Origin of the sequence: Stenotrophomonas lacuserhaii (assembly GCF_014836545.1) — a bacterium.
GTDB classification, from domain to species: domain Bacteria; phylum Pseudomonadota; class Gammaproteobacteria; order Xanthomonadales; family Xanthomonadaceae; genus Stenotrophomonas; species Stenotrophomonas lacuserhaii.
The window spans coordinates 1-57,671 of sequence record NZ_JACSQS010000009.1; the positions used below are offsets into that span (position 1 = coordinate 1).

The 57,671-nt window shown below is 66.1% G+C and carries 50 protein-coding genes and 1 pseudogene (1 of these 51 running past the window's edge); 37 read left to right on the forward strand and 14 right to left on the reverse strand.

Annotated elements, in window-relative coordinates; translation table 11 throughout:
• Positions 1-170: 170 nt before the first annotated feature.
• The gene (locus H9654_RS10015) at positions 171-1,004 is read right to left on the reverse strand and encodes an alpha/beta fold hydrolase (RefSeq protein WP_225211986.1); all 834 of its coding nucleotides are present in this window, start codon (positions 1,002-1,004) and stop codon (positions 171-173) included.
• Between the two features lie 2 nt (positions 1,005-1,006).
• On the reverse strand, positions 1,007-1,969 hold the full coding sequence (gene hemH, locus H9654_RS10020; protein WP_191770709.1) for a ferrochelatase: 963 nt from the start codon (positions 1,967-1,969) through the stop codon (positions 1,007-1,009).
• A 162-nt stretch (positions 1,970-2,131) separates the two neighbouring features.
• On the opposite strand from hemH, the gene H9654_RS10025 reads away from it, so the two are divergent.
• The 4 genes from H9654_RS10025 (at position 2,132) to tatC (ending at position 4,573) form a co-directional block, all read left to right on the forward strand.
• Entirely contained in the window at positions 2,132-3,019 is an 888-nt protein-coding gene (locus H9654_RS10025) for a lipid-binding SYLF domain-containing protein (protein ID WP_101099488.1), read from the forward strand.
• Between the two features lie 79 nt (positions 3,020-3,098).
• Positions 3,099-3,329 carry a Sec-independent protein translocase subunit TatA gene (gene tatA / locus H9654_RS10030; protein WP_057507047.1) on the forward strand — a complete coding sequence of 77 codons (231 nt, stop codon included), beginning with the start codon at positions 3,099-3,101 and terminating at the stop codon, positions 3,327-3,329.
• Positions 3,330-3,344: 15 nt separating this feature from the next.
• Complete coding sequence (gene tatB, locus H9654_RS10035; RefSeq protein ID WP_191770710.1) at positions 3,345-3,830, forward strand: Sec-independent protein translocase protein TatB; 486 nt, start codon at positions 3,345-3,347, stop codon at positions 3,828-3,830.
• A complete protein-coding gene (tatC, locus tag H9654_RS10040) occupies positions 3,827-4,573 on the forward strand; it encodes a twin-arginine translocase subunit TatC (RefSeq protein ID WP_101099487.1) in 747 nt (248 codons plus the stop codon). Before tatB ends, tatC begins: the two co-directional genes overlap by 4 nt.
• 48 nt (positions 4,574-4,621) lie before the next feature.
• Here tatC and H9654_RS10045 read toward each other — a convergent pair whose 3' ends face one another.
• Genes H9654_RS10045 through H9654_RS10055 form a run of 3 tightly spaced genes read right to left on the reverse strand, consistent with a single transcriptional unit; the run spans position 4,622 to position 8,121 of the window.
• Positions 4,622-5,521 (reverse strand): BPSS1780 family membrane protein, encoded by a 900-nt coding sequence (locus H9654_RS10045; RefSeq protein ID WP_182656394.1) that lies wholly within the window; start codon positions 5,519-5,521, stop codon positions 4,622-4,624.
• A 52-nt stretch (positions 5,522-5,573) separates the two neighbouring features.
• A complete protein-coding gene (locus tag H9654_RS10050; RefSeq protein WP_191770711.1) occupies positions 5,574-6,320 on the reverse strand; it encodes a glutamine amidotransferase in 747 nt (248 codons plus the stop codon).
• Entirely contained in the window at positions 6,292-8,121 is a 1,830-nt protein-coding gene (locus tag H9654_RS10055) for a GspE/PulE family protein (protein ID WP_191770712.1), read from the reverse strand. The genes H9654_RS10050 and H9654_RS10055 overlap by 29 nt, the downstream gene beginning before the upstream one ends.
• 129 nt (positions 8,122-8,250) lie before the next feature.
• On the opposite strand from H9654_RS10055, the gene glyQ reads away from it, so the two are divergent.
• From glyQ to H9654_RS10215, 32 genes and pseudogenes are all read left to right on the forward strand, one after another.
• Entirely contained in the window at positions 8,251-9,165 is a 915-nt protein-coding gene (gene glyQ, locus H9654_RS10060; protein ID WP_101099483.1) for a glycine--tRNA ligase subunit alpha, read from the forward strand.
• 69 nt (positions 9,166-9,234) lie between these two features.
• On the forward strand, positions 9,235-11,304 hold the full coding sequence (gene glyS / locus H9654_RS10065; RefSeq protein ID WP_191770713.1) for a glycine--tRNA ligase subunit beta: 2,070 nt from the start codon (positions 9,235-9,237) through the stop codon (positions 11,302-11,304).
• A gap of 118 nt (positions 11,305-11,422) precedes the next feature.
• Positions 11,423-12,181 (forward strand): helix-turn-helix domain-containing protein, encoded by a 759-nt coding sequence (locus H9654_RS10070; protein WP_191770714.1) that lies wholly within the window; start codon positions 11,423-11,425, stop codon positions 12,179-12,181.
• On the forward strand, positions 12,178-13,887 hold the full coding sequence (gene sctC, locus H9654_RS10075; protein ID WP_191770715.1) for a type III secretion system outer membrane ring subunit SctC: 1,710 nt from the start codon (positions 12,178-12,180) through the stop codon (positions 13,885-13,887). The genes H9654_RS10070 and sctC overlap by 4 nt, the downstream gene beginning before the upstream one ends.
• Positions 13,874-14,998: a type III secretion system gatekeeper subunit SctW gene (gene sctW / locus H9654_RS10080; protein WP_191770716.1), complete on the forward strand. Its 1,125-nt coding sequence runs from the start codon at positions 13,874-13,876 to the stop codon at positions 14,996-14,998. The genes sctC and sctW overlap by 14 nt, the downstream gene beginning before the upstream one ends.
• On the forward strand, positions 14,998-17,088 hold the full coding sequence (locus H9654_RS10085) for an EscV/YscV/HrcV family type III secretion system export apparatus protein (RefSeq protein ID WP_191770717.1): 2,091 nt from the start codon (positions 14,998-15,000) through the stop codon (positions 17,086-17,088). Before sctW ends, H9654_RS10085 begins: the two co-directional genes overlap by 1 nt.
• Entirely contained in the window at positions 17,085-17,468 is a 384-nt protein-coding gene (locus H9654_RS10090; RefSeq protein ID WP_191770718.1) for an InvB/SpaK family type III secretion system chaperone, read from the forward strand. Before H9654_RS10085 ends, H9654_RS10090 begins: the two co-directional genes overlap by 4 nt.
• 59 nt (positions 17,469-17,527) lie before the next feature.
• Positions 17,528-18,757, forward strand: a complete 1,230-nt coding sequence (locus tag H9654_RS10095) for a FliI/YscN family ATPase (protein WP_263615083.1) — start codon at positions 17,528-17,530, stop codon at positions 18,755-18,757.
• Positions 18,741-19,208, forward strand: coding sequence for a hypothetical protein (locus tag H9654_RS10100; protein ID WP_191770720.1), 468 nt, complete (start codon positions 18,741-18,743; stop codon positions 19,206-19,208). Before H9654_RS10095 ends, H9654_RS10100 begins: the two co-directional genes overlap by 17 nt.
• The gene (locus H9654_RS10105) at positions 19,184-20,374 is read left to right on the forward strand and encodes a hypothetical protein (RefSeq protein WP_191770721.1); all 1,191 of its coding nucleotides are present in this window, start codon (positions 19,184-19,186) and stop codon (positions 20,372-20,374) included. Before H9654_RS10100 ends, H9654_RS10105 begins: the two co-directional genes overlap by 25 nt.
• Positions 20,371-21,303 (forward strand): FliM/FliN family flagellar motor switch protein, encoded by a 933-nt coding sequence (locus tag H9654_RS10110; RefSeq protein ID WP_191770722.1) that lies wholly within the window; start codon positions 20,371-20,373, stop codon positions 21,301-21,303. The genes H9654_RS10105 and H9654_RS10110 overlap by 4 nt, the downstream gene beginning before the upstream one ends.
• Positions 21,300-21,974 carry an EscR/YscR/HrcR family type III secretion system export apparatus protein gene (locus H9654_RS10115; protein WP_225211976.1) on the forward strand — a complete coding sequence of 225 codons (675 nt, stop codon included), beginning with the start codon at positions 21,300-21,302 and terminating at the stop codon, positions 21,972-21,974. The genes H9654_RS10110 and H9654_RS10115 overlap by 4 nt, the downstream gene beginning before the upstream one ends.
• Positions 21,975-22,017: 43 nt before the next feature.
• Positions 22,018-22,275 (forward strand): type III secretion system export apparatus subunit SctS, encoded by a 258-nt coding sequence (gene sctS, locus H9654_RS10120; protein WP_042612024.1) that lies wholly within the window; start codon positions 22,018-22,020, stop codon positions 22,273-22,275.
• A 5-nt stretch (positions 22,276-22,280) separates the two neighbouring features.
• Positions 22,281-23,075 (forward strand): type III secretion system export apparatus subunit SctT, encoded by a 795-nt coding sequence (sctT, locus tag H9654_RS10125; RefSeq protein ID WP_191770723.1) that lies wholly within the window; start codon positions 22,281-22,283, stop codon positions 23,073-23,075.
• On the forward strand, positions 23,072-24,154 hold the full coding sequence (locus H9654_RS10130; protein ID WP_191770724.1) for an EscU/YscU/HrcU family type III secretion system export apparatus switch protein: 1,083 nt from the start codon (positions 23,072-23,074) through the stop codon (positions 24,152-24,154). The genes sctT and H9654_RS10130 overlap by 4 nt, the downstream gene beginning before the upstream one ends.
• A 31-nt stretch (positions 24,155-24,185) precedes the next feature.
• A complete protein-coding gene (locus tag H9654_RS10135) occupies positions 24,186-24,719 on the forward strand; it encodes a SycD/LcrH family type III secretion system chaperone (protein ID WP_191770725.1) in 534 nt (177 codons plus the stop codon).
• 182 nt (positions 24,720-24,901) lie between these two features.
• On the forward strand, positions 24,902-26,593 hold the full coding sequence (gene sctE / locus H9654_RS10140; RefSeq protein ID WP_191770726.1) for a type III secretion system translocon subunit SseC family protein: 1,692 nt from the start codon (positions 24,902-24,904) through the stop codon (positions 26,591-26,593).
• A 42-nt stretch (positions 26,594-26,635) separates the two neighbouring features.
• The gene (locus H9654_RS10145; RefSeq protein WP_191770727.1) at positions 26,636-27,952 is read left to right on the forward strand and encodes a hypothetical protein; all 1,317 of its coding nucleotides are present in this window, start codon (positions 26,636-26,638) and stop codon (positions 27,950-27,952) included.
• 67 nt (positions 27,953-28,019) lie between these two features.
• On the forward strand, positions 28,020-29,036 hold the full coding sequence (locus H9654_RS10150; RefSeq protein WP_191770728.1) for an IpaD/SipD/SspD family type III secretion system needle tip protein: 1,017 nt from the start codon (positions 28,020-28,022) through the stop codon (positions 29,034-29,036).
• Between the two features lie 12 nt (positions 29,037-29,048).
• On the forward strand, positions 29,049-30,983 hold the full coding sequence (locus H9654_RS10155) for a hypothetical protein (RefSeq protein WP_191770729.1): 1,935 nt from the start codon (positions 29,049-29,051) through the stop codon (positions 30,981-30,983).
• The gene (locus H9654_RS10160) at positions 30,980-31,213 is read left to right on the forward strand and encodes an acyl carrier protein (protein ID WP_191770730.1); all 234 of its coding nucleotides are present in this window, start codon (positions 30,980-30,982) and stop codon (positions 31,211-31,213) included. Before H9654_RS10155 ends, H9654_RS10160 begins: the two co-directional genes overlap by 4 nt.
• Before the next feature lie 212 nt (positions 31,214-31,425).
• Positions 31,426-31,800, forward strand: a pseudogene (locus H9654_RS17790) (lytic transglycosylase domain-containing protein); the annotation flags it as partial.
• An 86-nt stretch (positions 31,801-31,886) separates the two neighbouring features.
• Positions 31,887-33,071: a PrgH/EprH family type III secretion apparatus protein gene (locus tag H9654_RS10170; RefSeq protein WP_191770732.1), complete on the forward strand. Its 1,185-nt coding sequence runs from the start codon at positions 31,887-31,889 to the stop codon at positions 33,069-33,071.
• Positions 33,072-33,099: 28 nt separating this feature from the next.
• Entirely contained in the window at positions 33,100-33,405 is a 306-nt protein-coding gene (locus tag H9654_RS10175) for an EscF/YscF/HrpA family type III secretion system needle major subunit (RefSeq protein WP_225211977.1), read from the forward strand.
• A gap of 51 nt (positions 33,406-33,456) precedes the next feature.
• On the forward strand, positions 33,457-33,747 hold the full coding sequence (locus H9654_RS10180; RefSeq protein WP_191770733.1) for a hypothetical protein: 291 nt from the start codon (positions 33,457-33,459) through the stop codon (positions 33,745-33,747).
• A gap of 18 nt (positions 33,748-33,765) precedes the next feature.
• A complete protein-coding gene (sctJ, locus tag H9654_RS10185; RefSeq protein ID WP_191770734.1) occupies positions 33,766-34,536 on the forward strand; it encodes a type III secretion system inner membrane ring lipoprotein SctJ in 771 nt (256 codons plus the stop codon).
• Positions 34,529-35,071, forward strand: a complete 543-nt coding sequence (locus H9654_RS10190) for a hypothetical protein (RefSeq protein WP_191770735.1) — start codon at positions 34,529-34,531, stop codon at positions 35,069-35,071. Before sctJ ends, H9654_RS10190 begins: the two co-directional genes overlap by 8 nt.
• A complete protein-coding gene (locus H9654_RS10195) occupies positions 35,052-35,762 on the forward strand; it encodes a hypothetical protein (protein WP_191770736.1) in 711 nt (236 codons plus the stop codon). The genes H9654_RS10190 and H9654_RS10195 overlap by 20 nt, the downstream gene beginning before the upstream one ends.
• On the forward strand, positions 35,759-36,037 hold the full coding sequence (locus tag H9654_RS10200; protein WP_191770737.1) for a hypothetical protein: 279 nt from the start codon (positions 35,759-35,761) through the stop codon (positions 36,035-36,037). Before H9654_RS10195 ends, H9654_RS10200 begins: the two co-directional genes overlap by 4 nt.
• A 76-nt stretch (positions 36,038-36,113) precedes the next feature.
• Positions 36,114-37,898, forward strand: coding sequence for an autotransporter assembly complex protein TamA (locus H9654_RS10205; protein WP_191770738.1), 1,785 nt, complete (start codon positions 36,114-36,116; stop codon positions 37,896-37,898).
• A complete protein-coding gene (locus H9654_RS10210) occupies positions 37,895-41,749 on the forward strand; it encodes a translocation/assembly module TamB domain-containing protein (protein ID WP_191770739.1) in 3,855 nt (1,284 codons plus the stop codon). Before H9654_RS10205 ends, H9654_RS10210 begins: the two co-directional genes overlap by 4 nt.
• A gap of 159 nt (positions 41,750-41,908) precedes the next feature.
• Entirely contained in the window at positions 41,909-44,059 is a 2,151-nt protein-coding gene (locus H9654_RS10215) for a S46 family peptidase (protein WP_191770740.1), read from the forward strand.
• Between the two features lie 30 nt (positions 44,060-44,089).
• Here the strand turns inward: H9654_RS10215 and H9654_RS10220 are convergent, their stop codons facing one another.
• Positions 44,090-44,623, reverse strand: coding sequence for a hypothetical protein (locus H9654_RS10220; RefSeq protein WP_191770741.1), 534 nt, complete (start codon positions 44,621-44,623; stop codon positions 44,090-44,092).
• A 155-nt stretch (positions 44,624-44,778) separates the two neighbouring features.
• On the opposite strand from H9654_RS10220, the gene H9654_RS10225 reads away from it, so the two are divergent.
• Entirely contained in the window at positions 44,779-48,225 is a 3,447-nt protein-coding gene (locus H9654_RS10225) for a hybrid sensor histidine kinase/response regulator (protein WP_191770742.1), read from the forward strand.
• A gap of 85 nt (positions 48,226-48,310) precedes the next feature.
• Here H9654_RS10225 and mntP read toward each other — a convergent pair whose 3' ends face one another.
• From mntP to H9654_RS10265, 8 genes are all read right to left on the reverse strand, one after another.
• Complete coding sequence (gene mntP, locus H9654_RS10230) at positions 48,311-48,883, reverse strand: manganese efflux pump MntP (protein ID WP_191770743.1); 573 nt, start codon at positions 48,881-48,883, stop codon at positions 48,311-48,313.
• Between the two features lie 291 nt (positions 48,884-49,174).
• Positions 49,175-50,803: a GMC family oxidoreductase gene (locus H9654_RS10235; protein ID WP_225211978.1), complete on the reverse strand. Its 1,629-nt coding sequence runs from the start codon at positions 50,801-50,803 to the stop codon at positions 49,175-49,177.
• Positions 50,804-50,808: 5 nt separating this feature from the next.
• Complete coding sequence (locus tag H9654_RS10240; RefSeq protein ID WP_191770744.1) at positions 50,809-52,026, reverse strand: mandelate racemase/muconate lactonizing enzyme family protein; 1,218 nt, start codon at positions 52,024-52,026, stop codon at positions 50,809-50,811.
• Complete coding sequence (locus H9654_RS10245; protein WP_225211979.1) at positions 52,023-53,348, reverse strand: MFS transporter; 1,326 nt, start codon at positions 53,346-53,348, stop codon at positions 52,023-52,025. The genes H9654_RS10240 and H9654_RS10245 overlap by 4 nt, the downstream gene beginning before the upstream one ends.
• A gap of 43 nt (positions 53,349-53,391) precedes the next feature.
• Positions 53,392-54,816 carry an aldehyde dehydrogenase gene (aldA, locus tag H9654_RS10250; RefSeq protein WP_191770745.1) on the reverse strand — a complete coding sequence of 475 codons (1,425 nt, stop codon included), beginning with the start codon at positions 54,814-54,816 and terminating at the stop codon, positions 53,392-53,394.
• 128 nt (positions 54,817-54,944) lie between these two features.
• Complete coding sequence (locus tag H9654_RS10255; RefSeq protein WP_225211980.1) at positions 54,945-55,865, reverse strand: LysR substrate-binding domain-containing protein; 921 nt, start codon at positions 55,863-55,865, stop codon at positions 54,945-54,947.
• Between the two features lie 50 nt (positions 55,866-55,915).
• Positions 55,916-57,088 (reverse strand): porin, encoded by a 1,173-nt coding sequence (locus H9654_RS10260; protein WP_191770747.1) that lies wholly within the window; start codon positions 57,086-57,088, stop codon positions 55,916-55,918.
• A gap of 134 nt (positions 57,089-57,222) precedes the next feature.
• A protein-coding gene (locus H9654_RS10265; RefSeq protein WP_042612002.1) for a response regulator transcription factor crosses the window boundary here: on the reverse strand, positions 57,223-57,671 show its 3' portion. Its footprint extends 217 nt past the window's final position; 449 of the gene's 666 nt are visible here — the last part of the coding sequence; its start codon lies off the right edge, out of view — the gene reads right to left on this strand; its stop codon occupies positions 57,223-57,225.

The window sequence follows — 57,671 nt, forward strand, 5'->3', positions numbered from 1 at the left end:
GGAAGTGAAACGCAGCTGCGCCGATGGTAGTGTGGCTCAAGCCATGCGAGAGTAGGTCATCGCCAGGGTTTATACCCGAGAACCCCGCTGCTCACGCAGCGGGGTTTTTCTTTTGTCTGAAAACCTGCCGCTGGTCATACGGACACACACGCATATCTCCCAGCAAACGCTCAGGCGCAGAACCGCATGATGAGCTCGGCAACCTCGGCTGGCCGTTCCATATGCACGTGGTGCGTGCCAGGCAGCACGGCCAACCGGCCATCGCGCAGGTGCTTGAGCCGCTCGCTGCGCTGCGGTTCCGGGTAATAGGCCTGGGCGGGGCTGGCATAGATCACCTGCACGGGACAGGCGATGGCCTGCAGCAGGTTGTCGATCTGGCCCTCGGTGAGCCGTACCGCGGTTGGCAGCATCAGGCGCTGGTCGGTGCGCCAGCTGTAACCTCCCGGCACATCGCATACTCCGCGCTCCACCAGCAGGCGCGCGTTGGCTTCGCTCAGCTGATTGGCCATCATCCTGGCGCGGATCGGTGCAGCCAGCGTAGGGAACACCCTCAGCGGTCGGCCGTGGGTCGTGCGGCTGGCGGTCACGTGGTCGCGCAGGCGCTGCGCGGTCTCCGATTCCGGGCCTCGCAGCCCGCCGAGCGCCTCGATCGCCACCAGCCGCTCCACGCGATCAGAAACGGCGGCCGTCAGGCTGGCGATGCCGGCCCCCATGGAGTGGCCCAGCAGAGTGAAGCGTTCCCATCCCAGCGCGTCGGCCACATCCAGGACATGGCAGATGGCTGCCGGCGTGGTGTAGCTGGCACCTGCCGGCAGATGGCTGCTTAAGCCATGTCCGGGCAGGTCCAGCATCACGATGTCCAGCTCCGGCAGATGCGCAAGCAGTGGCACGAAGCTGGCGGCGTTATCCAGCCAGCCATGCAGCGCCAGTACCCGACGCCCCGTCCCTGGCCGCCGCAGTCCACTGACGGTCTGGCCGCCCAGTTGCAGCGAAATCGCCTGCAACGTCACTTCAGCGCGTCCTCCGCCAACTGCGCCAGGGCGCCTGCGTGCGCGGGATCATCATTCAGACAAGGGATGTAGCGCATCTGCGCGCCGCGCTCGGCCAAGGTGTGGGTGAAGCCCAACGCGACCTCTTCCAAGGTTTCCAGGCAGTCGGTTGCAAACCCGGGGCAGACCACGTCGATCTGCTTGACGCCGCCCTCGGCCAGCGCCCACAGGCTGGGTTCGGCATAGGGCTGCAGCCACTTCTCGCGGCCGAACCGCGACTGATACCCCATCTGCCATTGGTCAGCGGACAGGCCCAGCGCCGCAGCGATGGCCGCCGCACTCGCTTCGCACTGCCGCGGATAGGGGTCACCGGCATCGGCAACCCGCTGCGGTATCCCATGGAAGGAGAACATCAGTTTCTCCCCCCGGCCATGCTGTTCCCACCACCGACGGATCGACCCGGCAACTGCCTCGACCCACGCCGGGTGCACCGGGTAGTCGCGGATCAGCTCCACCTGTACATCGGGATTCCTGCGGCGCCAGCGCTCCACCAGATCCTCGACCGACGCGGTGGTGGTGGTTGAATACTGCGGATACAGCGGCAGCACTGCGATGCGTCGGATGCCAACGGCCTTGGCGTCATCGAGCTCCTTGCCCAGCGCGGGTACCCCATAGCGCATCGCATGGCGGACCCGACGGCTGGGCATCAAACGCTGCATGGCCTCGGCCAGATTGCGTGTGTGCACCATCAGCGGTGAGCCGCCCGGCAGCCACACCTGCGCGTACTTTTCCGCGGAGCGCCCGCTGCGCAGCGGCAGGATGACGCCGTACAGCAACGGTTTCCAGAACAACGCCGGAATCGCCACCACACGCGGATCGGAAAGAAATTCAGCCAGATAGCGCCGCACTGCCGGGGCAGTTGGTGCTTCGGGCGTGCCTAGGTTCACCGCCAGCACGGCGGAATCGGGTGCGTTGAGCATGCGCCATTGTCGCTGATCGCGCCCGAAGGCGGGATGAGATCGATCAATGAGATGGATCGAAAGAGTGAATGAATAGCCGGAAAACTCATTGCTGATTCATCTGAACGGCCCTACTTTCAGCTGCTTGCTATATCTTCTTGGTGAACTGATACGGAGTCCGTCATGCGTCGCCTTCGCCTTACCCTGTTGATCACCGCTGGCTTGATGTTGTCCAGCCAGGCCGCGCTGGCCGGCCCCCAGGAAGACCAGCGTGCGCGCAACGCGGTACGCGTGCTGGCCGAAATCCAGGAAATCCCCGAGCAGGGGATCCCCGACAAGCTGCTCGATGAAGGCCATGCCGTCGTCGTCATCCCGGACACCATCAAGGCCGGCCTGGTCATCGGCGGCCGCCGCGGGCACGGCCTGATGTCGGTGAAGATGCCCGATGGCAGCTGGTCCAACCCGGTGTTCATGAAGCTCACCGGTGGCAGCATCGGCTTCCAGGCCGGCGTGCAGTCCTCCGACGTGGTGCTGGTGTTCCGCAACGAACGCAGCCTGGACAACCTGGTCAATGGCAAGTTCACCCTTGGCGCGGACGCCGGCGTGGCGGCAGGTCCGGTCGGACGCAATGCGGCCGCCGCGACCGATGGCCAGCTGAAGGCGGAAATCTGGTCGTGGTCGCGTGCACGCGGCCTGTTTGCCGGTGTCGCCCTGGACGGTGCCGTGCTGCAGATCGATGATGCCGCCAATCTGGATGCGTACGGCAGCGGCACCACGCCGCGGATGATCTTCGAAGGGCGCGCCGCAGGTGCCCCGTCGATGGACGTGGTGGCCTTCCGTGACCGCCTTGAAGAGGCCACCTACGCCGCCCGCAACAACCGTGGCTCCAGTGGCCCGGCGCCCGCACCGCGTGCGGCGGCTGTCGCTCCGGCCCCGCAGGTGGCTCCGCCGCCGGCCGCCGAAGCGACCACTGTGCCACTGCAGAACGTACCTGCCGCGCCGCCGTCGCAACAGGGCTTCCAGCCAGTCACCGAAGGTGAGATCCGTACCGAGTCACTGGACGGCAACTGACTTCCAGCATGCGCGCCGGCCCCCTGCCGGTGCGCTATGCTCGGGATCCTGATCCCTGAAAATATTTGCGAGCGTCTTTATGGGCAGTTTCAGCATCTGGCATTGGTTGATCGTGCTGGCCGTGGTTCTGCTGGTGTTCGGCACCAAGCGGCTCACCAGCGGCGCCAAGGACCTCGGCTCGGCCGTGAAGGAATTCAAGAAAGGCATGCGTGACGAAGACAAGCCGGGTGCACAGCTCGGTGATGAATCGCGCAACGATGCCTCGCGCAGCAGCACGGTGCAGGACGAGCGCGACCGCGACCCGCGCTGATCCGGAGGGGTAGCGGTGTTTGATATCGGCTTCAGTGAGCTGCTGGTCGTTGCGATCGTGGCATTGGTGGTACTTGGCCCGGAACGACTGCCGAAGGCGGCGCGCTTTGCCGGCCTGTGGGTGCGCCGTGCGCGCAACCAGTGGGATTCGGTGAAGCAGGAACTGGAGCGTGAGCTGCAGGCCGAAGACATCAAGCGGCAGATGCAGGACGTGCGCCAGTCGATGCAGGACACCGAGAGCGAACTGCGTGCCAGCGGCGAAGCCGCGCGCCGGCAGATGCAGGATGTGGATGACCAGGGCCGGATGATCGCCGATGAAGTGCGCGGCACGCCACGCGCTACCGCGTCGATGGGCGAGGTGCGCCCCACGCCAGAAACCATCGCGCTGGATCAGCCATCATCCGCACCGGCCGTGCTGCCCGGTTCCAGTCCGGCACCTGCGACGGCGGAGCCGCCGGCCGACGCGCCTGCGCCTGCCAATGCGAAGGAGAACACCCCATGAGCGAGCACGAGTTCGGTGAAAGTTCGCTGGTGGAGCATCTGGTCGAACTGCGCGCACGGCTGGTACGCGCGCTGCTGGGCCTGGGGGTCGTACTGCTGGGCCTGCTACCTTTTTCGCGCACCCTCTACACCGTCGTCGCCGAGCCGCTGATCTCGCAGCTGCCCAATGGGCAGTCGATGATCGCGATCAACCCGGCCGGTGCCTTCTTCGCGCCCCTGAAGCTGACCTTCTTCCTCGCCCTGTTCGTGGCCATGCCGTGGTTGCTGTACCAGCTGTGGGCTTTCGTCGCGCCTGGCCTGTACGCACGCGAAAAACGACTGGCGGTGCCGATCCTCGGCTCGTCGGTACTGCTGTTCTACACTGGCTGCGCGTTCGCGTATTTCCTGGTGCTGCCGGCGGTTTTCCACTTCCTGACCACCTTCCGGCCGGACGTGATTGCGATCACGCCGGATGCGAATGCCTACCTGGATTTCGTGCTGGCGATCTTCTTCGCCTTCGGCGGCAGCTTCGAGCTGCCGGTGGCGATGGTCATCCTGACGCTGCTCGGTTGGGTCACGCCGCAGCAGTTCAAGGAAGGACGCGGCTATGCGGTGGTCGGCATCTTCGTGCTGGCGGCGGTGCTGACGCCGCCTGACGTGGTGTCACAGCTGATGCTGGCCATCCCGATGTGCCTGCTCTACGAACTGGGCATCCACGCCTCGAAGTGGCTGGTGCCCTCCAGCGCCCGCCAGACCGAGCCCTGACCCGGCAGCGCCGAGCCACGCTCGGCGAGGGCAGCGGCACCCAAAGCCTCAGGCGTGGAACACGTTCGACGGTCCGCTGTCCGGCAATGCCGGCGGTTCACCTGCCTCGCCGAACATCTGCTTCCAGGCGCTGTACACCGCGCCGGCGAACACCGGCATGATCACGCCCATCAGCAACAGCTGCGCGGCGAACAGGGCCAGCATCGCCCCGCCCACCAGCTGGGCGACCATCGCCACGATCATCACCAGGAAGTAGACGGCGAACACCGCCACGAAGGCGAGCAGGAAGAACACCGCCATCGGCAGCAGGTTGTGCACGCAGGCGCGCAGGCTCAGGCGCAGCGCCTGCAGCCCGTTGCGCTGTTCGAACATGACCTGCGGCGACAGCGTGAACAGTGCCAGCGCCACCGCGATGAACACCACCAGCACGCACAGCAGCCACAGCAGGATGCGGCCAGCGGGCAGGCTGGCGGCCAGCGCTTCCATCTCCGCCGGGCTCGGCTGCGCACCGGACTGGCTCAGTTCGTTGAGCTTGGTCATCACTTCGCTGAGCTGGCCCAGCCCGGAGCTGCCGATCAGCAGCAGCAACAGGATGCCCAGCACCAGGCCGGCCACCAGCTGCGGCAGCAGCGAGACCAGAAGGTGCGGCGCGCGGCCGTCGTGCAGGCCCTGCAACAGGTGCGCCGGCTGCGCCGGGCGACCGTGGTCGACCTCGCGCACGGCCCACACCAGGCCGCCGAAGATCAGCGGGCCGGCCAAGGCCATCACCAACTGCGCGGGCAGTGCGAGCACGGGCACCATCGTCGCCAATGCCGTCACCAGCAGCGCGGCCAACGCCCAGATCATGCCAAGGATGCCCAGGCCCAGCGGCGCCTTGCGCAGCAGGGTGAACCCGGACACCAGCCATTCCGCACCAGCCGAAGCCGGTAGCTTGCGCATCTCGCTCATACCAATCCGAAGAACAGGGGGAGGGGCAGGGCGCGTGCCCTGCATCCGGTGATTATCCCTGTTTTACGGCGCCGTGACCTGAAGCGTGGCGGGCCTGGCGCACGAAACGGCGCAGCAGCTGCCGGGCCAGCGGGGCGGCGGTGATGGCACGCTCGATGCTGCGTGCGCAGCCGCCGTGCTGGCGGATGCACTGGGCACGCGCGCGCACGTAGCCGCGCATGTGGTGGGTGGCGAATTCCGGATGGAACTGCACCCCCCAGGCGCGGTCACCCCAGCGGAAGGCATGGCAGCCATCCAGCGTGGAACGAGCCAGCACCGAGGCACCTTCCGGTGCGCGCAGCACCGTCTGCAGGTGCGTGGCGTGGGCCGGGAAACGCGATGGCAAACCGCTGAACAGTGGGTCTTGATGGGCAGCCGGATCCAGCGACAACTCGATGGTGCCCGATTCGCGGCCGGCAGGGTTGTAATCCACCTGCCCACCCAGCGCATGCGCCAGCAGCTGGTGGCCGTAGCAGATGCCGAACACCGGGCTGCCACCGTGCACCGCCTCGCGCAGCCAGGCGGCGCTGCGCTCGCTCCAGTCGGCCCGGTCGGTGACATAGGCGGCCGAGCCGGTCACCAGCACGCCGGCATAGCCGCGCACGTCCGGCAGGGGGTCGCCGTGTTCGGCATCGACCACCACGGTTTCCTGTTCTTCCAGCCCCGCCGCGACCCGGATCCAGTGCGGAAAACGGCCGTAGCGCCGCAACGAGGCGAGCGGTCGGCCGGTCTCAACGATCAGGAAGGGAAGGTGGTTCATCGGCAGGCGGCACGACTGACAGGACTTCCTCGATTGTAGTCAGCCCAAGGGCCACCTTTTCAAGCCCTGCCTGGCGCAGGGTGCGCAGTCCTGCACCGCGTGCTTCACGCGAAAACGCCCCCAGATCCATGTCTGCGCGGATCCGCCCGCGCAGCCGCGAGCCCAATGGCAGCAGCTCATACAGCCCGATCCGTCCCATGAATCCGGTGCGCCGGCACTCCAGGCAGCCGACCGGCCGGTACGGCGTGGCGGCATCTGGATATGCCATCTGGCCATCAGCCAGCACCGCCCAGTCGGCCGCTTCCAGCACGTGCGGCACCTTGCAGTGCGTGCACAGGGTGCGCACCAGGCGCTGGGCCAGGATGCCGTTCAGGGTGGAGGCCAGCAGGTAATGCGGCACGCCGAGGTCGAGCAGGCGGGTGATCGCCGAGGGCGCATCGTTGGTGTGCAGGGTGGACAACACCAGATGGCCGGTAAGCGAAGCCTGCACCGCCATCTGCGCGGTTTCCAGGTCGCGGATTTCACCGATCATGATGATGTCCGGATCCTGCCGCAGCAGGGTGCGCACGCCGCTGGCGAAATCCAGGTCGATGTTGGTCTGCACCTGCATCTGGTTGAATTCCGGCGCGATCATTTCGATCGGGTCTTCCACCGTGCACACGTTCACGTCCGGCGTGGCCAGCCGTTTAAGCGTGGAATACAGCGTGGTGGTCTTGCCCGAACCGGTTGGCCCGGTGACCAGCACGATGCCGTGTGGCTGTTCGACCAGCGTGTTCCAGCCGGCCGCTTCCTGCGCGCTGAAGCCCAGCTGGTCGATGCTCTTGAACGCCGCGTCGGGGTCGAAGATGCGCATCACGCACTTCTCGCCGAACGCGGTGGGCATGGTGGAAATACGCATTTCCACTTCGCGTCCCCCCGGCGAGCGGGTCTTGATCCGGCCGTCCTGCGGGCGCCGGCGTTCGCCCAGGTCCATCCGGCCGAGCACCTTGATCCGGCTGACCACGGCGGTCATCACCGCCGGCGGCACTTCGAACACTTTGTGCAGCACGCCATCGATGCGGAATCGCATGCGGCCCATGTCGCGCCGTGGTTCCAGGTGGATGTCCGAGGCACGCTGCTCGTAGGCGTACTGCAGCAGCCAGTCGACGATGTGCACGATGTGCTGGTCGTCGGCATTGACGTCGCCGGCGCGGCCCAGCTCCACCAGCTGCTCGAAGCTGGGCAGGGTACTGCTGGTTTCCGAACGGGCATCGCCGCCGGCGCCACGCACCGAACGGGTAACCCCGTAGAACTCCATGGTGTAGCGGTGCAGGTCCAGCGGGTTGACCAGGGCCAGTTCGATGGGGCGCCGGGTCAGGTGCTGCAGGTCGCGCCGCCACTCCTGCGCCAGTGGCTCGCTGGTGGCCACCAGCACCCGTTCGCTGTCCACCGCCAGGGGCAGGAAGCGATGCCGGCGCGCATAGGCGTGGGACACCAGCGCGGTCACGCTGGCCACGTCCACCCGGGTCGGGTCGATGCGCAGGTAGCGGGTACCGGTGCGCTTGGCCAGCCAGTCGGTGAGCCGCTCCAGCCCCAGCTCGCCGCCGCCGCTGGCGGCCAGTTTCAGGTTGGCCAGCAGCACCAGCGGATGCACTTCGCTGGCGTTCTTCGCGCCCTGGGCGGAGAACCGCACACGTTCCAGGTCGCTGTCGGCGACCAGCCCATCGGCCACCAGCGCGGTGGCGACCTGTTCGAACAGCAGCCGGCCGGGCGGCAGGATCGCTGCTGGTTGCGGGGACGACGCCATCGGGTGCTGCTCCATCGTCCTGTGTCCTTGGTTGCCACGTGGTGCGTTGAACGCCGCCTCCGCGTGGTCTGGATCGCGTCCAGCGCCCGGCGGTGGTCGCTCGTTATACTAGCGCACCCCTCTGCCCGGCCAAGAATCGACCGCATGTCCGCGACCCCGACCGTTCCGATCACCTTCCAGGGCCTGATCCAGACCCTGAACCAGTTCTGGGCGCAGCAGGGCTGCGTGCTGATCCAGCCGCTCGACCTGGAAGTGGGCGCCGGCACGTTCCACCCGGCGACCTTCCTGCGCGCGATCGGCCCGGAGACCTGGAACGCCGCCTACGTGCAGCCTTCGCGGCGCCCCACCGATGGCCGCTATGGCGAAAATCCGAACCGCCTGCAGCGCTACTACCAGTACCAGGTAGCGATGAAGCCGGCGCCGGACAACATCCAGCAGCTGTACCTGGATTCGCTGAAGGCGCTGGGCATCGATCCGCTGGTGCATGACCTGCGTTTTGTCGAAGACAACTGGGAATCGCCGACCCTGGGCGCGTGGGGCCTGGGCTGGGAAGTCTGGCTCAACGGCATGGAAGTGACCCAGTTCACCTACTTCCAGCAGGCCGGTGGCCTGGAGTGCCGGCCGGTGCTGGGCGAGATCACCTACGGTCTCGAACGCCTGTGCATGTACCTGCAGAACTGCGACAACGTCTACGACCTGGTGTGGACCTATGGTCCGGACGGCACCCCGGTGACCTATGGCGATGTCTACCACCAGAACGAAGTGGAGCAGAGCACCTACAACTTCGAACACGCCGACGTGGAAGAGATGTTCCACCGTTTCGACGCCTGCGAACGCGAAGCGAAGAAGCTGGTCGAACTGGGCCTGCCGCTGCCGGCGTACGAGCAGGTGACCAAGGCCAGCCATGCCTTCAACCTGCTCGATGCGCGCCGTGCGATCAGCGTGACCGAGCGCCAGCGTTACATCCTGCGCGTGCGCGCGCTGGCCCAGGGCGTGGCCCAGGCGTACTACGAACAGCGCGAGAAGCTGGGCTTCCCCGGCGCCAGAACGCAGGCCTGAGTCCCGCACCTTCCCGAACCACCGGGCGCCGGCCGCGTCGCGCGCTGCGCCCCCAACTGGATTGAACCGATGAGCCACCTGTCTCCCCTGCTGATCGAACTGGGCACCGAAGAGCTGCCGGTCAAGGCGCTGCCGGGCCTGTCCCAGGCGTTCTTCGACGGCATCGTCGAGGGCCTGCGCAAGCGCGGCGTCGAACTGGACCTGGGCGATGCGCGCCCGCTGTCCACGCCACGCCGCCTCGCCGTGCTGCTGCCGGGCGTGGGCACCGAACAGCCCGAACAGCACAGCGAAGTGCTGGGCCCGTACCTGAACATCGCACTGGATGCCGACGGCCAGCCGACCAAGGCGCTGCAGGGCTTCGCGGCCAAGGCCGGGATCGACTGGAGCGCGCTGGAGAAGACCCGCGATGCCAAGGGCGAGCGCTTCGTGCACCGCGCCGTGAAGCCGGGTGCGCGCACCGCCGAGCTGTTGCCGGAGGTACTGCGCGAGGCGATCGCGGCGATGCCGATCCCCAAGCCGATGCGCTGGGGTGACCATGCATGGGGCTTCGCGCGGCCGGTGCATTGGCTGGTGCTGCTGCACGGCCCGGATATCATCGATGCCGAACTGTTCGGCCTGAAGGCCGACCGCATGACCCGCGGCCATCGCTTCCACCATGACAAGACCGTGTGGCTGACCCAACCGCAGGATTACGTCGAATCGCTGCGTTCGGCCTTCGTGCTGGTCGATCCGCAGGAACGCCGCGAACGCATCGCCGCGCAGGTGCAGGCCGCCGCTGCGGAAGCGGGCGGCAGTGCACGCATCACCGAAGACAATCTGGGGCAGGTGGTCAACCTGGTCGAATGGCCGTCGGCGGTGCTGTGCAGCTTCGAACGCGCGTTCCTGGCGGTGCCGCAGGAAGCGCTGATCGAGACGATGGAGATCAACCAGAAATTCTTCCCGGTGCTGGATGACGGCGGCAGGCTGACCGAGAAATTCATCGGCATCGCCAACATCGAATCCAAGGATGTGGCGGAAGTCGCCAAGGGCTACGAGCGGGTGATCCGTCCGCGCTTCGCCGATGCCAAGTTCTTCTTCGACGAAGACCTCAAGCAGGGGCTGGAGTCGATGGGCGATGGCCTGAAGACCGTGACCTACCAGGCCAAGCTGGGCAGCGTGGCCGACAAGGTCGCACGCGTGGTCGCGCTGGCCGATGCCATCGCCCCGCAGGTCGGTGCCGACCCCGTGCTGGCGAGGCGTGCCGCGCAGCTGGCCAAGAACGACCTGCAGTCGCGCATGGTCAATGAATTCCCCGAACTGCAGGGTATCGCCGGCCGCCATTACGCGCTGACCGGGGGCGAGTCGCCGGAGGTCGCGCTGGCCATCGACGAGTCCTACCAGCCGCGTTTCGGCGGTGACGATATCGCACTGTCGCCGCTGGGCAAGGTGCTGGCGATCGCCGAGCGCCTGGACACCCTCGCCGGTGGCTTTGCCGCAGGCCTCAAGCCGACCGGCAACAAGGATCCCTTCGCGCTGCGCCGCAACGCGCTGGGCCTGGCGCGTACGGTCATCGAAAGCGGCTTCGAACTGGACCTGCGCGCTCTGCTGGCGCAGGCCAACACGGCGCTCGCACCGCGTAACGTGCAGGCCGACGTGGCCGAACTGTACGACTTCATCATCGAACGCCTGCGCGGCTATTACGCCGACAAGGGCGTTCCGGCGTCGCAGTTCAACGCGGTGGCCGAACTGAAGCCCGCGTCGCTGTATGACTTCGACCGACGTATTGACGCAATCGGTACGTTTGCAGCCTTGCCGGAAGCGCCGGCACTGGCGGCGGCGAACAAGCGCATCGGCAACATCCTGCGCAAGGCCGACATCGACATCCCGGGCCAGATCGACCCGTCGCTGCTGCGCGAAGAGGCCGAGCGCGCGCTCGCCGAAGCGGTTGCCGCAGCCATTGACGATACCGGTGCCAGCCTGCAGCAGAAGGACTACGTCAGCGTGCTGGAACGGCTGGCGCGCCTGCGGCCGCAGGTGGACGCGTTCTTCGACCAGGTGATGGTCAACGACGAGGATCCGGCCGTGCGCGCGAACCGTCTTGCGCTGCTGAAGCGCCTGTCCGAGCGCTTCGACGCGGTGGCCTCGCTGGCCCAGCTGTAACAGCCGTAACAGCTGCAGAACCCGGGGCCGGCAGCATGCTGCCCCGCTGGTCGACCCGCGGGCAAAAGCGCAATTCGGCTCATAGCCCTCTGCGGCATGACGCAACACCATGTGCGTCATGTCGTACATCCCTCTTCCCCAGTCGCCGACGGCGCACCCGACCACCCTGTCATGCGTGATTCCTCGCGCGGAATCGGTGTTGCTGGTCGCCGACCACCACGTGGCGGACGTCGACCTCGGCGCGGCACGCGACTACGACGGCAACTCCCGCTTCACGATCGAGCCCGGTGGCGTCCGCCTGCTGGCAAGCGGTGAGCGCCAGCTGAAGCTGCTGGGACGCCATGTCCGGGTGCTGGCGGTGCCGGACAGCATGCCGCGCCTGCTTGCGTTCCACGATCACGCCAAAGGCGTGCAGCGCAACGTGGAGGGCGATCGCCGCACGGCGGCGCTGCTGGCGGTCACAGGCGCGCTCGAGCACCCCAACGCACCGCAGAACTGGCTGATGAACGAGCTGCTGGATGACACACCGGCCTTCCAGGCCGTGGCCGCGCGCTGGGCCCGGCGTGAGGTCTACCAGCTGGTGCGGTTCGTGCTGGAAAGTCCGGACCAGGGCGTCCAGAAGCTTGCTGATCGCTACGGCCTGTCCGTCGCCCAGTTCCGCCGCATCGGCCGGCGCGCCTTCGGCCGCTCGCTGAAGGAACAGCTGCGCCTGCTGCGCGCAGGGCGGGTGCTGCATCGCTATGCCGATACCGGAGCCACCTTCACCCGGCTGTCGTCGGATTTCGGCTTTTCGTCGCCTTCGCACTTCTGCAGTGAAATCAAATCGCTGCTTGGCAGGTCGCCCAGTTCCATCTATCAATCAGTCCATTCATTGTGAAAATTGTGCGCTACACCGTCTGTCTGTTCGCCGTGCTGCTGGCCGGCACCTTTCCCGCCCCGTTGCTTGCCCAACAGGCAGGCGGCGACGACGTGCCGCTTGAAAACACCGCGATCCGCCATCGCAGCGAACTGTCCGCCGACGCCACCTTCGTATCCCGTGGCGACGGCGTATCCCTGCTGCTGCAGTCGGTGGCCGCACAGATGAAACTGCCGGTCATCGTCAGCACCAAAGCGCAGAAAAAGCGTGTCCAGGGCAGCTTCTCGCTGCGTGAACCGCAGGCGGTGCTCGACCAGGTCGCCCGCGATGTCGGCCTGATCTGGTACAGCGACGGCCAGACGCTTTACGTGCATGACGCCAGCGAAACCCGCAATGCCATCGGCCACATGCAGCATGCCTCCATCGCCGTGCTGGAAGACTTCCTGCGCCGCACGCGGCTTGCCGATCCGCGCCATGCGCTGCGGGGGGGCAGCGCGGCGGGCACCTTCTACGTCTCCGGATCACCGGTCCATGTCGACATCGTGCTGAGTGCGGCGCGCTACCTGGATGAGCTGTACCGCGGCGCCGATGCACGCGCCGAGCACGTGGAGGTCATCGCGCTGCGCAACAGCTTCGCGCAGGGCCGGCGCTATGGCATGCGGTCCTGGGAAACCACCCTGCCCGGCATGGCGGAAACGCTGGCCAGTGTGCTGGCGGACTCAGGCGTCAGTGACATCATCGTGCGCAGGCCGCCGAGCGAGGCCAGCGCCGAAGATCCCAGCGAGGAGAGTGCCGTTGCGGCGCGGCAGGGCCAGCCGCTGGCACGCCGGGAAAGCCGTACGCCGACCGCGTCGGAAGCCTCCACGCGTACCGTCGTGGTGGCCTACCCGGAAACCAACAGCCTGATCGTGCGGGGCACGCTGTCGGGCATCCAGAAAGTGAAGCAGCTGGTGGCCGAGCTTGACCTGCCGCGCAAGCAGGTCGAACTCTCGTTGTGGATCATCGATGTGCAGAAGAAGCAGCTGGACGGCCTCGGGGTGAAGTGGAGCGGCCAGGTGGGCATCAGTGGTCGCCTCGGCGTGGGATTCAACGGCTCCACCTCCACGCTGGATGGTGAGCGTTTCCTGGCCTCGGTCACGGCGCTGTCCGAGCGCGGCCAAGCCAGCGTGGTATCGCGCCCGGTGCTGCTGACCCAGGAAAACGTGCTGGCCCATTTCGACAGCAACAGCACCTTCTACGCGCGGCTGCAGGCCGAGCGCGCGGCGTCGCTGGAATCGGTGACCTACGGCACGATGATCAGCGTGCTGCCACGCGTCTCCGCCGACGACGAAGTGGAGATGCAGCTGAAGATCGAAGATGGAACCGACAGCGGCAGCGAAGTGGAAGGGCTGCCGGTGATCAACCGCACCACCATCGATACCGTCGCCCGCGTGCCGCATCAGCTCAGCCTGCTGGTGGGCGGTTACACCCGCCACGAACAGGCCCGCAACCGCGCCGCCATTCCCGGGTTGGGGCGCATCCCGTGGCTGGGCCATGCCTTTCGCCATCGTAGCGACCGCCAACAGGAACTGGTGCGCATCTTCCTGATCCAGCCCCGGGTACGCACATCGGCGGATCTGCTGCCTGGCGCAGGTTTCGATCGTATCGAAGACCTTCAGCTCCCCCTGCCGGAACATTTCCAGCGCGTCCGCGAAAGCGTGCGGGAGGCATTGAATGGCGCACATTGACGTCGCCGCCGCACGGCTTTCCGTGCCGGCCCAGCGCCCTCGCACCGCGCCGGTTGCCCAGCCCGTGCCGGAAGACGAGCCCGCATCCTCTACCTCCGCCATGCGGCGGGCGAACTCGCAGCAGGGCTTGTTGCAGCAGGCGCTTACCATGAGCGACGACCTTTCCGCTCTGGTATCAAGCCTGCGCCGCAACCGCTCGCGGGATGCCGACGAGTCTCCCGTCAACGCCCACGCCTGGCTGGAACAGGTGCTCGACCCGAAAGGCCCGGAAAAGCTGTCCGCCCTGCGATTGCAGCTGCAGCAGTTTCCGCCTGCCAACGTGGAGCAGTTGCGGAACCTGCTCGGCGCGCTGTTCGCCGATCCAAGCGACGCGGTGGCCGCGTTGCGTGCGCTGCGCTCCGGTGCGGAGCTGGAGGAACTGGCAGAGATCCTCGACGAGCTGGAACAGGAGTTTCTCGGCGGGAGCAGCGGGAAGGCAGTGCGGGCGGGCCTCAACGTCGCATTGAAGGCGCGCCTGCATTCCAGGTTGCTGGCTGCGACGCCCGCCCAGCTCCGGCAGACCTACCGCGATTTCCTCGGCGACGGCGAGCCGCTGGCCAGCTATGAGGAATGGATAGCGCTTTACGGCTTCGAATCCCGCACCCGGGTGGTTGACTTCATCGAACATGCCATGGGCGCGGACATGTATGCGCTCGATCCCTCCTGCAGTCGCCTGGAGTTCGGCTACCTGCTGCAGCGCGTGCGGCAGCTCACCATGCTGCGCTCGGCCGATTACCTGCTGCTGGCGTGCTGCTGGGAAGCCTCCGTGATGATCCGTATCGGGGTCACCCAGTCGACGCTGCTGTCGGCCCTGTTCGCGATGATCCAGCGGGGGGGAGGACTGCAGGAGCTGTTCGACGGCGTGTTCGGACAGGTGGCGTGCGCCCTCCAGACCAGGGAAAAATCCCGTTTCGCCGCCAACATGCGGCGCTTCCTGAAGGCGGTGCCGCATGGCCTGTGGCGCGATCCGGGGCAACATGTCCGCGCGTTGGACGAGGTCGAGGTTCTGCTTGAGGCTGCGTTGAAGCAGGAACAGCAGCAAGCGGCTGCAGGCCGCTGGGTGGCGGTCTGATGGCGGCCAGCGCACCCACTGCCGGTGGGCTGGGCCAGGTGGCGCGCACGTTGCTGCGCCCGGAACTGGCTCTGGTCGTGCTGATGGCGGTCATCATCGGCATGCTGATCGTGCCGCTGCCGACCTTCCTGGTGGACCTGCTGATCGCGGTCAACCTGCTGATCGCGATCGTCATTTTCCTCAGTTCGTTCTACGTCGAACGCATCCTGAGCTTCTCCACGTTCCCGTCGGTGCTGCTGTTCACCACGCTGATGCGGCTGGCGCTGTCGGTCAGCACCAGCCGGCTGATCCTGGTGGACGCCGATGCGGGGCATATCGTGGCCGCGTTCGGCGAGTTCGTGGTAGCAGACAACCTGGTCGTCGGCTTCGTCATCTTCGCGATCGTCACCATCGTGCAGTTCATTGTCATCACCAAGGGCTCCGAGCGGATCGGCGAGGTGGTGGCACGCTTCTCGCTGGACGGCATGCCAGGCAAACAGATGGGCATCGACGCGGACCTGCGCGCCGAATCCATCGACGCGGCGGGCGCCAGGCTGCGCCGCCGCGAAGTGGAGAAGGAGAGTCAGCTTTACGGTTCTTACGATGGCGCAATGAAGTTCGTAAAGGGCGACGCCATCGCGGGCATCGTGATCGTGTTCGTCAACCTGTTCGGCGGCATCGCCGTCGGTATGCTGCAGCACGGAATGGGCTTCCAGCAGGCATTGAGCGTGTTCACCCTGCTCACCATCGGGGATGGTCTGGTCGCGCAGATTCCGGCTCTGCTCATCTGCATCAGTGCCGGTTTCATCGTGACCCGCGTAGGGGGCGACGAAGGCAACCTGGGTTCGAGCATCATCAAGGAGCTTTTCAGCAGCCAGAAAGTGCTGTTCATCGCCGGCACGCTTGTCCTGCTTCTGGGGCTGCTGCCCGGATTCCCCTTGCCGGTGTTCTTCGTGTTGGCGGCCGGCCTGTTCGCTCTGGCAGCGTGGCGGCTGCGCGCCGATGACGCTGAGTCACAACGCACCGGTAGCGGCAACGCCACCGGGCAGGCAATCGGGCACAGCGGCAAGCCGGACGCACCGGGCGGGCAGGGACAGCTGACCCACGATGGCAAGCAGGTCAACGAAACGGTCCCGCTGCTGCTGCTGGTACCGCCGGCGCACCATGCCAAATGGCAGGCGGCCGGGTTGGAGCGCCAGCTTCGCGCGGAACTGCACCTGCGTGCGGGCATGCAGCTGCCACCCATGCTGCTGCGCAAGCACGAGGCCGGCGCGCACCGGATCATGGTGATGATCAACGAAATCCCCGCTGCCAGCACGGAGATCGTACTCGACCACGTCCGAGTGCTCGCCGACAGCGATGAACTTGCGATGCTGGACGGTGCCATCGCGCTGCCCGGCAACGAGGGCGCACCGGCGCGGTGCTGGATGCCCGCCAGCATGCAGGACCAGCTGCAGGCCATGGGCATGGGCACCCGCAGCGATGAGGAAGAGCTGCATCAGCTGGTACACGATGCGCTGATGCGCAACATCGGCGAACTGTTCGGTATCCAGGAAACCAAGTACCTGCTGGACGAAACCGAAAAACGGTTCCCCGAGCTGCTGAAGGAAGTCCACCGCCACATTCCCGTGCAGCGCGTCGCCGAAGTGCTGCAGCGCCTGCAGCGCGAGGGCGTCTCCATCCGCAACATGAAGATCATCCTGGAAACATTGGCGCAGTGGGGCCAGCGTGAGAAGGACGTCATCCTGCTGGTGGAGCATGTGCGTACCGGGCTGGCGCGCTACATCTCTTCCCAGCACGCGCGGAATGATCGCATTGCAGCGGTCCTGCTGGCGCCGGATACCGAACAGCTGGTCCGTTCGGGCATACGCCAGAGCCAGGGCGCGGCCTTCCTGAATCTTGACCCGGCGCAGGCGGAGCAGCTGCTCGACCGCCTCGTCATCGTCATGGAGCCGCTGCTGGCCAGCCGCCCGGAAGCGGTGCTGCTGGTCGCGCCGGACGTGCGCCGGTTCGTCAAACGGTTCGTCGAGAACAAGCTGCCCGGTCTCGCGGTTCTCTCGTTCTCGGAGATATCCGATGCCATCTCCCTTGATGTCGTGAAATCACTATGACCCTCAAAGAAACACTCTGCCAGGCACTCGAACAGCTCGGTGCCAACTCCAGCGACTACGAGTTCGATGACCATTCGACGATCGTCATGTCATTCGACGACGTGGGGGATATCTATCTCGACCCACGCGATGGCGAACAGGTCTGGCTGTGGGGCTCGATTGAAGAAATCGGTGAACAGGCTCGCAGCATGCTGGCCGAGCCGCTGCTGGGCGAGGTCATCCGGCCCGTCGCGCATTGGGATGCCGGGGCCATGGTGCTGCGTGAGGACGGCCGCGTCGGCGGCATGCTGCAAGCCGAATACGCGCAGGATCCCTCGCGGTTGGCCGAGGCGCTGCAGGATTTCCATCAGTGCCTGGCGCGGCTGCAGGCCATTCGATGACGTACCCACGGTCTCTCTGGCGGCCTGCCGCGCATCCGGCGACCATCATCGGATCGATGATGCGGGCGCCGCTGCCCCACGTGGCCATCGGCGATGTGTGCCGGTTGCAGGCTGCGTCGCACGATGACACGCCTGCCGGGTCCGGCACGGTCATCGCAGTGGAGCATGGCCTGGCATCGATCGGACTGCTGCGGGACAGCACAGGTCTTTCATCGCAGTGCCTGGTCCTGCCCACTGGCCACGGCCCGCTGGTGGCCATATCCGAGGGGTTGCTGGGCAGCGTGATCGATGGACAGGGCAATGAAGTGGAACGTCTCGCGCCTGCGATCGTCTCGCATGCCGAAATGAGGCGCACCGATGGACGGGGTGTGGAGTACCACCGGCGCCGCGCGATCGAGTCGCCACTGTGCACGGGAATACGCGCGGTGGACGGTCTGCTGACCTGTGGCGAAGGCCAGCGCGTCGGCATCTTCGCCGGTGCAGGCGCGGGCAAGACCACGCTGGCCGAGATGCTGCTGGACAATGCCGACGTGGATGTCAGTGTCATCGCCCTGGTCGGCGAGCGCGGTCGCGAAGTCGCGTCACTGGTGGAGCGCTTCCGCCATTCCGAGCGCGCCGGCCGCACCGTGATCGTGCAGGCAACCTCGGACACCGCCCCTGCACTGCGCAGCCAGGCCCCGCTGATCGCCACGACCATCGCCGAGTACTTCCGCGACCAGGGCCGGCGCGTGCTGCTGGTCATGGATTCGGTTACCCGTTACGCGCGCGCATTGCGCGAACTGGCGCTGGGTGCCGGCGAGCCTCCCGCTCGCCGTGGATTTCCCGCGTCCGTGTTCGAGGCACTACCCCGCCTGCTGGAACGCAGTGGGCGCACTGACTCCGGTTGCATCACCGCCTTCTACACCGTCCTGCTGGAAGACGAGCAGGATGCTGATCCCATCGGCGAAGAGGTGAAGTCGCTGCTGGATGGACATCTCTACCTCAGCAGCAAGCTGGCCGGGCGCGGTCACCTGCCTGCCCTGGATGTGCTGCGCAGCGGAAGCCGTCTTTTCGGCTCCCTGACCAATGCGGCGCACCAGCAGGCAGCGGCGCGCATACGTGGTCTGTTGGGCACGCTCGAGGACCTGCAACTGATGCGTGACCTTGGCGAATACACGCCGGGGGTCAGCGCGGCCTATGACAAGGCCATAGCGAGTGAAGCGGCGCTGATGGCCTTCCTGCGCCAAGGGCAGCACGAGCGGGCGGAGCTCCCGCACATCTTGGAGGCCTTGCATGGACTTTCGCATTGACCTGCGGGGCCCGCGGCTGGTCCAGCTGAAGAAGGCGCAGCGGCAGCTCTCGCTGCTGTCGGCACAGTCGCAGCACGCCGCGGCGACTGCAAGGCGCGAAGAAGCCGGCGCGCTGCGTGATGCCGCCGAACAGGCATTGCACCGCGCGATCCTGCAGCCGGAAACCGGCCTCAGTCGCAGCGCACTGTTCGACCGCCTGCGGGTCCTCGCCGTCGCCCGCGCGCATGCATTGGAAAGCGGGCATGCGGCCAACGACCTCGAGTCCGATGCCGCGCGTTGCGACACCGAGGAAGCCGGGCAGCGCGAGCGCGCCGCGACGCAGTACCGCAAGCAGAAGAAGATCGAGCACTGGCATGCGCACCACCGGCGGCAGGCCAGCCGGCTTCGCGAACTGCGCCTCCATACCCAACAGCTGGATGAAATCTCATGTCGTCGCCGCTCACCGCGCTGAACCCCGAGCGCCCCCAGGAATCCGCCCCTCCGCTCATACCGGTGGTCCCGCTGCTGCGACGCGCACAGCAGGAGCCCCGCCCACCCCGGCCGGACAGGACGGAGGAACTGGCGCCGCCGGATATGCCCGTCGATCCCGAGCCGGAATCCGGACCTGGGCAGCCGCAGGTGCCGCCGACCACGCTGGATGGCAATCCGTTCGCCATGGCCCTATTCCGCCCGGCAGCGCCGCAGGACCTGGGGCCGGGCGCGGGCCGCACCCCGATGAGCCCGGCATTTCTTCGCGGCACCGGCGTGCACGCCGAGTCCGCTGCGGCTCCCGTGCCTGTGGGCGATCCGGCCCCGGTGCGGTCGCTACCCCGGCAGGCCGCGCGGGTCGCATCGCCGCATGGCGCGCACACCGTCGCAGCCACGGGCGATCGCACCGCCGACGCCGTGCACCCGTTGCCAGCATCGGACGCCGCCCGCACCGCGGGCCCAGCCCACCAGGATCCACCTGCTGATCCTCCCGCGCCCGCCTCGGACGCCGCCCGCACCGCGGGCCCAGCCCACCAGGATCCACCTGCTGATCCTCCCGTGCCCGCCTCGAACGCGGCGCGCGCCCGCGATGGCGGCCAGTCCGTAGCCACGGCAGACGCGTTGTCGAGCGGGGTACCGTCATCGCTCCAGGGCGACGATCCTTCCCTCCTCGTGAGTGGAGCACGGCGGGCCCGCCACGACAGCGAGCAGGGCGGGCCGATACCGCACCTGGCCGGGCGTGCAGGCGCGGAGAGCGCCTCCACCCGGCCGTCGCCGCATACGCCCGCCGATGGAGCGGACAGGCGCCCGGGTGGTCAGCCGCCTGCCGCAGCGCGGGCCGATGCAGCGGGGGCTGATCTACCGCCCGCCGCAGCGCTGCGCATGGCGACGGTCAGCGTGCCGTTCAGCAGCTGGGGGCCGGGCCATGGGGTCACCGCAAGCTGGCTTCCCGGCGCACTGGCCGGTCTGCCGGCAGCGCCGGTGGTCCTGCGCGGTAGCAGCGAGAACGCGCAGCGGGCGATCGGCGCCGCTCTCGCTGCCGACGAAGGAACGACCCTGGGCCATCTACAGGTCATCGCAGCAGATGCACCGGAGGACGGCACCGCTGAACGCAGGGCCGCGCGCCACCTGCCCGAGGACGAAGAATGAGTCCGCGCCTGCCGCTGCTGGCCGAGGTCGATCCGCAACAGCTTCGTGTGCAGTCCCTGCTGCAATCCCTCCGCCGCAGTGGCGTACACGCCGTGGCCAGTACGCCGCCACCGGTAACCTGCCTGCGCTTCGAGCTGGGCACAGCCGATGGCGCGATGGTGTGCTGCGTGGATGCCAATGCGTGGGCAGCCGTGCACCTGCCCGGCCTCGTCGGCCTGGACTGGTCGTCGATGGATCCGACCGTGCTGGCGGGCCTGACCGCGGTAGATCGCCCCCTGCAGTTCGCCGACGCCGTGCTGGATTACGGCCACGCCCTGGCACTACCACCCACCACACCCTCCCCCGGCGCTCCGGCGCTGCCCGCCGTGGGCGCCGCAGAAGGCGAGGTGTGGATTGAATCACGAATGGCCTCCTTGCCCTCTGTTCCGGGTGGGCCGGGACTACCCGCCGGGCTGCCGCTGCTGGTCCGCCTGCAGGTGGGCCACGCCTGCATGAGCCTGCAGCGTCTGCACCGCCTGCGCCGGGGCGACATCGTCCTGCTGTCCGTTTCCGTCATGCGGGCGTGGCAAGGCCGCTGCCCGTTGTTCGATTTCCACCTCCATCCGGACTCACTGACCGTGACCACCATGCATTCGCCCTTCACCCCTGATCCCGACGCGACAGCGACCGGCCTGCCTGCCGAACTCTCCGCGTCCGAAGCGCGCGGCCTGGACACATTGCCGCTGACCCTCGATGTGACCTTGTGCCGCCTCGACATGAGCTTGGGCGAACTGGCCGCGCTGGAGGCGGGGAGCGTTGTCGCATTGCCGGACAGTGCCAGCCAGCGCGTTGAACTGGGCCACAACGGACGGCGGCTTGCCGTGGGTGAACTGGTGCAGGTGGGTGACCGACTGGGGGTGAAACTGGCGCTGGTGCCGGGACGGGCATGAGCGTCGTGCAGATCAACAACGATGTGTCGTTGATCGCGATTCTCGCGGCAGCGTCCCTGCTGCCGTTCCTGATCGCGGTGGGCACGTGCTACATCAAGTTCAGTGTGGTCTTCACGCTGATCCGCAACGCGCTCGGCCTGCAGCAGGTCCCCTCCAACATGGTCATCAACGCGTTGTCGCTGATCCTGGCGTTCTATGTCATGCATCCCATCGTCACCTCGGTGCAGGCCGCCTACCAGGAGCTCGGGCACCCCCTGACGACGGTGCAGGAAACCGCGGATTTCCTCGACAACAGCCTGGGCGAGTACCGCGCCTACCTGGCCCGACACGCCGACCCGGAACTGCTGCGGTTCTTCGAACGGGCACAAGTGACCGACGGCGCCGACGTCCCTGCGGCAGACACCGCGGCGGAAGACCGCTCGCTGTTCGCACTGCTGCCGGCCTATGCGTTGAGCGAACTGAAGGATGCCTTCCTGATGGGCTTCTATCTGTACCTGCCCTTCATCGTGGTCGATCTCATCGTGTCCAGCATCCTGCTCGCGCTGGGCATGATGATGATGAGTCCGGTCACCATCTCCGCCCCGATCAAGCTGATTCTTTTCGTCGTGCTGGACGGGTGGAGCCTGCTGTCGCAGGGGCTGGTGATGCAGTACATGGACGTGCCGGCATGAGGCGGGCGGTGCAGCCACGTGCTGGCCACGCAGGCAGCCACGGATGAACGAGCTGATCACCATCGGCAACAAGACGCTGATGCTGGTGCTGCTGCTGTCGGCCGGTCCGGTCGCCGTGGCGACCGTGGTCGGGCTGCTCATCGGCCTGTTCCAGACCGTCACCCAGCTCCAGGAGCAGACGCTTCCCTTCGGTGCGAAGATGCTCGCGGTCGTGCTGACCGTGCTGGTCCTGCTGGGCTGGATGTCGCGCATGCTGATCGACTTCGGCATCCTGGTGTTCACCCGCGCGCTGGGCGTATAGCGCAGATGGGTCTCACCGCGCTGAACACGGTGCTGATCGAATCGCTCGGTGAGCACGCCGTGCCTGCCACGCTGGGAATGGCCCGGTTGCTGGCCTGCTTCGCCTGGCTGCCTTACCTCTCCAGCGGCGCCGTTCACTCGCGCATGGTGCGCGTCGTGCTGTCCCTGGTGGTGCTGATCGGGCTGTGGCCGGTTACCGAAACCGTGCAACGGCCAGCAGACATGACGGCGCTGGCGATGGCGGCACTGCGCGAGGCCATGGTCGGTACCATCCTGGGGCTGATGCTCGCCTTGCCCTACCACGTCTTCCACGCGGTCGGCTCGATGATCGATACCCAGCGCGGCGCAGGTGTCGGCGCGATGCTTGATCCGCTTACGGGCGTGGAAGCAACGGAAATGGCCAACCTGCTTCAGATGATGAGTGCGGTCGTATTCCTTGTGGCAGGTGGCCTGGTGCCGCTGCTGGAAGCCATTCAGGGCAGCTATGCACTGCTGCCGATGGGCACGGGATTTCTGCCGGAGTTGTCCAGCATCCACAGTTTCGTGGACGTCGTGTTTTCATCGGCGATACGCATGGCGGCCCCGGTGCTGCTGTTGTTGCTGCTGGTGGAAATCCTGCTGGGCGTGGTATCCCGCTTCGCCCAACAACTCAACGCATTTTCGGTGTCGCTGGCGGTGAAATCGGTGCTGGCGTTCGCCGCGATGCTGGTCTATCTGATGCTGGCCATGACCGAACAAGTGCCTGCGCTGTGGCGTCAGTATCCGGTGCTGCGCGCATTCCTTCCCGGAGTGGGCCAATGAGTTCCGGCGCCAGCGAGAAAACCGAAAAACCGACCCCTCAGCGCCTGCAGAAGGAATCCCGGAAGGGAAAGTCGTTCAACAGCCGCGACCTGGTGGCGGCTGCCGTCCTGTGGGCGGGGCTTCCGGCGATCGTACTGCTGGGCTCGTTGATGCCGGTAGCACATCTGTACACGGACATCGTGCGCGGCGGCTTCGCCATGACCCCCACGGTGGCCGCGCTGGGCGCGCTGAAGGCTCTCCTGCTGGCGCTGGCCCCGGTGTTCCTGGCGTGTGTGGTCAGCGTGGTGCTGTGTTCGCTGTGGATGAGCGGGGGAATGATCGCGAGCGAGGCGATCCGCTTCGATCTGAACAAGGTGAACCCGATCAACGGATTCAAGAATCTGTTCTCCCTGCGCGTGGTGAAGGACCTGCTGCGTACCGTGCTGTACATCGTGTTCTGCGCGTTGTTCGCCTGGTGGGCGGTCGCGCTGTGGGGCCCTGCGCTGTTCAGTCAGGTCCATGCCACCGACGCGCAGCTCGCTGCGCTGTGGCAGCACGTGGCGTTGAGGGTCGCGCTGGGGCTGTTGGTGGCCCTGGCGCCCGTCTATCTGCTCACCGCCTGGCTGGACCACGTGCTCTTCATCCGCGAAATGAAGATGGAGAAGCACGAGGTCAAGCGCGAGCACAAGGAAAACGAAATAAAGCCGGAAGTAAAACAGCGTCGCCACCAGATCAACGACGAGCTCTCCGCGCAGGTCCAGGCCGATACCCGCGGTTCAACGGTGGTGCTGGCCAATCCGACCCATATCGCGGTGGGCATCTTCCTGATGGACGACGACATGCCAATGCCTCTCGTATCAGTGCGTGAGCGGGGCGCACGCGCGCGCAAGGTCATCGCATTGGCCGAAGCCCACGGCGTGCCGGTGGTTCGCGACATCAAGCTGGCGCGCGACCTCTATTTCAGCACACAGCGCTACCGCTTCGTCAGTGATCGCAGCATCGATCCGGTCATGGCGGTCGTGCGCTGGCTGCGCGACGTGGAGCGTGCCGGCGCGCCACCGGAGGACGGCGACGCAACGCCGGCCGAGCCGCCGCAGTGAGCTTTCAATCGACCCACCACTGGAGCACGACATGACCATCGACAACGATCCAAACCGCTCCCCCGTGACCGCCGACGACCATGGCGAGGTCACCCGGTTGATCCTGGAGGGGCTGCGCGAAGGAGCCACCCTGTCCGACCTCAAAGGCGTCAGCCGGGATACCCTGGAAGGGGTCTATGCGGTCGCACATCGCTACTACCAGAACGGCCAGCTGGAGGAGGCCGAGGCCTTCTTCCGCTTCCTGTGCCTGTACGACTTCTACAACGCGGACTATGCACTGGGCATGGGCGCGGTGCTGCACCTCAAGCGCGAGTATGAGAAAGCCATCGGCATGTATGCCGTCGCCCAGGCATTGGACGTGACCGACGACCGCGCGATGTTCCACGTCGGCCAGTGCCATCTCGCGCTGGGTCGGCTGCGCAAGGCACGCGAATGCTTCGAGGCGGTTGCCGGCAGGGCCGGCGGGAGTGAGCTGGGCAGCCGGGCCGAGGCCTATCTGAAGGCCGTCAAAGGCCAGCCCGATGGAGCGCCTGAAGCCGGGGCCACGCCGCGGGAGGAGGCCTGACCCTCATCTGTCATCCATCACGCATCGGCTGCGGTGGCTTGGCGCGACCCCGCTGGGCAAGGACGGAAACTGAAAGTTGCCCTGCCACGCGCTCGCGATACTGGCCGCACTGACACCCGCTGCCGCGCTTCTGCGCGGTGCCGACCCGCCCCGTCAGGGCCCAACCGCACAAGGATTCTCCCATGAGCGATCTGCTCCTCGCCGTGCCGGCACACCGCACCCCGCTGGTGTTGCGTACGACCGGTCATGAAAGCACCCTCCGCGCCGCCCAAGGGTTCGGCGTACCGATCACCGAGGCACAACTGGCCAGGATCCAGGCCGACCTGTTCGCTGCATTCGAATCCGGATCGCCGCGGGCCGACGGTCAAACGTTCAAGCCCAATGACCCGATGGCCCTGCGCCAACCGGACATGGCGCGCGTGCATCGCGCCGTGGGCGATGGTGCCCAGCGACTGAGCCCCGAGGCGACGATGACCTTGCTGATGGGCACGCTGCAGGCCACCTTGGGCGACGCCAACCTGCAATCGCTGCGGCAGCGACTGGACGTGCATCGCGCCCAGTTGAGCGCGCGTGCGGCGCACGGCGGCGCGCTGGCGGCCAGCCTGCAGGCTGCGCTCGATGCGGCGCTGGCCGCCCAGGGCCTCGCCGATGCGGCGGCCGCCGAAGTGGGGGCGCAGGAAGGCGCTTTGAACGCCGCCAGGGACGAAGTCCTGCGGCTGCGCGCCGAGCTAGAGGTGCTGGACCCGGACGAACCCGCCTATGCGGCCAAACAGGCCGAGCTGGACTCGGCCCAGGCTGCGCTGCAGCGTACCCAGAGCCGCTTGGACGCAGCCGGGCGCGATCTGGTGGAGGCGGCCAGCACGCTCGAAGAGGCACTCGGACATCTGGACGCGGAGCAGGCCAGGGCGGACGCCTTCAATAGCGGCCAGCCGTTGGGCGTGGACCCCAGCCGGGAGAAAAAGCTGGATGCCACCAGCACCTTGCAGCTGCTGATCGGGATGCTCAGCACGCTGATGTCCGAGGCGGCCGATTCGAAGATGAAGGCGACGGCCGAGTTCACGATGAAGATGCTTGAAGCCCGCCATGCCCTTGAACAGGAGAAGATCCGCAAGCACGAGGAAGAGGTGCAGCGGGCGCGCGATGCCGAAAAGAAAACCGGATGCGCCGGCAAGATCTTCGGCTGGATCGGTGCGGCGGTGGGTGCCATCGCCAGCATCGGCGCCATCGTGGTCGGCGCGCTGCATGGCAACGTCGCGCTGGTGGCCGCCGGGGTGATGGGCATGATGCTCACCGTGGACAGCATCGTGGGGATGACCACCGGATTCTCGGTCGTCGGCAAGACCATCGAAGGGCTGGGCAACGTGATCTCCAAGGCGCTTATCGCCTTCGGCGTGCCCGAAGACGTCGCCAAGCAGATCGGTGCGATCACCGCCACCATCGTGGTGATCGTGGCCATCGTGGCGGTGATGCTGGTGACCGGCAACATCGCCGCGGCAGGCCGCACGGCAGCCGGTGCCGTGGTTGCGGCGAAGGCAGCGGCCGATTCCGGCTTGACGGCGGCGCGCCTGGTGGAGCAGGGCACCCGGATCCTGCAGTTCGTCGCGCAGGCCGCCGGTGCCATCGGGCAGATCACCCACAGCGCCGGGCAGCTGGTGGTGGCCGGCATCATGCTGGAGGCCACCAAGCTGCTCGCGAAGATCCAGGAAAGCCTGTTCGGCAATGAAGTACTGCAGGACATGCTGCGCAAGCTCGGCGAGGCCGTCGCACTGCAACACCGTACGGCGCTGGATCTGCTGGTGCAGATGACACAGGTCGCCGACGACCGCGCTGAAACCGCCACGAGCATCGTTGCCCATATCCGAAGCCGCGCCTGAGTTTCTCGGCGGTGCTTCAAACAACAGACAGGAATCACTCGAATGACTATCAGCATTTCTCCTACCGCACCCGGCACGCAGCTGCGATCTTTGCAGGAGCTGCCCAGCTCGCTTGCCCCCGCTGAACTGGACCAGGCGCAGGCACAGCGTGCTGCAGAGCGGCTCAGCCAGTTGCTGGGCCAAGGCGTGCACGGCAGGCGCCTGCGCTTTTCGCCCGAACTGCCTGCGCCTGGCGCCACCCCGCTTGATGCGGCGCAGCTGTCCGGACTGTTGCCGCAGATGGCAGGCCAACACCCGGCGATGGTGCCTGGCGCCACCGCAGAGGCCTTCGTGACCCTGCACCGGATGGCGGCCGCGCAGGCGGCCGCGGGCAGCGCCGACCAGCGTGTCGACGCCGCCGCGATGCGCGCGCTGGTGGCACAGGCGCAGGTCTTGATCGGGCTGGCGAGCGCGAAGGACGAGCGGGTCCAGACTACGGCGGCGCAGCCTTCGGTGCCTGCGGCGACGGCGACAGACGGGCCTGCAGCGCTGGACTTCGTCAACGACGTCCTGGAAGCTGCGCCTGGGCTGCGTGAGGTGTGGGACGAAGCGCGCACCGTGCCGCCGGAGCAGCTGCCACTGCGGATGGAGCTCGATACCCGCATGGCCTATGTGCTGTTGCTGGTCGAGATACTGATGCAGATGAATATCGGCCAGCGCCAGCAGGCGGTGGCCATGGTTCAGTTGGCCGCGCAATCGGTGCAGGCGATGGGCGAGAACATGGTGAAAAGTGCCAAGGCCGCGCAGATCGCGAAAATCGTCGTGCTGGCGGTAGGTGCGGCGGTAGCGGTTGGCGGCGTCACGATGGGTGGCGTGGCGGCGGCCAAGGGCGTGGCCAGCCTGCGCGCCAACAAGGTGGGCGCCCAGAACAACGAGATCAACGCCAACCGGCACAATGCAACGCTGGCCGAGGGATTGAACACGGCGCCCGCCGGTTCGTCGGCGACGCCGGCGCAGCTGGCTGCCCTGCGCCAGGAACCGCAGGGTCTGCAGGAAATCGCCTCGAGCCAGAGCACCGCCCACGCCATCGATACCACCAAGCTGGGCGTGATGACCAATGCCAGTCATGCGGTCGTCCAGACCAGCAACGGCGCCGGCGCGGCAGCCGGCTCGCCGCTGGATCTGGAATCTACCGGGCATTCAGTGGATGCCGAAAAGGATCGTGTCAACAAAGACATCGAGTTCGACGTCGGCGGCCGCATCCAGCAGGAAGTGGGCAAGACCAGCGAGGCCGAACGCGCCTTGTTCAACGCTTACGGAAATCGCGGCCAGGACAATAAACAGACGGCCGATCACATGGTCGCCAACATGAAGCACTGACGGCCGATCCTGCTCCCCTGATTACCCGGCGCCGCCCTGCGTGGCGCCCTTCCATACGGAAACCATCATGATCGAAACTTCCACAAATCCGGTTCGGAATACCGCCGTACGCTTGCCCGCCGTGGGCCCGATGGCCGCGCAGGTTCCGGCGGACGCCGATACCGACGCCGCGCCGGTGCTGCGTTCCCAGGCAGCGGGCTCGGCGATCCTGCAACACCTGCGCCAGCGTGCGCTGGGCACGTTGCCCGCTGCGGAAGCGGACCAGCACGCGCTGTACCTGCAGGCCCTGCACAAGGATGAAATGTGGGTGGCAAACCAACAGGCCAGCATAGTGCAGGCGCTGGGCAGCACACCGCTTCCGCGCGCGGCCGATGACGGTGATGCCGACGCAGCGCGGATCGTCGCGCAGATGCGCGAGCTTGCTTCGGGCCTGCTGGCCGAAGCAGCGGTAGCTGAATCCAACCGGGAATTCTTCGACAGGATCGCCGAGCTGCTGGCCAGGCTGGATACCGAGTGGGTACAGAAGTTCGGCGACGCGCTCGCCGAGTACGTCGAGATCTTTGCCAGGATCAACAAGGCCATGCTGCTGCTGTCTGCCGAGGACGCGCTTGGGAAGCCGGACAAGGACGGGGTCGTCAAGGTGAAATTTGACGCCCTGGTGCAGGCGCTGGCCCAGATCGAGGACGAGCTGAAGCGCAACGGTATCGGCCCGGTTTTTGAATCCAAAGACGAGGCCGAGGCATTCCTCAAAGAGCTGGGCGGTCTTCATGGATTGACGGTCATCAAGCGCGTTGGTCCTCCTCCACAGCTCGAGACGACCTACCAGGTCGGGGTGGATCCCGCCTTGGTGACAAGCCTCAAGGAAGTCTTCGAAGGGAAAACCGAGCTTTCCGCAACCGAACTCAGCGCGCTGATGGCCAGCAAGGAAAGCGCACTGGAAGCGTTCAATCAGCTCAATCGCGCGTTCCCGGAAAAGTACCAGCAGCTGCTGCGCCTGTGGGACACGCTGCAGAAGGTGCTCAGCAGCAGTATCGAGACGATGAACGAGGCCAACATGGCGGCCATCAGAAACATTGGCGGATGACAGGAGAAGAACATGCCAACACCTCTGTCAACAGCGGCGACGTCAACGCGCTTTCAGTTCCCGCACGTCAAGCCATCGGCTAAGAACAAGACCTTCGTGCCGCAGGATGTAGCCAACTGTGACGGCCCGACAAGGTGGCCGAGCACTGACACGCTCAGCAGCAGCATCAGCAGCAGCGAAAGTGGTCGCATCGGCCTGGATGACGACGACGTCAACCGGGCGGCCTACCGCGAGCCGCTCGCGCGTTCCAACCCGCTGGACAGCGCGCCACGTCCGGCAGGTCCATGTGCCGCCCACGTGCTGGCGGTGGGCACATCGCTGGCACCCCTGCTGAATGAGTGGAGCGGCCTGGGCGCAGGCGTGGCGGCTGCGCGCAGCGCCGCAGGCAGAGGACCGCTGCAGGTCAGCGATCTCTATGCCCCGCAGCAGGTACGCACCGCGTTGTCGCCGCGTGAGACCCATACCCGCGCGGTGCTGGGTGCCATGGGGATGCCCGCCGACACCGTCAGCGCCGTCCTGGACGGCGAGCGCAGCGCGGGCGGGCGGGCGATCATGGATGCTTGTCGTCTGTTGTCCATGCCGGAAGTGCGCGAGCATGAGCAGGTGAAGGCAACCCTGGACCATGCGGTTCGTCGCTACATCAAGAGTGCGGGCGGTGACTACGCCGGTAGCTACAAGGCACTGGGTGCCCACTCCCACGATGAATACAAGGCGCTTGACGCCTGCATTGAAGACTGTGTCGCCGCGATCGGCCCGCAGCAGGTGCGTGATCGCCTGCTCAAGGACATGGCACCGGCGATCCTGGATACGATGGCCCGCAAGAATCCGGGCGTCTGCGCGGGTGAACTGCGTGGCAGGCTCGCTGAGCTGCTGAATGTGCAGGGCTTCTCCGGCTACAAGGCGCTGATGGACGGCGCTATCGGCAGGCAGCTTCTGCACGTTGTCGAGCTGCTGCCCAACTTCATCGAATCGGCGGAGAAGGCCGCACGCCCACCGGCCAACGGCCGCGATGCCGATCCGCCAACAGCGGTGCGGCCCGTTGCAGACCCGGTAGACGACGTGGAGCGCATCCTCAAGGCACTGCAGGGCGTGCTGCCGCCCATCCATATCGGCAACATCGGCAACAACAACGGCAACAACAACGGCAACAACAACGGCTTCCGCGGCAAGGACTTCGGAAACGCGAAGATCGAGGGGCCGACGATGCCACTGCGGTCCGAGCCTGCGTTCGAACGGCTGGCACCCCGCGAGGAACCACCCGTTGAACGCCCGGTCGTGCACACCGAACAACGCGCGACCGTCCGTGTCCCCGTGGCTGAAGAAGAACACGACGAGCAGACCACTATCGAGGACACCTTTTCATCGCCGCCGCCGTCGCCGTCGCCACCGCCACCGCCACCGCCACCGCCTTCCGCACCGCCGGTGCATGGAGGATCCGCGTTGACTCCTCTGGATGCCAAGCTCAGGGCGGCGCACCAGGGCGTCATCAATGAACTGATGGCGAGGCAGGAAAACGGAGGACCCCGTCTCAAAGCGATCAAAACAGACGCGGCCGCTGCATATCGCGTAGACATCGACGATGCACGCATCGCAGCGCACAGCATTGAGAGCGACGATAGGTATCGGAACGGTGACGTACCCCTCGTGGAGTACGGGGGCGCGAAAACCCAATTCCTCAACACGGTCAATCAATACATGAAGGCGCCGATCAAGCCCGGCGCTACTCCGGATTCGACCTTCCTGTTCTACGGCGAAAGCACCCGGAACAACGTTGCGGGAGCCGTACCCTTGGTCGTTGCGCCGGCAGCGGGAGAGGCTGGTCAGGCATCGTCTGGCGCAGGCACCCCTACGACGCTCGGCCACGTCAAGATTGCCTGGGATGCGAAGGTGGTACGCGATCGCTTTGGACAAACCATCGCTGAGCCCATCGCGAGTACACCGCAGTGAATCTGAACCAGCTCATCTCCCTGGTCATTCCTGCCGCCATCGCGCGGACCATCGCCCCGAGCGACCGGCTCCATGAAGACCTCGGCATGGATTCGCTGGAAGTGGCTGATCTGCTGGTATGCATCGAAAACCAGCTCGGCGTGGTCATCACTGCGCCGATGTTGGCGCGCATCAGGACAGTGGCCGATCTTGAATCGGCCATTGCACTGGCCACATGCGGCGTGGAATGAGGCCGTTGCTGGCACTGGCCGTAACGCTCGGCGCCAGCACGGTTGCACACGCGCACAGCGTTCACGCAGGGTTGTCCGCCGACGGCAGGTTGGTCGTTTCCGCAGCACCCGCTGCGGGGCTTACCCGCTTCGATCCGCATGCGCGGTCGCCACCGCATCGCCTCCCATCGGCAGGGGGGACTGAAAGCACAGTAAGTGTATTGATTGACCACGCTGCGATGGAGAGCGGCCTCGCCCCCAGTCTGCTGCGGGCGGTGGTGCAGCAGGAGTCCGCGTTCAATCCAGCAGCCGTCTCGCGTGCCGGGGCTGCTGGCCTGATGCAGCTGATGCCAGGCACCGCGCGGCGTTTCGGCGTGCATGACCGATTTGATCCCGCGCAGAATCTGCGCGGAGGGGCAGCCTATCTGGCCTGGCTGCTGCGTCACTTCAACCACGACACCGACCTGGCATTGGCCGCTTACAACGCCGGCGAGGGCAGCGTGCATCGCCATGGCAACCAGATTCCACCCTTTGCCGAAACGCAAGCGTATGTGCGGTCCGTAAGGCGTTACGAGGCGCAGTGGATCAGGAAACTCCGCGCCGAGTAATTACAGTTCTTCTGATATCGATCTGCTGCAGCCGCGCGGAGAATAGCCGTCAGCCAACCACGGCACGTCATTATCTGTTGAATCCCATGTCGTATGTTCTGAAGATCCTGGCCGGGACGTTGAACGGCGTCGAGTACGCCGTAGCAGAGGGTGAAACTGTGTTTCACGTGGGCCCGCAGGACGATCTTGCCAATGGCCGCGCGGAGCGGCTGCTGGGTGCCAGCGAGGCGGCGTACTTCATACCCGCGGACCCGCCGCCGGCCGCATTCGCCATAAGGTGGACTGCGGACCAGCCCGGCCTTCAACTGGGCGCGCGTTCGAACGACCAGGCAGCCTGGGCGTGGCGGCCGTTGACGCCGCAGCAGCCAGTGCAGGCCGGCGGCATCCATTTCGCTGTTCGCGAAGCTTCTGCGGAGTGGTCGACGAATGTACTGAACTTCGTAGCACCTGCATTGCCGGTTGGGTATCCCGTCGATGCAATGAACGCCAATCCGCTGCCCATGCGGCGGCGTGGCGCGCTGCTTCTCGGTATCACGGCACTGCTCGCGGTAGCCATGACGGCGGGATGGTTTTACTGGCAGCATCAACCTGAAACACGCGTGCGCGGCCTGGCTGCCGTGTTGGCGTCTGCTCCCGTGGACTATGCAATCGCCGCGGGCAACGACGGTCGTCTCTATGCTTTCAGTGACAGCCCCGCCGCGCGTGCCTGGGGCGAGCGTGCCAGTCGCCGTGTGCAACGCCGCACCGATGTGCACCTGCTGCGTCGCCAGGAAGCGCTGCGACTGGAGCAGGTCCTTATCACCGCCGGCGTGGAGCTGGTGGTGGTCCGCCTGGATGACCCGGCGCGACCGGAGGTGGTGCTCAGTGGCCAGCTGACAACCGCCCGCAGCGCACGGGTCACCACGCTGCTTGCCGCCCAGGCGCCGTATGTCGTGCAGCCGCGGGTATCAAGCATCAGTGACCAGGCACTGCTCGCGCTGGCCCGCCAGGAAATGGCGGTACTGGGCATCAGCACGCGAACGGAACCCCGCGGTCAACGGGTCAGCGTGGTCAACGACGTGTTCCTCGACGATGCCGGGCTGAACGCGATGGCAGGCGCTGCGCGCGCCTTTCACCAACGCTGGGGCGTGCGACGCATCAGCGTTGCCCCGCAGCTGTGGGACGACCTGCTTCAAGGGCGTTCCTACCGCTATTCCCCAGGGCAGCTGCTGACGGTCGGCAGCGGGCGCTGGGACTACGCCGGCGCCGCCAACCGACATGCCGCGCCTTGATTACACGCTGTAACAACGGAGATAAACCATGAGCAACACGAACACGCCGGTGGTATCCACCTACGGATGGGGCGACCCGGGTGACGGCGGTGATGCCAGCAACTGGGACGGCTGGATGAGCAATCATTCCCGATCCTTCAACGCAGGCGTCAATGATCTGAAGGCCCTTCTGGATAAGGCCTTCACTGAACTGGCCGCGAAGCCCAGCAGTCCAGAACTGCTTGCCACGTACCAGAGCGCGCTTTCCGAATACAACATGTACCGGATGCTGCAGTCCAATTCGACCAAAAGCCTGACCGACCAGAGCAAGTCGGTCATTCGCAACCTGGCCTGAGTTCATCGGCCTCTGCACCGCAGGGGCCGACTTCCGCCGCAAGGATTTCCCATGATCAGCATTGCCCCCCTTTCCGCTGCCGGGCTTGGTGTCAAACCGGTCGACGGTGTGCCCGTTCCGCTTTCAGATCATTTCAATACCGCACTGGCCGAAGCTTACGTGTGGGCCGGGATGGAACGCGCCGACATTCTCGCAGCGGCCAACAACCCCGCCGTGGCCAGCGACCCTGACAGCATCTACGCACTGCAGCTGCAGCAGGAGGCGTACGTCAAGGCGATCTCGCTCGGCGCGGCGGTTACCAGCCATATGACCAAGGCCGCTGAAACGCTGCTGAAGAGTTGAACGATGAGCTGCTTTCTCATGCGTCGTGTGACGGTGGTTGCTCTTTGCCTGCTGCTGGCGGGTTGTGCACGGTCCGAACTGCTGCAATCGCTGGACGAGCGCCAGGCCAACGAGGTGGTGGCTGCGCTGTTGCACCACAATATTCCCGCTGAGAAACGCCTGCAGGGCAAGGCCGGCTTCGTGGTCCGTGTGAGCGCGGCAGACCTGGCCGAGGCCATCGATCTGGTGCAGTTGAAAGGCCTGCCTTCGACACCCCGGATGCAGATCGCCACGCTGTTCCCGGCCGATGCGATGGTCAGCACGCCATTGGCCGAACGTGCGCGTCTATTGTCGGCGATCGAGCAGCGGCTGGAAGAGTCGTTGACCACGCTGCTTGGCGTGAAGAGCGCACGCGTGCATGTGAGCTACGACGCCGGGCCCACCGAGGGCAGCCTGCAACAGCGCAAGCCACCGGCCATGCACGTGGCGGCCGTGCTGGCGCATGCGCGCGATATCGACCAGGCCGTCCTGCTGGTCACCGCGAAGCGGTTCCTGCGCAACGCCTTTGTCGATGTCGCGTATGACAACGTATCGGTCGTACTGACGCCCGCCGCAGAGCCGCGCAGCCTGGCGGTGACCCCGGCGGAGGAATCGACCCCCACCTGGATGCTGTTGGCCGTGGCGTTGTTGCTGCTGGCACTGGTCGTGGTGGCGACGTGGCTGCTGCGGCGTGGCGACCCGCGTGCTGTCGGCATGCGTGACCGCATCCTGCGCAGGGGCAGGGCAGCGGACGGGCCCGCCCATGCATGACCGGCTGCGCATCCTGCACGATCCGATCAGCTACTACCGGCCCTGGTTGGCGCTGGAGCTGCCCCGCGTGGCGGCCCAGCGTAGTGCCTTGAACCGATGGATCTGCCAGACCCATGGGCTGCCCTCGGCGCCTTTCCACGCCGCCCTCGACCCGTTGGCGGACAGGGTGATCCGAGGCTGGCGGCGGATGCCGGCAACCGCGTGGTTGATCGCCTGCGCCCGCCACCGCCGGCATGTGCTTGGGGCCCGCTGGCTGGCCAGCCAGCCGCCGGCGCTGCATGCCTTCCTGCGTCTGGAATGGCCGGAGACATCCGCCTGTTGGCCTGCGCCGCCAGCGCCAGAGATGCTGCTGGCCTGGAGCGGGCAGCAGCTGCAGCACGGTCTGCGGGGGCACCTGCCGGACTGGCTGCACGCCCGGCTCGCGCTGTGGTTCGCTGGGCTTCCGGTTGTGCCGGCAGCGACCCTGGATGCTCCGCCTACTTTTGACATGACCTGCTTCCTGAGTGCCTGGAACCATGCTGCAGACCTATCCTGAAAGCCTGCTGGCGCGCGCCGTCGACGATGTCATACAGGCATCCAGCGTCCAACAGGGCATCGATCTCGCCCGCGTGCAGGCGTTCGCCCGACGGCAGATCGCCAAGGAACGCGAACAGGCCCTGCTGGATGCGCGTGAACTGCGTGCGACCGCTGCGTTCGAGGGCTACCGCGACGGCGTGTTGTACGCGCTGGGAGCCTTGCAGAACGTCATCGAAGGCATGCAAGAGCAGCAGGTAGTGCTGGCGGCCGCGGTCCGCGATGAGGTGCAGGCCGTCCTGGGCTCGATGAACACCGCACCGGATGTCGTGGTGGAGCCCATCTGCACCGCGTTCGCACATCGCATGGCGCAGGCCGGTGCTGACACGCAGGCCGTGCTGCACGTGCCCCGCGAGCAGGAGGCCCTGCTGCAGGCCTTGCGGGACCAGCCACGCCTGCAGGCACTCGATGTCCGCCCGGCTGATCGCGAATGCCCGCTGCTTGAACTGGGCCCGCTGGCGTGGGAGCTGGACCTGCAGGGCAGCCTGCTGCAGGACGTGGAACTCGCCCTGGCCCGGGCGTTGCCCGGTGTGCAGGACCGCCTCAACGCGCTCGCCAGCCAGTACAGCGGCGGCGTGCTGGATGCACTGGACTCCGCCGCACAGATACGCGGCTTCGCTCGACTCGGTGACACACAGATGGAGACGCAATGAATCCCATAGACCCGTACGCAACATCAATGGCCGCCGGCCCCCATGAAACAGGCGGCGCAATCGGCTTGGCCGACCGTGTGCTCGCCCAGCGCAGGATGAATGTCCCCACCGAGCCCACTATCAAGTCCACGCAGGACAACCTGATACCGCTGCCGGAGCCGGTGAGCCCGATGGATAAACTGGTCAGTGACTGGGCCATGCTGATCTTCAAGGAAATGCTGGTTTTCGGTGAGGAAGAAGAAACCGGCAATCCTCCGCTCACCATCGACATCTGACCGCCAGGCCCGGGCAGGGCGCGGCAAGGTCGTTCTCTTCATTCCCGATGCCGCCGCCCCCGGCTATGCTGTGGGGATGCCGCCCATGAAATCGACCCTGCCGTTGGCCTGCCTGGCCCTGTTCTCCATCGCTTCAGCGCATGCGCGAGGCACTATCGAAAAGGTGGATATCCGCGGCCTGGACAAGGGCGACGATGCCGAAATCATCGAAAACATCCAGGTCTCGCTGACGCTTTTCGACACGATCGGCAAAGTGCAGGGTGAATCGCGGCTGGAGTATCTGCTGTCACAGGCCGAGCGCCAGACCCGCGAGGCGCTGGAGCCGTTCGGTTTCTACAACCCGACCATCACCGTCGAGGCGCCGCGTACGGGCGAGACCCTGCGCGTGGTGATCAATGTGAAAAAGGGCGAGCCGGTACGGGTCCGCGAGGACCACATCGAGATCACCGGCCCGGCCATGTACGACCGTTACCTGCAGGATGACCTGGAGGCGTTCAGGCCGCGCAAGGGTGACGCTTTCGAACACACGTTGTACGAAGCCAGCAAGATCACCGTGACCCGGCGACTGGCCGAGCGCGGCTATTTCGATGCCGATTACACCCAGCATCAGGTACAGGTCACCCGCGCGGAAAATGCGGCGGATATCGATCTGGCCTGGGACAGCGGGCGCCGTTACAACATGGGCCCGATCACCTTCAAGCAGAATTACTTCGTCGACAAGCTGTTCGATCCGCTGGTGTACTGGGAAGAGGGCAGCTATTTCCACGAGGGCAAGCTGGACCGGCTGCGCGAATCGCTGACCAAGCTGGATTACTTCAGCACCATCGACATCCAGCCCAAGCCAGGTGAAGCCGACGAGAACGGCAATGTGCCGGTGGACGTCAACCTGACCCGTGCCAAGCGCAGCATCTACACCACCGGCCTGAGCTATGGCAGCGAGAGCGGCGCCGGTGTGCGTGGTGGCCTGGAGCGGCGCTGGCTCAACAGCCGCGGGCACAAGATGAACACGCAGCTGGACTATGCCCAGAAGCGTAAAAGCCTCACTACAAGCTATCGGATCCCGGCCTTCCGCTGGCTCGATGGCTGGTATACGTTCGCCGCCAGCGCCTACGACGAGCAGACCGACTATATCGATCTGCGCAACCTGAAACTGATCGCCAGCCGCAGCGGGCAGATCAACGAATTCTGGACCGCCACCGCATCGTTCAACGCGCTGCGTGAGCGATGGGGCTATGCATCGGGAACCGAGTTCACCGATGCGGTCTACCAGTATTCCACCCTGGTCTATCCGCAGATCGCGGCGGACTACGTCAACGTCGATGACCGCCTGTTCCCGCGCAGTGGCATCAGCGGCAGCGCGACGATGCGCGGTGGCGTGGAAGGCGCCGGCTCGGACACCAGCTTCGTGCAGGCCAACATGGTGCTGCGCTGGTACGTGCCGCTGGGCCAGACCAATCGCCTGATCCTGCGCGGTGAAGGCGGCACCACCTGGACCAGTGACCTGGTCGCGATGCCACCCAGCCTGCGCTACTTCGCCGGCGGTGACCGCAGCATCCGCGGTTACGCCTGGCGTGAAGTGGGGCCGCGGACGCCTGAACCGGACAAGTTCGCCCTTGGTGCCAAGCACCTGGTGGTGGGCTCGGCCGAGTACGAGCATTACTTCAATGATGGGCCGTGGGGCGCGGCGGTGTTCGTCGATACCGGCAGCGCGTTCGACAACACCATCGACCTGCACACCGGCGTGGGTTTCGGCGTGCGCTGGAAGTCGCCGGTCGGCCCGGTGCGCGTGGACATCGCCCATGGCCTGAACGATCCGGACTCACAGTTCCAGATCTACCTGAACATCGGAGCTGACCTGTGAGCACGCCGACCCCGACCCCGCCGAGCGCACCCAACGCGCAGGCCCCCGTGCCACGCCGGCGCTTCTACCGGCGTCGTCGTTTCTGGGCGTGGTCCGGCGTGGGCGTGCTTGGCCTGGTGCTGGTTGGACTGCTGGCGGTGTACTGGTTGCTGCAGACCGTCGCCGGCCGCGATGTGCTGCTGGCGCAGGTGATCGCGCGCCTGCCGGCGGGCGCCAGTTTCACCTGGGACAAGGCCGAAGGCCCGGTGGCCGGACCGCTCACGCTGCACAACGTCGATTTCCGTTACAACGACATCCACTTCCACGCCGATCGCGCACACCTGGAGCCGGACCTGCGTCCGCTGCTGGGCCGCAAGCTGCTGCTGGACCGGCTGGAGCTGGACAATGCCACGCTGAACCTGGCCAAGAGCGAAGCGCCCTTCGAGCTGCCGTCATGGCCGGACTCGCTGCCGCAGATCGAGATGCCCCTGGCCATCCAGGCCGACGTCATCCAGGTCAACGGGCTGCGCGTCACCACCGGCGGCGAGCCGACCATCGACATCGCGCGCATCGGCGGTGGACTGGAAATCGCCAACGGCGAGTTCAAGGCCAATCAGTTGCTGGTGGACAGCGACATGGGCAATGTCCGCATCAACGGCCATTACATTCCTTCCGATGACTACGACACCGACCTGAGCGCCACCGCCATCCTGCCGGCACCGCGTGGCCGTACGCCAGCCAGCGTGGGCCTGGTGGCACGCGGCAACCTGGGCCATATGGAAGTGGCCGTGGCCGGTCGTGCACCCGAGCCGCTGCGCGCGATGCTGGTGTTCGACGGCCGCACCGACCCCACCTGGAAGGCCAGCGCACGCACCGATGCGCTGGACGTGCGGTTGCTGACCCCGGCGCTGAGCGCCTCCACGCTGGAGCCGCTGACGCTGGACTTCACCGCGTCCGGCAAGGGCGGCAGTGCCGACCTGCAGGGTACCGCCCAGCTTGGCGAACAGAAGATCGAGCTTGCCCCGTCCAAGGTGCAGCTGGAAGACCAGGTGCTGAAGGTATCGCCGCTGGTGGTCAAGGCATTCGGTGGACAGGTGCGGCTGAAAGGCAGTGCCGACTTCCGCGAGCAGGGCAACCAGAAACTCAATTTCTCCGTCGTCGCCAATGACCTGACGTATACCCCGCCTGCTGATCCCAACACCGCCGGCGGTGTGGCGGTGCCGGTGACGTTGCGCGAAGCCCGCATGGGACTGGCCGGTACGCTGCAGGCGTGGGCGGCGATCGGCACGGCCGACATCGAGCGCGATGGCCAGAAGGCAGCGCTGCAGTTCGATGTGCGTGGCAACGAGAACGCAGCACGCATCGAGCAGCTGCAGGCGCGCACGCCCGGCGGCACGCTCGAGGTGGAAGGGAACGTGGCCTGGGCGCCGCAGCTGCAATGGGATGCCAAGGCGACACTCGACGCGTTCGACCCGGGCTACTTCATGCCGGGCTGGGACGGGCGCCTGTCCGGCCATCTTGCCAGCACCGGCCGCCAGCTGCCGGTGCCGGCCAATGCACCGCCGGGGACCGCCGGCGTCATCGAAGCGACGGTCGATCTGCCCTCCCTGAAGGGCAGATTGCGGCAGCGTGCAGTGGATGCGCAGGGCAAGTTCGCGGTGCAGGGCGAGCAGGGTGAAGGGCAGCTGAAGTTGGCCGTCGGTGCGAGTCGTGTCACCGCGTCGGGCAAGGTCGGCGACCGGCTGGACATCGATGCGCGCTTTGAACCGCTGCAGCTCAGTGACCTGCTGCCCGGTGCCGATGGCGGCCTGCAGGGCACGGTGCAGATCAAGGGGCGGCGCGACGCGCCGGACATCACCGCCGACCTGGTGGGCAGCAACCTGCGCTGGGGCGATTACGCGGCCGAAGCGATCAGCCTGAAGGGTCGCCTGCCATGGAGCGGCGACAATGGCACGCTGGCGCTGCAGGGCCGCAACGTCAACGCCGGGATGCTGCTGGAAAGCCTGAACGTGGACGCGCAGGGCAGCGTCAGCAACCTGCGGTTGACCGCGCACGGCCGCAACGACATGGGCGCGGTGGACCTGCAGGGCAGTGTCCGCCAGCAGGGCCAGCAGTGGCGCGGCAAACTTGAATCGCTGCGCCTTGCACCGCAGAAGGGTGATCCCTGGGTGCTGCGCAGCGCGTCGGATTTCGCGATCAACGGCAGCAACTACAGCCTGACCGAAACCTGCCTGGCCCCGGCCACCGGTGGTGCGCTGTGCGTGCATGCCAACTGGCCGCGCGAAGGGCTGGTGGTGCGCGGCGACGCGCTGCCGCTGACGCTTGTGCAGCCGTGGTTGCCGCCGACCTCCGGGCGTCGCATCTTCCTGCGCGGGGAGGTGACGATGGATGCGCAGATCCGACCGCGCGGCAATGCCTGGGAAGGCAACGTGGAGGTGCGTTCGGCCGAAGGTGGCGTGCGCCTGGGCGACAACGCCCGCGGCGAACTGCTGAAGTACGACCAGTTCTCGATCAAGCTGGACATGACGCCTGCACGTATCGACGGCTTCCTCGGCATGGGCTTCCAGGGCAACGGCTTCGTCAATGCCAAGGTGCAGACCGGCTGGGATGCCAGCGCTCCGTTGAATGGTGAGCTGTACCTCAACATGGCGCGGCTGTACTGGCTGGAACTGTTCTCACCGGATATCGTGCGGCCGACCGGCCTGATCGAAGGCCACGTGAGCCTGCGTGGAACCCGCAGCCAGCCGCTGCTGGGCGGTGAGGCCACGCTGAGTGACTTCAAGGGCGAATTCCCGGCTCTGGGCCTGACCTTCGAACAGGGCAAAGGCAACTTCACCGCACAACCGGATGGCTCGGCGAAGATCACCGCGCAGGCCAATTCCGGCAAGGGCACGCTGTATGTAGACGGTGGCCTGTCGTGGTTCGGCGATGCACAGCCGCTGCAGCTGCATATCCACGGCGACAACGTCTTGTTGTCCAACACCAGCGAACTGCGCGTGGTGGCCAACCCGAACCTGGATTTCACCCTGGCCGGCACCACCATGCAGCTGAAGGGCGAGGTGCTGGTGCCGGAGGCCGACATCGACCTGGAACGCCTCGACCGCGGTACCTCGGTCTCCTCGGACGTGGTGGTGCTTGATCCGGTGGATCCGGAAGAGACGGCCAGCTCGCCGCTGGACATGGACCTGACGGTCAGCCTTGGCGACAACGTCAAGATGGCCGGTTTCGGCCTGAAGGGCGCGTTGACCGGCAAGATGCAGGTATGGGCCAAGCCGGGTCGCGAAATGACCGCCAACGGCGGGCTGGAAGTGAGTGGCCGCTACAAGGCCTACGGCCAGGACCTGACCATCACGCGCGGCCAGCTGACCTGGAACTACAACCCCGTGTCCGATCCACGCATCAACCTGCGCGCGGAACGTCGCATCGCCGATGTGACCGCCGGCATCGATGTGACCGGCCGTGCGATGCAGCCGCGCGCACAGGTGTGGTCGGACCCGTCCATGTCGCAATCCGAGGCGCTCGGTTACCTGGTGCTCGGCCGCAGCCTGACCGGGGCCACCAGCGACCAGACCCAGCAGGTCAACGCCGCATCGGCGGCCCTGTCGGCCGGCAGTGGGCTGCTTGCCTCGCAGCTGGGCGCGAAACTGGGACTGGATGACGCGGGCGTCAGCCAGTCGCGCGCACTTGGCGGCTCGGTGCTGGGCGTGGGCAAGTTCATTTCGCCGAAGTTGTATGTCGGTTACGGCGTCTCGCTGGTGGGCAGCGGGTCGGTGCTGACGCTGAAATACCTGCTCAGTCGCGGCTTCGATATCGAGGTGGAATCGAGCACGGTGGAGAACCGGGGCTCGTTGAACTGGCGCCGCGAAAAATAGCGGCGTCGTGGAGCGTCCGAGGACGCTGGTGTCATCAAGGTCAGCGGCCTGCGCACGCTGGCCCGGCTGCCGGCCAGGACCTGCCCAAGGTCCGGCGGTTGTCGTGTGGGGCACGCAGAGGCTAAGGTCACGGGCTGACCTGATCCGCCGGATGCCCGCATGTTCTCCCGCACAACCCTTTCCGTCTCCCTGGCCCTGGGCCTGTCCATGGCGGCAGGCGCACATGCCGACGAAGGCATGTGGATGCCCACCCAGCTGCCAGCGCTGGCCAAGCCGCTGAAAGCGGCCGGTTTCAAGGGCGATCCGAACGATCTCGCCAATGTGACCGCGCCGCCGCTCAGCGCCGTGGTGCGCGCAGGGGGCGGCACCGCCTCGTTCGTCTCTCCCGAAGGGCTGCTGCTGACCAACCATCACGTGGCGATGGGCGTGATCCAGTACAACAGCACGCCCGAGCACAATTTGATCGACGACGGCTTCATTGCCAAGGGCCGGGGCGATGAGCGGCCGTCCAATCCGGATTTCCGCGTGCTGGTCACGGTGGGGTTCGACAAGGTCACCGATCAGGTGCTGGCGCAGGCCAAGGGCAAGACCGGCCGTGCCTATTTCGATGCCGTGGACAGCGCCAGCAAGCAGATCGTGGCCGACTGCGAACGCGACGGCAGCATGCGCTGCTCGGTGGCCGACATGTACTACGGAACCGATTTCTACCGTATTTCCCAGCTGGAACTCAGCGACGTGCGGCTGGTCTACGCACCGCCGCGGGCGATCGGCAACTATGGCGACGAGATCGACAATTTCATGTGGCCGCGCCACACCGGTGATTTCACCCTGTTGCGCGCCTACGTCGGCAAGGATGGCAAGCCTGCCGCGTACAGCCCCGACAACGTGCCCTACCAGGCGCCGGCGCACCTGCAGATGTCGTTGCAGGGGCCGAAGGCGGGCGACTTCGCGATGCTGGCCGGTTACCCGGGAATCACCTATCGGCATCGCACTGCGAACGAGTTCGCCAGCCAGATCGACAGCGTGCTGCCGCGCCGCGTCGCGCTGTTCCAGCAGATGATCGATACCATCGAAGCGGCGACTCAGGGCGATGCGCAGGCACGCACCCGCTATGCTTCGCAGTTGCAGTCGCTGAAGAACAACCGCAAGCGCGCCGCCGGTGAACTGGAGGGGCTGCTGCGCAGCGACGCGAAGGCCCAGCGTGCCAGTGACGAGCAGGCGATGCTGGCCAGCGCCGATACCCGCTATCGCGGTGATATCCAGGCCCTGCTGGCCACGCTGTCACAGGGCGCGGCGGTAGCTGAGCGCGACCTGCTGCTGGACCAGATCGCCAGCCAGACCCAGCTGCTGCGCTCGGCACTGCTGCTGGAGCGCCTGCGGCTGGAATCGGCCAAGCCGGACGCCCAGCGTGAAAGCGGCTTCCAGCAGCGCGACCAGGCACTGATCGAAGGGGTGTTGAAGCAGGCCCAGCGACGCTATGCACCGGGCGTCGAAAAAGCCTTGCTGGGTGCGCTGCTGGGCCGCTACCAGCAGTTGCCGGATGCGCAGCGCCTGGCGGAGTTCGATGCCGCCTTCGGGCGCACGCCGCAGTCGCTGGGCAGCGCGCTCGATGGCCTGTATGGACGCACCACGCTCGGCGATGAAGCACAGCGGCTGTCGCGCTTTGCCGCGGCGCGTGAGGGCAAGGCGCTGGCGCCGGATCCCCTGTTGGCCCTGGCCGGCCCGCTGGTACAGGCGCAGCTGCGCGTGGAAGGCGAGCGCAAGACTCGGGAGGGCGAGGGCCTGCGCCTGCGCCCGGCCTACATGCAGGCATTGTTCGCCTGGCGCGCCCAGCAGGGCAGGGCGGTCTATCCCGACGCCAACCGCAGCCTGCGCATCAGCTTCGGCAAGGTGGAGGCGCTGAGCCCGCGCGATGGCGTGCACTTCGATCCGGTGACCACCGTGGCCGGCATCGTGGAGAAAAACACCAATGCGTATCCGTTCGATGCACCGCGCCCGCTGCTGGACGCCATCGCCAAGGGCGATTTTGGCAGCACCGCCGATCCGGCGCTGAAGACCCAGACGGTCAACTTCCTGACCAACCTGGATACCACCGGTGGCAACTCAGGCTCCCCTGTTCTCAATGCCAAGGGCGAACTGATCGGCCTCAACTTCGACAGCAACTGGGAGTCGGTCAGCGCCAGCTGGTGGTTCGATCCGCGCTTCAAGCGCGCCGTCCACGTGGACATGCGTTACCTGCGCTGGCTGCTGGCCAAGGTCTATCCGGCCCCGGCACTGCTGCAGGAAATGGGTGTGCCGGCGGAACAATGAGCGGGGCCGGCGGGAGGAGGGCGGCCCGCCTCAGCGCGCGATGAACGTCAGCAGCAGGCGGCGCACCGGTGCATCCATGGCATCGAAGGTGGGCTGACGGTATTGCGGGACATCCAGCGGGTTGTTCGGATCCCAGCCGAGGGCGTTGCTGCCTGGCTGCGGTTCGAACACAGGCGGGGCGGTCGTGGCGCTCCACGCACACACGAACAGTCCGTGCACGCCCTGCTCCCAGCCTTCCACGATGCGCACCGATGACAGCACGATGCCCTGCCTGGCGCTGTCCCGGGCCAGATCGGCGCTGATCGTGTCCACCAGCCGGGTGGTTTCATCAGCCGTGCGCTCCTGCACCCATTCCCACGTGGCCGCTGCCAGTGCGCGCTCAACAAGCAGGCGTACCTCCGCTTCCGGTGTCGCGGGCGCATGCTGCAGCGGCGCATTCGCTATCCGGCCCGGCGTCGCCGGCGGGCCCGCGACGTCGCGGATCGCCGAAAGATCGGGATGGGTGCCGCGGAGCGCGGCAACAAGCACCGGAAAGGTTGACTGGACCGGGGCGGTCGAATTCATGGCGATCCGGGCATCAAGGCACAACGGCAGGTGCTGCGGCCCGATAGCATGCGCTCCTGCCACGGCGACGGCCTTCATCGAGCGCTCGCCTGCGCACAGGCTGACCGCCACCCAACCCACTACACTGTCGGCACTGCCGTCCCGGAAGACCGCCTTTGGTTTCCAGCTGGATCCTGCTGCTGGTGTCCGTCGCCTATGCTGCGCTGCTGTTCGGCGTGGCGTGGTGGGGTGACCGACGCCCGCTGTATCCGGACCGGCCCTGGCTGCGCCCGGTGGTCTACAGCCTGGCGCTGGCAGTGTACTGCTCCTCGTGGACGTTCTACGGTGCGGTCGGGACGGCGGTGCGCAGCGGGGTGGGCTATCTGTCGATCTACATCGGCCCACTGCTGATGATGCTGTTCGGCTGGCGCATCATCGAACGCCTGGCGCTGGTGGCGCGCAGCCAGAACGTGGTCTCCATCGCCGACTTCATCTCATCGCGCTTCGGCCGCTCGCGGCGGCTGGCGGCGCTGGTGGCGATCATCGCGCTGATCGGCGTGGTGCCCTACCTGGCGCTGCAGTACAAAGCCGTTGCGATGAGCCTGCAGGTACTGACCGGCTACAGCGGGCCGACCGGCTACTTCAGCGATCCGGCGTTGTACGTGGCGCTGTTGATGGCCTTGTTCGCCACCTTGTTCGGTACCCGCCAGGTGGATGCCACCGAGCACCACCACGGCATGATGCTGGCCATCGCGCTGGAATCGGTGATCAAGCTGCTGGCGATGGTGGCCGTGGGCGTGTTCGCCTACCTGTGGCTGAGCGAGCGCACCGATGCGGTGGTGCAGTCGGCGCATACGCTGTTCACTTCGCTGCCCCCGGTGGGGTTCATCTCGCAGACCCTGCTCAGCTTCCTGGCCATCGTGTGCCTGCCGCGGCAGTTCCACGTGGCGGTGGTGGAGTGTGGCGATGTGCGTGACGTGCACCGCGCGCGCTGGATGTTCGGCGGCTACCTGGTGGTGATTTCGGCGATGGTGATCCCCATCGCCACGGCCGGTGTCACCCTGTTCGGCACCGGCGGCACGGTGGCTGACGATGCGATGGTACTGGCCCTGCCCCTGCACGAGGGCCGCAACGCGCTGGCGCTGGTGGCCTATGTGGGGGGGTTCTCGGCGGCGACCGGCATGGTCATCGTATCGTCGATCGCCCTGGCCACGATGATCAGCAACGACCTGGTCATGCCGGTGCTGCTGCGACGCAGCGGGGGCACCGGCGAGGCGGCGGACGTGGCATCGCGGGTGTTGTGGATCCGCCGCCTGGCGATCCTGTTCCTGGCGCTGATCGCCTATACGTACTACCGCAGCAGCGGCAACGACAACTCGCTGGCGTCCTACGGCCTGATGGCGTTCGCGGCGGTGGCGCAGTTCGCGCCCGGGCTGATCGGTGGGTTGTACTGGCGCGGGGCCAGCCGCCGCGGCGTGGAAACCGGCATCGTGCTGGGCTTCGCCACCTGGATCTACACCCTGCTGCTGCCCGCGCTGACCCAGTCCGGCCTGGTGGATGCTGCGTGGTTGAGCGAAGGGCCGTTCGGCGTGGCATGGCTGCGGCCGCAGCAGCTGTTCGGCATGAACGGGTGGGATCCGTTGACCCACGGCACGTTCTGGTCGCTGCTGGTGAACGCAGCGACGATGATGCTGGTGTCGGCACGCTGGCGGCCCAGCGTGGACGAGCGCCTGCGCGCGGCACCGTTCCTGGACCCGTACGCGCAGCGGCCATCGGTGGCCAGTGGCTGGCCGGGCCATGTGCACGTAGGCGACCTGCTGGCGCTGGCATCGCGGGTGGTGGGCGAGCGCCATGCGCGCCGTTCGTTCTTCGAACAGGCGCAGTCGTTGGGGCGCGAACTGCAGACCCAGGTGCCGGCGGATCGGCCCTGGGTGCAGTTCACCGAACGCCTGCTTGCCGCCTCCATCGGCGCTGCGTCGGCCCGCCTGCTGCTGACCAGCCTGCTGCGCGGTTCGGGCATGGACCTGGGCGAGGTGGTGGCGGTGCTGGATGAGGCCGGCCAGGAGCTGCGCTTCAATCGGGAAATCCTGTCCACCACGCTGGAAAACATCAGTGCAGGCGTCAGCGTGGTCGACCCGGACATGCGCCTGACCGCATGGAACCGGCGCTACCAGGACATGTTCGGCTATCCGGACGGCATGCTGTACGTGGGCCGCCCGGTGGCCGACCTGATCCGCTACAACGCCGAACGCGGTGAACTGGGCGAGGGCGATATCGAACGCCAGATCAGCCGCCGCATCCGCTACATGCGTGCCGGCTCGCCGCACGTGTTCGAACGTACGCGCAGCGATGGCAAGGTGATCGAGATGCGGGGGCAGGCGTTGCCTGGCGGCGGCTACGTCACCAGCTACAACGACATCACCGACTACAAACACGCTGAAAAAGCGCTGCTGGAAGCCAACGAGACCCTGGAGCAGCGGGTGGCCGAGCGCTCCAATGCTGCCGAGGCGGCGCAACAGTCCAAGACCCGCTTCCTGGCGGCGATCAGCCACGACGTGCTGCAGCCACTGAATGCGGCGCGGCTGTTCGCCTCGGCGCTGCGCGAAAGCCACCACAACAACGAAGAGCAGCGCCATCTGGCCGAGCGCGTGGACGCCTCGCTGCGTGCCGCAGAGGAACTGCTCGATGGCCTGCTGGACGTTTCGCGACTGGACGCCGGCGGCCTGAATCCGGTGATCGGCGAGTTCGATGCCAGCGCCCTGATGCGCGAGTTGGCGGCCCAGTACTCGCCGGTTGCCGCGGGCCGCGGATTGCGCCTGGACCTGTTCGCGCGCCAAGCCTGGGTCCGCAGTGACCGCCGGTTGTTGCGGCGGGTGATGCAGAACTTCCTGGCCAATGCGCTGCGTTACACCCGGCAGGGCCGCATCGTGCTGGCCGTGCGCCTGCGTGGCGACGAAGTGGAACTGCAGGTGTGGGATACCGGCCCTGGCATTCCCGAACACCACATGCAGCAGATATTCGATGAGTTCCATCGCTACCAGCAGCCCTTCGACTGGGGCGAGCAGGGGCTGGGGCTGGGCCTGTCCATCTGCCAGCGCATCTCCCGCCTGCTCGACCATCGATTGAATGCGCGCAGCCGGGTCGGTAGCGGATCGATGTTCTCCATCACCCTGCCACGGGTAGCGGCGACCCCGGGCGCCAGCGAACAGGAACTGATGGCCGCAGCGGCGCCGGCTTCGCGTCCGGATTCACTGGCCGGCATGCGCGTGCTGTGCGTGGACAACGATGAGGAGATCCTGGATGGCATGCGCGCCTTGCTCGGGCGCTGGCAGGTGCAGGTGATCACCGCCAGCACCGTGGACCAGGCGCTGGAGAAGATCACCGCGCACCCCGATGTGATGCTTGTCGATTACCACCTGCATGATCGTCTGGACGGCCTGGACACGCTGGTCGCGCTGCGCGAGGCGGCTGGCAGCGACCTGCCCGGTGCCCTGCTCACGGCTGATGGCCGTGATGAGCTCAAGCGGATGGCGCGCGACCGCGGCTATCGTGTGCTGACCAAGCCGATCAAGCCGGCTTCGTTGCGTGCGTTCCTCGCCGCTTACGCACGTTCGGACAACTGAGTCTCCCCACGCGCGATCGCCATCTTGATGACACGGTCCACCCGCAGCGCTGGAGGGTGCTGAAGGGTGAGTCGCGCGGTGCCGGTCAGGCGGCGCTGAGGTGCTCGTACAGGATGGTGGCGCCGATGATCATCAGGATCACGCCACCGATGATCTCCGCGCGCTTGCCGACCATGTTGCCGAGCACGCGGCCGAGCATGATGCCGGCGGTGACCATGGTCAGCGTGCACAGGCCGATGACCGCCGCCACCACGCCGATATGCACATCCATGAAAGCCAGTCCGACGCCCACGGCCATGGCATCGATGCTGGTGGCCAAACCGGTGACCGCCAGCTGCCAGAAGCCATGGTGGCGCTGCGGGTCTTCGTCGGCCTCATCGTGCTGCGGACGCAGGCCGTTGACGATCATGTGCAGCCCCAGGGCGATCAGCAGGCCGAAGGCGATCCAGTGGTCGAAGGCCTCCACGTACTCCAGTGCCGCGCGCCCGAGCATCCAGCCGATCACCGGGGTGATCGCTTCGATGGCGCCAAAGATGAGGCCGGCACGCAGCGCATCGCGGAACACCGGCCTGCGCATGGCGGCGCCCTTGCCGATTGCCGCGGCGAAGGCATCGGTGGACATGGCAAAGCCGATCAGGAGGATCGAAAGAGGGGACATGAGGTTCACGACAGGTCGGGCGAAGACGGACGCACGGCCCGCGCTCGCGCCCAACCTGTCGTTGCGCACGCGGACCGCTGGTCTCGCCAACCAAAATGGTTGCCCGCACCACGGCGCACTGGCCGAGCATGTTGATACGGGCGTTTCCTGCAGCAGGAAACCGGCTACTCCCCAAGGGGACGCGAAGCTTAGCACTGGCGCTGCAGCAGGAGGCGTCAGTACGTGATTGCGCAGGCGAAGCTGGATTTCATAGCTGCTGCTATATTGCGCGCCGCGTGCAGCCGAACGCACTCAGGCATCATCGAGAATCATGTCTGCACCGCGCTCGGCCACCATCATCGTCGCCGCGTTGGTATTACCGGAGGTGACGTTGGGGAAGATGGATGCATCCACTACCCGCAGCCCCACCACACCGTGTACGCGCAACCGTGCGTCCACCACCGATGTTGCCGGGTCTGGGCCCATCGCGCAGCTGCCGCACAGGTGATAGATGGAGCCGCTGTTCTGGCGGAAATAGGTCAGCATGGCCGCTTCGTCATCCACGCCCACGGCCTTGCCGGGAAGTACCTCTTCAACGGTGACCGCGCGCAGCGCGGGTGACTGCATGATCCTGCGCACCAATCTGCTGCCCTGGATCACTTCCCGCACGTCATGGTCGGTGGACAGGTAATTGGGGTCGATGCGGGCGGCGTCCGCCGCACCGGCCGATGCGATCTGCACGCTGCCCCGGCTGGTCGGCCGGCAGGGATTGAAGCACAACAGGAAGCCCGAATAGGGTTCTGGCTGGATGCTCGCCTTCTGGTTCCTGGGTATCTGGTAAGACAGCGGATTGAAGTACAACTGCAGGTTGGGTGCTGTCGCCTCTGCGGTCCCTCTGAAGAAACCGCCTGCCTGGTTCACGCTCATCGCAAGCGGCCCGCTGCGGGTCAGCGCGTACTGCAGTCCCAGTTTCAGGCGTCCGCCCCACGAGCTGAAAGTATCGTTCAAGGTAGGGATGTTGGCGCGGTAATAATAACTGGCACACAGATGATCCTGCAGGTGCTGGCCCACCGCGGGTAGCGCGTGGCGCAGCGCGATGCCATGCCGAGCCAGCAACGCCGGATCGCCGATACCGGACAACTGCAGCAGTTTCGGGCTGTCCACCGCGCCGGCCGCCAGGATGATCTCGCGCCGCGCATGCAGCACGTGCCGCTCGCCGTGCTGCAGCACCTGGACAGACACGGCGCGCCGGGTTTCATCCAGCAGCACGCACTCGGCCAGCGTGTTGCGCTGGATGTGCAGATTGGGGCGCTTCAAGGCCGGATGCAGATAGGCGAAACTGCTTGAGCAGCGCTGGCCATTGCGGGTGTTGACGTCGTACACGCCGGCGCCTTCCGGTGCCGGACCATTGAAATCATCGGTTGCGGGGTAGCCAAGCTCCGCACAACCGCGCAGGTAGGTATCGGTGATGGGATGGGTATGGCCCTGCATCGGGGTGACATGGATCGGACCGGAGCCGCCATGGAACGTGCTCGCGCCCCGTGCATGCGTTTCCAGCCGTTTGAACGCAGGCAGCACGTCGGCGAACGACCAGCCCGGGTTGCCCGCTGCAGCCCAGTCGTCGAAGTCGTGTGCCAGGCCGCGGACGTAGATCATCGCGTTGATCGAGCCGGAGCCGCCCTGGACCTTGCCGCGCGGGGCATACACACTGCGCCCACCCAGATGAGGCTGTGGCACGCTGTTGTACATCCAGTTGTATGTCCGGTTGTAGTAAAGCTTTGCGAAGCCCACCGGGATGCGGAACAGGAGCGAGCTGTCCTTGCCCCCTGCCTCCAGTACCAGCACCTGATGCTGGCCGGAGGCGCTCAGTCGGTTGGCCAGGATGCTGCCCGCCGAACCGGATCCCACGATGATGTAGTCGTACGTCATCTGTTCGTTCATGCCGTTCACCCACGCGCCGGGCGCGTATCCTTGACGTCGACCGGGTCGGCGGCCATCTGCAGGTGCAGGCGCTGGCCGGTGTAGGGGCTGTTGGCTCGCACCACGTCCATGTCCAGCTCCACGCCAAGTCCGGGTGCCTCGGAAGGAATGATGTAGCCGTCTTCCCAGTGCAGCGGTTTCTTCAGGATCCGCGCATGGAATCCATCCCAGGTGCCGATGCTTTCCTGGATGAGGAAGTTGGGTGTGCAGGTGGCGAGCTGGAAGCTGGCCGCCGCGCCGATCGGCCCGTTGTAGAGGTGCGGTGCGATCTGCGCGTAATGCACCTCGGCAAGACTGGCGATCTTCTTTGCTTCCAGCAGGCCGCCGCAGCGGCCGAGGTTCATCTGCAGGATGGACGCGCCGCCGGCCTGCAGCAGCTTGAAGAACTCTTGTTTGGTGGTCAATCGCTCGCCACTGGCAATGGGAATGCTGGTCGCAGCGGCGACCCGCGCCATCGCTTCTTCCTGCCCCGGCGGGACTGGCTCTTCGAACCACAGGGGGTCGTATTTCTCCAGTCTCTTGGCCAGACGGATGGCCGAGGAGGGCACCATCTGCCCGTGGGTTCCGAACAGCAGATCAGCCTGATCGCCGACGGCCTGGCGTATGCGGCGGCAGAAGGTCTCGCAGCGCTCCAGTACCTCCATCGAAAGCTGATGGCCGGAGTACGCCGAGTACGGTCCGGCTGGATCGAATTTCACTGCGGTGAATCCGCGTGCGACATTTTCTGCTGCGCATTCTGCGGCCAGGTCGGGGTCGCTGTAGTCGTACTCGCCGGTGATGTTGCGTGGATACAGATACGTATACGAGCGCAGCCGCTCGTGCACGCGACCTCCCAGGAGTTCATACACCGGCTTGCCCGCGGCCTTGCCGATGATGTCCCAGCAAGCCATTTCGAGCCCGCTCACGACCCCCATCATGGTCAGGTCGGGACGCTGGGTGAAGCCGCTGGAGTAGGCTTGGCGGAAGAACCGCTCGACGTGGTGCGGATCCTGCTCAAGAAGGTAACGGGAGAACACATCATCGATGAGCGGCAGCATCGCGCTGGGGTGGAAGGTGGTCGCGTAGATTTCGCCCACTCCCTCGATGCCGCAGTCGGTTTCCAGCATGACGAAGATCCAGTACATGCCGCCCACGTGCGGCGGTGGCGTGGCCACGACATGGGTCTGCAGCGAGACTACTTTCATGTGATTTTCTCCCGTGCGCGCAGGCGGCGCTTGAGCACCAGTGCAGCCACTGCACCGAGCAGCCCGACCACCAGCACGTAAGTGAAATAGAGTTGATAGCCGAGCAGGCCGGGGAAGGTATCGGTGAACCAGCCGTTGACCAACGGCAGGAACGCATCCGGCGCATAGCCGACCACGGAAATGATGCCGATCGCCAGCCCGGTGATCCGTGCGGGGATGCGGCAATCATCCAGGATGGCCCAGTACAGTCCGCGGATCGCGTAGGTCATCAGGCCAACGAAGACCACCAGCACGATCAGCACGCTGATGGTGTGCGATGCCGGCAACAGCACCAGTCCCAGCATGCCCAGCGCCGAAAGCAGCAGGGCAGCGATCAGGACGCCCAGCTTGGAGAATCGATCGCCGAGCCAGCCGCCGCCGATGCCGCCGACCGGGCGCATCCACAGTTTGACGGTGGTTATGACGCCGGCCATGGTGGCGCTCAGCCCCAGGCCATCCTGTTCGAGGTAGGCAGAGAAGCTGTAGGTAGCCCAGAAGAAATGGAACCCACAGAACACGATGGCCGTGACCAGCCACAGCTCCGGGATGCGTATCAGCGTACGCAGATCATCGCCCAGCCGAGCCGAGGTACCGGCCGCGCCGGCGGCTGTGGCGGCATCGTCATCGCGTGCGGCCGCTGCCGACTCCGGGTCCGGTACGAAACCCAGCACCACACCCAGTGCGATGCAGGTGGCGGCGTACAGATGGATGACGTGGCGCAGGCCTTCGGCCCGGCTTTGCCCGTGGTCATTGACGCTCCACGCAAACAGCGAAATGGCGACGGTGGCCAGCAGCGCTTCAACCAGCCCACGACCGCCGTCGAGCACCCCGAAGAAGCGGCCCTGCTCGCGCTCCTGCGCGATCATCTTGACCCGCTTCAGCAGCGCGGCCCAGAACGTCAGCCCGGCGGTGACGCCAAAGCCGCTGAAGATCAGCAGCAGCGCCGCGTAGCCGGGCAGGGTGGCGTACCACAGGCCCAGTGCACCGGTACCCAGCAGCGAAAAGCTCACCAGGAAACGCGGTGAGATGCGGTCAGCGAGCCAGCCACTGGGCAGGTAGCTGACCAGGAAGGCGGTGCCCAGGATCGAGTACAGCACGCCCAACTGATGGTTGCTGATGGCCAGCACGTCCAGCATGGTGCCCTGATAGACCTGACGCAGGTACAGCATGGGATAGATGGCACCGGCTGCGATCACCAGCAGCATCAGCTGCATGTAGCGCAGCCATCGGCCGCGCGCCGTCGCTGCCGGCGCGTCGGCCGGTATCGAAACAGAAGTGGTCATAAGAGATACCTGGAGAGGCAGGAGGCCGCAGAACAGCGGCGGATCAGAACTTCATCACCACCAGACGGGTCTGGGTGAACTCCAACATGCCGTGCTTGCCGTCGTCCCCGCCCAGCCCTGATCGCTTCCAGCCTGCATGGAACCCCTGATAGGGATCCGCCGGTGTGCGGTTGACATACAGTTCGCCTGCTTCGATCCGGTTGGCGGCCTGCAGCGCACTGCGGTAATCCTCGGTGAACAACACCGACGACAGGCCGAACTGATGATCGTTGGCCTGTGAAAGCGCATCGTCCAGATCGGTGTAGCGCAATACCGGCAGCACCGGTCCGAAGGTCTCTTCCCTGACGATCTCCATGTCCTGGCGGCAGTTGCCAAGCAGGGTGGCGGGATAGAAGAATCCCGGCCCCTGCGGCATCACGCCGCCGGCCTCAAGCACGGCACCGTCGGCCAGCGCGCGCTGCACCTTGGCGTGGATCTGCTGGCGCGCGGCCTTGCTGGCCAGTGGTCCCATGCAGCTGGCATCTTCGCTGCGGTCGCCGATACGCACCGCCTTCATCGCCTCGCGCAGCAATCCCACGAATGCATCGTGCACGCTGTCCTGTACATACACGCGCTCCACCGCCGTGCACAGTTGCCCGCAGTGCGTGGTCCGCGAGGCCGCGATGGCTGCGGCGGCCTTTGCAAGATCGGTGTCGGCGGCGACGATCGCCGGTGTCTTGCCACCCAGTTCCAGCGACGGCTTGGCGATGTTGGCTTTGCAATAGTCCAGCACCGTGCGACCTACGCCTACGCTGCCGGTCAGGGTGATCATGCCCACCCCAGGGTGGGTACACAGCACCTCGGCCACATCGTGCTGCATGGCCAGGATGTTGATGACGCCATCCGGAATACCTGCGGCCTGGACCGAACGGGCAATCTCCATCGCAGACAGGGGGGTGGTGTTGCTGGGCCGCACGACGACGGTGTTTCCGGTGATCAGCGCCGGCGCGATTTTGCGCATCAGCGTGTACACCGGGAAATTGAACGGAATCAGGCAGGCGACCACACCGATCGGCTCGCGCTGCAACAGGATGGTTTCATTGCAAGTGTCGCTGGGAATCACTTCGCCTTCGATGCGACGCGCCCATTCGGCATGGTAGCGGGTGATGTCGGCGGCATAACGGGCTTCGTTGCTGGCATCGTCCAGGCTCTTGCCGGACTCGCTGGCCAGTATCGTCCCGATGATGGGCGCACGCTCGGTAAGTGCATCGGCCAGCCGGCGCAGGTGCTGCGCACGTTCGATCGCCGGCAGCCGTCCCCAGCTGCGCTGGGCGAACGTTGCCGCTTCCACGGCCGCACGCGCCTGCGCTGCGCTGGCCGCACTGACGGTGCCTGTCGGCATGCCGGTGGCGGGATTGACCACGGTGATGACCTGATCCTGGTCGGCGGCCACAAAATGGCCCTTGATGAAGTTCAATTCGCTGCGCATGGTTCCTGCTCGCTTGGGAAATCGGGCCAGGCCTCGCCCAACCACGCTCCGACCCGTAAGCGACCGGTGCGCACTGCAAGCTTTGAAGTTGCTGCGCTGCACACACAAGCGATGAATTCAGCGGTACATCATTCGAAAAAGTCGGGCTCAACCTGCTGACGATGCGGCTCGGCCTGCTCCGCCTGCAGCCAGTGACAGAACGCCGCCAGCGCAGGCGATCCTGATGCCTCTCTGCGCTGCACCAGCCAGTACGACTGGTGACCTTCGAGCCGCGTGTCCAGCACCTGCACCAGGGTGCCGTCGGCCAGCTGCGGTGCGACCATGTGGCGATCGGCGAGGGTGACGCCCAGCCCGTCCACGGCAGCCTGGATCGCCAGGTCCAACACATCGAATTCATGACCGGCCTGTAGATCGATGCCCGACAACCCCGCAGCGTCCAGCCAGTGCGTCCAGGTCAGGTAGCGGCGATCTTCGCCAGCCAGCACATGCAGCAGGGGCATGTCATCCAGCGCCGGGATGCCATCGCGCTGGTGGGCGGTCGCCAGCGCCGGGCTGCACACGGCGATGTGCTGTTCGGTAAGCAGGTGGGATGCCGTCAGGCCCTCCCATTCGCCGTCGCCGAAGCGGATTGCGACATCCAATCGGGTTGATTCGAGCAGATCGTCATGCAGCCGAGTGGTCAGGCTCAGGTCCAGCTGCGGGTGCGCCTGGCGCAGGCTGCCCAGCCGCGGCTGCAGCCAGCGACGCGCAAACGTGGGCGGAACGTTGAGCCGCAACCGGTGCAGGTGCTGCTGGTCCTGGATCCTGCGCACGGTGAACTCGATACGGTCGAAGGACTGCTGCAGTGCCTGCAACAGCAGCTTGCCGGCCGGGGTCAGCTGCAGATGGTGGTGCTGGCGCAGCAGCAGTGGTTCGCCCAGTTGCGCTTCGAGCAACCGCACCTGGCGGCTGACCGCGCTCTGGGTAACATGCAGCCGCTCGGCGGCACGGGTGAAGTTGCCGGTGCTGCCAGCAACTTCGAATGCCTTCAAGGCATTGAGGGTGGGCATCCTGCGTTTCACGTCGCCTCCCGGGCGGCGATCATGCCGCAGCCGCGTCGTCAAAAGTAATAGCCGATGTTCATGTACAGCTGGCGTTTCCAGTGATCAGTGCCGCCGGCTGCCAGGCTCTGGGTGTAACTGCTGCCACCAAGGTAGGGATCATTCCGGCCCTGCAGCATTTCCAGCGCAACGTACACTTTTTTTACGTTGAAGGACGTACCGGCGATGAACCGCTGGGTGGGCAGGAAACCGGGCGCCGACTTTTCGTAGCGACTGTAATTGACGTAGGGCTTGATCGCGCCGATCCAGCCGCCCAGCCATGCGCCGGGAAGGGCATAGCTCAGGTCAGCCGAACCCAGCGTACCGCGCCCGGCCACGTTGAACGTGCCGTCATAGCCACCGAAGGTGACGGTCTGGCTGCCATCGGGGTTGCGCGGGTCCATCAACTGGCGGGCCAGCAGCACGCGCATGCCCCACGGCCCCTGCTGGTACTGGTAATGCGCAGCGAAGACATTGCGCTGGCCATCCAGCCCGGTGTCCAGGTTGTGCAACACTGAGTGCAAAAGCGACACTCCGACCTCGCCCACCCCCCCCTCTGTGCCGTGCAGTGCATGCGTCGCTCGCAGCGCCAGCAAGCCCCGTTCGGTATTGCGGCTGCCATGGGCCACCCCCGGGTCGGCCGGGGTGACCACGATGGCGTAGGTGCTGCCATTGCTGCTGCCGTGGCCGGGCCACGCCGGGCGTGCGTAGACGCCTGCCTGAAGGTCCCAGTCACCGCGGCTGCGTTGCCAGCTGATACCCACCTGGCTGACATCTTCCAGGCCCACCACGTTGCCCAGCGTCTCGTAGAACGTACTGCTGAAAAGAGGCTGCAGGCCAAACGGTACTTTGGTCAGCCCCACCTTGATCTGCTGGTCGCCCTCCAGGTGCCGGCCTACCCAGGCATGTTCGACGAAGCGAAGCCCCCCGAGCGGTAGGTACTGGAAAGGATAGGAATGGCCATACCAGCGGTACTGGGCTGCACCCATCCAGGTGTCGTCATCGAAGGCGACATTGGCCATCACGGTGTCCAGGCCGGCCTTGCCGATATCGCGGTCCGGATCCAGGTCGAAGCGTGCGCGTACGGCACCGCCGATCGACCAGTGGTCGCTGATCTGCACGGCGGTGGCCGACAAGGGGCAGCAAACCAGCCCGGCAAGCGCACTGGTGTAAACGAACGGGAAGACTTTCATCGGTGTACTCGTCGCCACGGAACGCAGGCGACGCTAGCGATGAAGGCAGAGCAACCACAAACGGCAAATTCGAAGGGCAATGCTGCGTTTTACGCATGTTCCGCCGGCGCCCACGCAGTGCCGCCTCCCTTCGCTCAATCCTCTTCCGGCGGCAACACGATCTGCTCGTCGTCGATGGCCAGCTTGCCGGCCATCAGCACGGCCTGGGTGCGGTTGGTCACGCCCAGCTTGCGCAGGATGGCGGTGACGTGCGCCTTGATGGTGGCCTCGGACACATTCAGATCGTAGGCGATCTGCTTGTTCAAGCGCCCCGCGCCCAGCATCTGCAGTACGCGGAACTGCTGCGGGGTGAGTTCGCGCAGGCGTTGGCCGACCTCGCGCTCTTCGCGGCCGGTGGGTGGCTCGTTGTGCGCCTCCGGCGGTGCCCACGTTTCGCCGTCCAGGATCATTCCCAGCGCATGGCCGATGGTGTCCGAATCAGCCGATTTGGGGATGAAGCCGAACGCGCCATGATCAAGCGCACGGCGCATCACCTTGGGTTCCTCGCGCGCGGACACCACCACCACCGGCAGGTGCGGGTGCA

What these genes read in the sequence shown, in the direction of transcription:
- H9654_RS10070 (WP_191770714.1), top strand. Translation starts at nt 11,423, where the DNA reads ATGTCGTACATCCCTCTTCCCCAGTCGCCGACGGCGCACCCGACCACC.
- H9654_RS10150 (WP_191770728.1), top strand. Translation starts at nt 28,020, where the DNA reads ATGATCGAAACTTCCACAAATCCGGTTCGGAATACCGCCGTACGCTTG.
- H9654_RS10235 (WP_225211978.1), bottom strand. Translation starts at nt 50,803, where the DNA reads ATGAACGAACAGATGACGTACGACTACATCATCGTGGGATCCGGTTCG.
- H9654_RS10110 (WP_191770722.1), top strand. Translation starts at nt 20,371, where the DNA reads ATGAGTCCGCGCCTGCCGCTGCTGGCCGAGGTCGATCCGCAACAGCTT.
- H9654_RS10045 (WP_182656394.1), bottom strand. Translation starts at nt 5,521, where the DNA reads ATGAGCGAGATGCGCAAGCTACCGGCTTCGGCTGGTGCGGAATGGCTG.
- sctW (WP_191770716.1), top strand. Translation starts at nt 13,874, where the DNA reads ATGGCGCACATTGACGTCGCCGCCGCACGGCTTTCCGTGCCGGCCCAG.
- hemH (WP_191770709.1), bottom strand. Translation starts at nt 1,969, where the DNA reads ATGCTCAACGCACCCGATTCCGCCGTGCTGGCGGTGAACCTAGGCACG.
- H9654_RS10190 (WP_191770735.1), top strand. Translation starts at nt 34,529, where the DNA reads ATGCATGACCGGCTGCGCATCCTGCACGATCCGATCAGCTACTACCGG.
- H9654_RS10260 (WP_191770747.1), bottom strand. Translation starts at nt 57,088, where the DNA reads ATGAAAGTCTTCCCGTTCGTTTACACCAGTGCGCTTGCCGGGCTGGTT.
- H9654_RS10215 (WP_191770740.1), top strand. Translation starts at nt 41,909, where the DNA reads ATGTTCTCCCGCACAACCCTTTCCGTCTCCCTGGCCCTGGGCCTGTCC.
- mntP (WP_191770743.1), bottom strand. Translation starts at nt 48,883, where the DNA reads ATGTCCCCTCTTTCGATCCTCCTGATCGGCTTTGCCATGTCCACCGAT.
- H9654_RS10240 (WP_191770744.1), bottom strand. Translation starts at nt 52,026, where the DNA reads ATGAAAGTAGTCTCGCTGCAGACCCATGTCGTGGCCACGCCACCGCCG.
- H9654_RS10195 (WP_191770736.1), top strand. Translation starts at nt 35,052, where the DNA reads ATGCTGCAGACCTATCCTGAAAGCCTGCTGGCGCGCGCCGTCGACGAT.
- H9654_RS10025 (WP_101099488.1), top strand. Translation starts at nt 2,132, where the DNA reads ATGCGTCGCCTTCGCCTTACCCTGTTGATCACCGCTGGCTTGATGTTG.
- H9654_RS10245 (WP_225211979.1), bottom strand. Translation starts at nt 53,348, where the DNA reads ATGACCACTTCTGTTTCGATACCGGCCGACGCGCCGGCAGCGACGGCG.
- tatA (WP_057507047.1), top strand. Translation starts at nt 3,099, where the DNA reads ATGGGCAGTTTCAGCATCTGGCATTGGTTGATCGTGCTGGCCGTGGTT.
- H9654_RS10100 (WP_191770720.1), top strand. Translation starts at nt 18,741, where the DNA reads ATGGACTTTCGCATTGACCTGCGGGGCCCGCGGCTGGTCCAGCTGAAG.
- sctE (WP_191770726.1), top strand. Translation starts at nt 24,902, where the DNA reads ATGAGCGATCTGCTCCTCGCCGTGCCGGCACACCGCACCCCGCTGGTG.
- sctT (WP_191770723.1), top strand. Translation starts at nt 22,281, where the DNA reads ATGGGTCTCACCGCGCTGAACACGGTGCTGATCGAATCGCTCGGTGAG.
- H9654_RS10130 (WP_191770724.1), top strand. Translation starts at nt 23,072, where the DNA reads ATGAGTTCCGGCGCCAGCGAGAAAACCGAAAAACCGACCCCTCAGCGC.
- aldA (WP_191770745.1), bottom strand. Translation starts at nt 54,816, where the DNA reads ATGCGCAGCGAATTGAACTTCATCAAGGGCCATTTTGTGGCCGCCGAC.
- glyS (WP_191770713.1), top strand. Translation starts at nt 9,235, where the DNA reads ATGAGCCACCTGTCTCCCCTGCTGATCGAACTGGGCACCGAAGAGCTG.
- H9654_RS10255 (WP_225211980.1), bottom strand. Translation starts at nt 55,865, where the DNA reads ATGCCCACCCTCAATGCCTTGAAGGCATTCGAAGTTGCTGGCAGCACC.
- H9654_RS10155 (WP_191770729.1), top strand. Translation starts at nt 29,049, where the DNA reads ATGCCAACACCTCTGTCAACAGCGGCGACGTCAACGCGCTTTCAGTTC.
- H9654_RS10095 (WP_263615083.1), top strand. Translation starts at nt 17,528, where the DNA reads ATGCGGGCGCCGCTGCCCCACGTGGCCATCGGCGATGTGTGCCGGTTG.
- H9654_RS10175 (WP_225211977.1), top strand. Translation starts at nt 33,100, where the DNA reads ATGAGCAACACGAACACGCCGGTGGTATCCACCTACGGATGGGGCGAC.
- glyQ (WP_101099483.1), top strand. Translation starts at nt 8,251, where the DNA reads ATGTCCGCGACCCCGACCGTTCCGATCACCTTCCAGGGCCTGATCCAG.
- H9654_RS10115 (WP_225211976.1), top strand. Translation starts at nt 21,300, where the DNA reads ATGAGCGTCGTGCAGATCAACAACGATGTGTCGTTGATCGCGATTCTC.
- H9654_RS10090 (WP_191770718.1), top strand. Translation starts at nt 17,085, where the DNA reads ATGACCCTCAAAGAAACACTCTGCCAGGCACTCGAACAGCTCGGTGCC.
- H9654_RS10135 (WP_191770725.1), top strand. Translation starts at nt 24,186, where the DNA reads ATGACCATCGACAACGATCCAAACCGCTCCCCCGTGACCGCCGACGAC.
- H9654_RS10055 (WP_191770712.1), bottom strand. Translation starts at nt 8,121, where the DNA reads ATGGAGCAGCACCCGATGGCGTCGTCCCCGCAACCAGCAGCGATCCTG.
- tatC (WP_101099487.1), top strand. Translation starts at nt 3,827, where the DNA reads ATGAGCGAGCACGAGTTCGGTGAAAGTTCGCTGGTGGAGCATCTGGTC.
- sctS (WP_042612024.1), top strand. Translation starts at nt 22,018, where the DNA reads ATGAACGAGCTGATCACCATCGGCAACAAGACGCTGATGCTGGTGCTG.
- H9654_RS10105 (WP_191770721.1), top strand. Translation starts at nt 19,184, where the DNA reads ATGTCGTCGCCGCTCACCGCGCTGAACCCCGAGCGCCCCCAGGAATCC.
- H9654_RS10050 (WP_191770711.1), bottom strand. Translation starts at nt 6,320, where the DNA reads ATGAACCACCTTCCCTTCCTGATCGTTGAGACCGGCCGACCGCTCGCC.
- H9654_RS10170 (WP_191770732.1), top strand. Translation starts at nt 31,887, where the DNA reads ATGTCGTATGTTCTGAAGATCCTGGCCGGGACGTTGAACGGCGTCGAG.
- H9654_RS10220 (WP_191770741.1), bottom strand. Translation starts at nt 44,623, where the DNA reads ATGAATTCGACCGCCCCGGTCCAGTCAACCTTTCCGGTGCTTGTTGCC.
- H9654_RS10085 (WP_191770717.1), top strand. Translation starts at nt 14,998, where the DNA reads ATGGCGGCCAGCGCACCCACTGCCGGTGGGCTGGGCCAGGTGGCGCGC.
- H9654_RS10145 (WP_191770727.1), top strand. Translation starts at nt 26,636, where the DNA reads ATGACTATCAGCATTTCTCCTACCGCACCCGGCACGCAGCTGCGATCT.
- H9654_RS10200 (WP_191770737.1), top strand. Translation starts at nt 35,759, where the DNA reads ATGAATCCCATAGACCCGTACGCAACATCAATGGCCGCCGGCCCCCAT.
- H9654_RS10205 (WP_191770738.1), top strand. Translation starts at nt 36,114, where the DNA reads ATGCCGCCCATGAAATCGACCCTGCCGTTGGCCTGCCTGGCCCTGTTC.
- H9654_RS10180 (WP_191770733.1), top strand. Translation starts at nt 33,457, where the DNA reads ATGATCAGCATTGCCCCCCTTTCCGCTGCCGGGCTTGGTGTCAAACCG.
- sctJ (WP_191770734.1), top strand. Translation starts at nt 33,766, where the DNA reads ATGCGTCGTGTGACGGTGGTTGCTCTTTGCCTGCTGCTGGCGGGTTGT.